49 protein-coding genes (1 of these 49 running past the window's edge) are annotated in these 57,671 nt (G+C 70.0%); 32 read left to right on the top strand and 17 right to left on the bottom strand.

Translation table 11 applies throughout. The annotated features are described in order from the left end of the window. On the top strand, positions 1-666 hold the end of the coding sequence (locus KBX26_RS14835) for an RICIN domain-containing protein (protein WP_210865647.1). The gene continues 720 nt to the left of window position 1, outside the view; only the last 666 of its 1,386 coding nucleotides appear in the window; the start codon falls outside the window, past its left edge; it ends in the stop codon at positions 664-666. A 72-nt stretch (positions 667-738) separates the two neighbouring features. On the opposite strand, the gene KBX26_RS14830 is transcribed toward KBX26_RS14835, so the two are convergent. Beyond that, positions 739-1,509 carry a FadR/GntR family transcriptional regulator gene (locus KBX26_RS14830; RefSeq protein ID WP_030333841.1) on the bottom strand — a complete coding sequence of 257 codons (771 nt, stop codon included), beginning with the start codon at positions 1,507-1,509 and terminating at the stop codon, positions 739-741. Positions 1,510-1,653: 144 nt separating this feature from the next. On the opposite strand from KBX26_RS14830, the gene KBX26_RS14825 reads away from it, so the two are divergent. From KBX26_RS14825 to KBX26_RS14790, 8 genes are all read left to right on the top strand, one after another. Continuing rightward, on the top strand, positions 1,654-2,916 hold the full coding sequence (locus KBX26_RS14825; protein ID WP_210865646.1) for an ABC transporter substrate-binding protein: 1,263 nt from the start codon (positions 1,654-1,656) through the stop codon (positions 2,914-2,916). A gap of 10 nt (positions 2,917-2,926) precedes the next feature. Next, complete coding sequence (locus tag KBX26_RS14820; RefSeq protein WP_247674970.1) at positions 2,927-3,904, top strand: carbohydrate ABC transporter permease; 978 nt, start codon at positions 2,927-2,929, stop codon at positions 3,902-3,904. Further along, positions 3,904-4,731: a carbohydrate ABC transporter permease gene (locus KBX26_RS14815; protein WP_030333847.1), complete on the top strand. Its 828-nt coding sequence runs from the start codon at positions 3,904-3,906 to the stop codon at positions 4,729-4,731. Before KBX26_RS14820 ends, KBX26_RS14815 begins: the two co-directional genes overlap by 1 nt. A 1-nt stretch (position 4,732) precedes the next feature. After that, positions 4,733-5,956 carry a mandelate racemase/muconate lactonizing enzyme family protein gene (locus tag KBX26_RS14810; protein WP_051708622.1) on the top strand — a complete coding sequence of 408 codons (1,224 nt, stop codon included), beginning with the start codon at positions 4,733-4,735 and terminating at the stop codon, positions 5,954-5,956. Between the two features lie 105 nt (positions 5,957-6,061). Then, entirely contained in the window at positions 6,062-7,087 is a 1,026-nt protein-coding gene (locus KBX26_RS14805) for a (R,R)-butanediol dehydrogenase (RefSeq protein ID WP_030333851.1), read from the top strand. Further along, on the top strand, positions 7,084-7,845 hold the full coding sequence (kduD, locus tag KBX26_RS14800) for a 2-dehydro-3-deoxy-D-gluconate 5-dehydrogenase KduD (protein ID WP_030333853.1): 762 nt from the start codon (positions 7,084-7,086) through the stop codon (positions 7,843-7,845). Before KBX26_RS14805 ends, kduD begins: the two co-directional genes overlap by 4 nt. Continuing rightward, complete coding sequence (locus tag KBX26_RS14795) at positions 7,842-8,720, top strand: amidohydrolase (protein WP_210865645.1); 879 nt, start codon at positions 7,842-7,844, stop codon at positions 8,718-8,720. Before kduD ends, KBX26_RS14795 begins: the two co-directional genes overlap by 4 nt. Continuing rightward, positions 8,717-9,724 (top strand): aldo/keto reductase, encoded by a 1,008-nt coding sequence (locus tag KBX26_RS14790; RefSeq protein WP_210865644.1) that lies wholly within the window; start codon positions 8,717-8,719, stop codon positions 9,722-9,724. Before KBX26_RS14795 ends, KBX26_RS14790 begins: the two co-directional genes overlap by 4 nt. Positions 9,725-9,853: 129 nt before the next feature. Here KBX26_RS14790 and KBX26_RS14785 read toward each other — a convergent pair whose 3' ends face one another. Then, positions 9,854-13,381, bottom strand: a complete 3,528-nt coding sequence (locus KBX26_RS14785) for a ThuA domain-containing protein (RefSeq protein ID WP_307857818.1) — start codon at positions 13,379-13,381, stop codon at positions 9,854-9,856. A gap of 553 nt (positions 13,382-13,934) precedes the next feature. Between KBX26_RS14785 and KBX26_RS14780 the strand changes: the two genes are divergently transcribed. From KBX26_RS14780 to KBX26_RS14755, 6 genes are all read left to right on the top strand, one after another. After that, the gene (locus KBX26_RS14780; protein ID WP_210865642.1) at positions 13,935-15,446 is read left to right on the top strand and encodes a sugar ABC transporter ATP-binding protein; all 1,512 of its coding nucleotides are present in this window, start codon (positions 13,935-13,937) and stop codon (positions 15,444-15,446) included. 55 nt (positions 15,447-15,501) lie between these two features. Beyond that, positions 15,502-16,473 (top strand): ABC transporter permease, encoded by a 972-nt coding sequence (locus tag KBX26_RS14775; protein WP_210865641.1) that lies wholly within the window; start codon positions 15,502-15,504, stop codon positions 16,471-16,473. 2 nt (positions 16,474-16,475) lie between these two features. Further along, positions 16,476-17,459 (top strand): ABC transporter permease, encoded by a 984-nt coding sequence (locus KBX26_RS14770; protein ID WP_030333866.1) that lies wholly within the window; start codon positions 16,476-16,478, stop codon positions 17,457-17,459. Between the two features lie 12 nt (positions 17,460-17,471). Next, positions 17,472-18,656 carry an ABC transporter substrate-binding protein gene (locus KBX26_RS14765; RefSeq protein ID WP_307857817.1) on the top strand — a complete coding sequence of 395 codons (1,185 nt, stop codon included), beginning with the start codon at positions 17,472-17,474 and terminating at the stop codon, positions 18,654-18,656. Positions 18,657-18,662: 6 nt separating this feature from the next. Then, complete coding sequence (locus KBX26_RS14760; protein WP_210858550.1) at positions 18,663-19,514, top strand: sugar phosphate isomerase/epimerase; 852 nt, start codon at positions 18,663-18,665, stop codon at positions 19,512-19,514. 84 nt (positions 19,515-19,598) lie between these two features. After that, positions 19,599-21,989, top strand: a complete 2,391-nt coding sequence (locus KBX26_RS14755) for an RICIN domain-containing protein (protein ID WP_210858548.1) — start codon at positions 19,599-19,601, stop codon at positions 21,987-21,989. Positions 21,990-22,053: 64 nt separating this feature from the next. Here the strand turns inward: KBX26_RS14755 and KBX26_RS14750 are convergent, their stop codons facing one another. Beyond that, positions 22,054-23,085, bottom strand: coding sequence for a family 43 glycosylhydrolase (locus KBX26_RS14750; RefSeq protein WP_282102205.1), 1,032 nt, complete (start codon positions 23,083-23,085; stop codon positions 22,054-22,056). Further along, positions 23,082-24,107 carry a LacI family DNA-binding transcriptional regulator gene (locus KBX26_RS14745; RefSeq protein WP_210865640.1) on the bottom strand — a complete coding sequence of 342 codons (1,026 nt, stop codon included), beginning with the start codon at positions 24,105-24,107 and terminating at the stop codon, positions 23,082-23,084. The genes KBX26_RS14750 and KBX26_RS14745 overlap by 4 nt, the downstream gene beginning before the upstream one ends. Positions 24,108-24,478: 371 nt before the next feature. On the opposite strand from KBX26_RS14745, the gene KBX26_RS14740 reads away from it, so the two are divergent. From KBX26_RS14740 to KBX26_RS14705, 8 genes are all read left to right on the top strand, one after another. Next, a complete protein-coding gene (locus KBX26_RS14740) occupies positions 24,479-25,834 on the top strand; it encodes an ABC transporter substrate-binding protein (RefSeq protein WP_210865639.1) in 1,356 nt (451 codons plus the stop codon). Further along, positions 25,831-26,784: a carbohydrate ABC transporter permease gene (locus KBX26_RS14735; RefSeq protein WP_030333881.1), complete on the top strand. Its 954-nt coding sequence runs from the start codon at positions 25,831-25,833 to the stop codon at positions 26,782-26,784. Before KBX26_RS14740 ends, KBX26_RS14735 begins: the two co-directional genes overlap by 4 nt. After that, positions 26,781-27,605, top strand: a complete 825-nt coding sequence (locus tag KBX26_RS14730) for a carbohydrate ABC transporter permease (protein WP_030333883.1) — start codon at positions 26,781-26,783, stop codon at positions 27,603-27,605. The genes KBX26_RS14735 and KBX26_RS14730 overlap by 4 nt, the downstream gene beginning before the upstream one ends. Before the next feature lie 3 nt (positions 27,606-27,608). Beyond that, positions 27,609-28,769, top strand: coding sequence for a serine hydrolase domain-containing protein (locus tag KBX26_RS14725; RefSeq protein ID WP_210865638.1), 1,161 nt, complete (start codon positions 27,609-27,611; stop codon positions 28,767-28,769). A 233-nt stretch (positions 28,770-29,002) separates the two neighbouring features. Then, positions 29,003-31,468, top strand: a complete 2,466-nt coding sequence (locus KBX26_RS14720) for a glycoside hydrolase 43 family protein (RefSeq protein ID WP_307857816.1) — start codon at positions 29,003-29,005, stop codon at positions 31,466-31,468. Positions 31,469-31,656: 188 nt separating this feature from the next. Next, positions 31,657-34,077, top strand: coding sequence for a family 43 glycosylhydrolase (locus KBX26_RS14715; RefSeq protein WP_210865637.1), 2,421 nt, complete (start codon positions 31,657-31,659; stop codon positions 34,075-34,077). A gap of 26 nt (positions 34,078-34,103) precedes the next feature. Beyond that, complete coding sequence (locus KBX26_RS14710; RefSeq protein ID WP_210862222.1) at positions 34,104-34,736, top strand: hypothetical protein; 633 nt, start codon at positions 34,104-34,106, stop codon at positions 34,734-34,736. A gap of 60 nt (positions 34,737-34,796) precedes the next feature. Beyond that, a complete protein-coding gene (locus KBX26_RS14705; RefSeq protein ID WP_210865636.1) occupies positions 34,797-35,876 on the top strand; it encodes a hypothetical protein in 1,080 nt (359 codons plus the stop codon). Between the two features lie 61 nt (positions 35,877-35,937). Here KBX26_RS14705 and KBX26_RS14700 read toward each other — a convergent pair whose 3' ends face one another. Next, the gene (locus tag KBX26_RS14700; RefSeq protein ID WP_210865635.1) at positions 35,938-37,251 is read right to left on the bottom strand and encodes a hypothetical protein; all 1,314 of its coding nucleotides are present in this window, start codon (positions 37,249-37,251) and stop codon (positions 35,938-35,940) included. Positions 37,252-37,727: 476 nt separating this feature from the next. On the opposite strand from KBX26_RS14700, the gene KBX26_RS14695 reads away from it, so the two are divergent. Beyond that, positions 37,728-39,212 carry a polysaccharide lyase family 1 protein gene (locus KBX26_RS14695; protein ID WP_210865634.1) on the top strand — a complete coding sequence of 495 codons (1,485 nt, stop codon included), beginning with the start codon at positions 37,728-37,730 and terminating at the stop codon, positions 39,210-39,212. Between the two features lie 101 nt (positions 39,213-39,313). Here the strand turns inward: KBX26_RS14695 and KBX26_RS14690 are convergent, their stop codons facing one another. The 5 genes from KBX26_RS14690 to KBX26_RS14670 all read right to left on the bottom strand — a co-directional run bounded on the left by KBX26_RS14690 (position 39,314) and on the right by KBX26_RS14670 (position 43,107). Further along, a complete protein-coding gene (locus KBX26_RS14690; RefSeq protein ID WP_210865633.1) occupies positions 39,314-40,624 on the bottom strand; it encodes a radical SAM protein in 1,311 nt (436 codons plus the stop codon). 61 nt (positions 40,625-40,685) lie between these two features. Beyond that, a complete protein-coding gene (sodN, locus tag KBX26_RS14685; protein ID WP_030333904.1) occupies positions 40,686-41,090 on the bottom strand; it encodes a superoxide dismutase, Ni in 405 nt (134 codons plus the stop codon). Between the two features lie 106 nt (positions 41,091-41,196). Continuing rightward, positions 41,197-42,003 carry an inositol monophosphatase family protein gene (locus KBX26_RS14680; RefSeq protein ID WP_210858694.1) on the bottom strand — a complete coding sequence of 269 codons (807 nt, stop codon included), beginning with the start codon at positions 42,001-42,003 and terminating at the stop codon, positions 41,197-41,199. Between the two features lie 3 nt (positions 42,004-42,006). Beyond that, positions 42,007-42,522: a hypothetical protein gene (locus tag KBX26_RS14675; protein WP_210865632.1), complete on the bottom strand. Its 516-nt coding sequence runs from the start codon at positions 42,520-42,522 to the stop codon at positions 42,007-42,009. A gap of 138 nt (positions 42,523-42,660) precedes the next feature. Beyond that, complete coding sequence (locus KBX26_RS14670; protein WP_030333908.1) at positions 42,661-43,107, bottom strand: iron chaperone; 447 nt, start codon at positions 43,105-43,107, stop codon at positions 42,661-42,663. Between the two features lie 202 nt (positions 43,108-43,309). Here KBX26_RS14670 and KBX26_RS14665 point away from each other — a divergent pair, with 202 nt between their 5' ends. Further along, a complete protein-coding gene (locus KBX26_RS14665; protein ID WP_051708624.1) occupies positions 43,310-44,083 on the top strand; it encodes a GNAT family N-acetyltransferase in 774 nt (257 codons plus the stop codon). Between the two features lie 14 nt (positions 44,084-44,097). Next, positions 44,098-44,817 carry a tetratricopeptide repeat protein gene (locus KBX26_RS14660; protein ID WP_210865631.1) on the top strand — a complete coding sequence of 240 codons (720 nt, stop codon included), beginning with the start codon at positions 44,098-44,100 and terminating at the stop codon, positions 44,815-44,817. Positions 44,818-44,822: 5 nt separating this feature from the next. Here the strand turns inward: KBX26_RS14660 and KBX26_RS14655 are convergent, their stop codons facing one another. Genes KBX26_RS14655 through KBX26_RS14645 form a run of 3 tightly spaced genes read right to left on the bottom strand, consistent with a single transcriptional unit; the run spans position 44,823 to position 47,635 of the window. Next, complete coding sequence (locus tag KBX26_RS14655) at positions 44,823-45,539, bottom strand: NADPH-dependent F420 reductase (RefSeq protein WP_210858690.1); 717 nt, start codon at positions 45,537-45,539, stop codon at positions 44,823-44,825. Positions 45,540-45,564: 25 nt separating this feature from the next. Continuing rightward, a complete protein-coding gene (locus KBX26_RS14650; protein WP_030333914.1) occupies positions 45,565-46,593 on the bottom strand; it encodes an LLM class flavin-dependent oxidoreductase in 1,029 nt (342 codons plus the stop codon). Then, on the bottom strand, positions 46,586-47,635 hold the full coding sequence (locus KBX26_RS14645) for an LLM class flavin-dependent oxidoreductase (protein WP_210865630.1): 1,050 nt from the start codon (positions 47,633-47,635) through the stop codon (positions 46,586-46,588). Before KBX26_RS14645 ends, KBX26_RS14650 begins: the two co-directional genes overlap by 8 nt. 107 nt (positions 47,636-47,742) lie before the next feature. On the opposite strand from KBX26_RS14645, the gene KBX26_RS14640 reads away from it, so the two are divergent. From KBX26_RS14640 to KBX26_RS14625, 4 genes are all read left to right on the top strand, one after another. Further along, a complete protein-coding gene (locus KBX26_RS14640; protein ID WP_210865629.1) occupies positions 47,743-48,231 on the top strand; it encodes a MarR family winged helix-turn-helix transcriptional regulator in 489 nt (162 codons plus the stop codon). Positions 48,232-48,480: 249 nt separating this feature from the next. Then, positions 48,481-50,361 carry an ABC transporter ATP-binding protein gene (locus KBX26_RS14635; protein ID WP_210865742.1) on the top strand — a complete coding sequence of 627 codons (1,881 nt, stop codon included), beginning with the start codon at positions 48,481-48,483 and terminating at the stop codon, positions 50,359-50,361. A 66-nt stretch (positions 50,362-50,427) separates the two neighbouring features. Next, positions 50,428-51,561 (top strand): sensor histidine kinase, encoded by a 1,134-nt coding sequence (locus tag KBX26_RS14630; protein WP_210865628.1) that lies wholly within the window; start codon positions 50,428-50,430, stop codon positions 51,559-51,561. Then, positions 51,558-52,217 (top strand): response regulator transcription factor, encoded by a 660-nt coding sequence (locus tag KBX26_RS14625; RefSeq protein WP_030333925.1) that lies wholly within the window; start codon positions 51,558-51,560, stop codon positions 52,215-52,217. Before KBX26_RS14630 ends, KBX26_RS14625 begins: the two co-directional genes overlap by 4 nt. Before the next feature lie 73 nt (positions 52,218-52,290). On the opposite strand, the gene KBX26_RS14620 is transcribed toward KBX26_RS14625, so the two are convergent. Further along, a complete protein-coding gene (locus KBX26_RS14620; RefSeq protein WP_210865627.1) occupies positions 52,291-52,725 on the bottom strand; it encodes a DUF6223 family protein in 435 nt (144 codons plus the stop codon). Between the two features lie 401 nt (positions 52,726-53,126). Between KBX26_RS14620 and KBX26_RS14615 the strand changes: the two genes are divergently transcribed. After that, positions 53,127-53,510, top strand: a complete 384-nt coding sequence (locus KBX26_RS14615; RefSeq protein WP_030333927.1) for a hypothetical protein — start codon at positions 53,127-53,129, stop codon at positions 53,508-53,510. A 55-nt stretch (positions 53,511-53,565) separates the two neighbouring features. Here KBX26_RS14615 and KBX26_RS14610 read toward each other — a convergent pair whose 3' ends face one another. Together KBX26_RS14610 and KBX26_RS14605 are read right to left on the bottom strand one after the other, a co-directional pair. Then, positions 53,566-54,054, bottom strand: coding sequence for a nitroreductase/quinone reductase family protein (locus KBX26_RS14610; protein ID WP_210865626.1), 489 nt, complete (start codon positions 54,052-54,054; stop codon positions 53,566-53,568). A 179-nt stretch (positions 54,055-54,233) separates the two neighbouring features. Beyond that, positions 54,234-54,998 (bottom strand): hypothetical protein, encoded by a 765-nt coding sequence (locus tag KBX26_RS14605; protein ID WP_051708625.1) that lies wholly within the window; start codon positions 54,996-54,998, stop codon positions 54,234-54,236. Positions 54,999-55,346: 348 nt separating this feature from the next. On the opposite strand from KBX26_RS14605, the gene argS reads away from it, so the two are divergent. After that, positions 55,347-57,119 carry an arginine--tRNA ligase gene (gene argS, locus KBX26_RS14600; protein WP_210865625.1) on the top strand — a complete coding sequence of 591 codons (1,773 nt, stop codon included), beginning with the start codon at positions 55,347-55,349 and terminating at the stop codon, positions 57,117-57,119. A gap of 22 nt (positions 57,120-57,141) precedes the next feature. Here the strand turns inward: argS and KBX26_RS14595 are convergent, their stop codons facing one another. Next, positions 57,142-57,483, bottom strand: coding sequence for a helix-turn-helix transcriptional regulator (locus tag KBX26_RS14595; RefSeq protein WP_030333934.1), 342 nt, complete (start codon positions 57,481-57,483; stop codon positions 57,142-57,144). Positions 57,484-57,671 lie beyond the last annotated feature (188 nt).

Raw genomic sequence — 57,671 nt, 5'->3', positions numbered from 1 at the left:
ATCTTCGCCTTCCACTGGCGGGGCGGCACCATGCAGGAGATCTCCTCCGGCGGCACCAGCGGGGCCGCCTGGTCCTACTACGGGCAGCAGGAGCAGTCGAACAACAGCGCGATCCTGGTGGCGCCGCAGGGATTCGGCAACGGCTGGGGCAACTCCGGCGGTGAGGACATCACCTTCGTCGACGACATGATCAGCCGGATCGAGAGCAGCCTCTGCGTCAACCCGAGGCAGCGGTTCGCGCTCGGCTTCAGCTGGGGTGGCGGCATGAGCTACGCCGTCGCCTGCGCACGGGCCACCGTCTTCCGGGCGGTCGCTGTCATCTCCGGCGCGCAGATCAGCGGGTGCAGCGGCGGCACCCAGCCGATCGCGTACTTCGGGCTGCACGGCATCTCGGACAACGTCCTGAACATCTCCCAGGGCAGGGCGTTGCGCGACACCTTCGTCCGCAACAACGGTTGCACCGCCCAGAACCCGCCCGAGCCGGCCGGCGGCAGTCGTACGCACATCACGACCGCCTACTCCGGTTGCCGGGCCGGCTACCCGGTGCAGTGGGCGGCGTACGACAACGGTCACATGCCCGGCCCGGTGGACGGCACCTACGCCGAGAGCGGCATCACGACCTGGACCAAGGGTGAGATCTGGAGGTTCTTCGCCCAGTTCTCGTGACACTGATCGGCGCAGCCGGCGGCGTCCGCTCCCGTACCCCGGGGGTGGGCGCCGTCCCGGCTGGGGTGGCGGTCAGCGTTCGAGGCGGGCGGGGCTCCCCGAGCCGTTGCGGCGGACCAGCCAGGCCTCGGTGATGTGGGTGAACATCGCCTCGGCGGCGCCGTTGGCGTCGTGGGCGGCGATGCGTTCGTAGATGCGTCGGTGGCCCTGGTTGGACGCCACGCACAGGGCGCGTTCCGTCCGGCCCATGTACCGGGCGGTGTTGATCACCTGGCTCTCCAGCGCACGGACGACGCCACGAGCGATGCGGTTCCCCGACGCCTGCATGATCGTGTCGTGGAAGGCCCGGTCGTGGTCGTGATAGGTGACGTGGTCGTCGACGAGCTCGTCCATCCGGTCGACCATGGCCCGCAGGCGCTCGATGGTCTCGGTGTCGGCGAGGCGGGCGGCGACGTTCGCCATGTCGGACTCCAGCACCCGCCGGGTGACGACCAGGTCGTCGAGGATGGCGAAGCTGTCGTCCACGGCGATGGTCGCGGCGAGGACGAGCTCGTCGAGCATGTCCCAGTGTGCCGGTGGGGTGACCATGGTGCCGGCGCCCTGGCGGACCTGCACCAGCCCCTTCTCCTGGAGGATCTTCACTGCTTCCCGGACGACGGTCCGGCTCACCCCGAAGGTCTCGCAGAGGATCGGCTCGGGAGGTAGGGACGTCCCGGACGGGTGTACGCCGCGGACGATGCGCTCCACCAGTTCGGCGGTGACCGCCCTGGCGAGGTTGGTCGGCCGACGCACCCACGCCGGGGTCGCCGGGCTGTTCAGGGCTGTCTCCCGTGGTGGCGTCATGTCCCCCTCCGAATGGCTCGCCGTGGCACGACGTCCGGATCAGTGTACGGCCGGGTGTTGACGTCACACGTCATACGAGTTACGTTCCCGTCAACATTGGCTCGCGGGGCACCCGCCGGCCACCCCCCATATAGAGGTGACAACATGAGACAGCGCGCAATGTGGTCGGCCGTCCTCGTTGTGGGCCTGGCCCTGGCCGGTTGTGGAAGTGCTAGCGATTCGGGCAAGTCAACCAGCTCGGACGGCAAGTTGGTGGTGTGGGACTGGAAGTCCGGCGAGCCGTTCGCCAAATCCTATCTGGACAAGGCCAAGGCCGACTTCAAAAAGAAGCACGCCGACGTCGAGGTCGAGTTCGTCGCACAGCCCTTCGATCAGTACTACACCCTGCTCGGTGCGGCGATTCAGTCCGGCAAGGGCCCGGACGTCATGCTGTTCAACGGTGGCGGCCAGATCCGCGACCGGGTGGACGCGCTGGTGCCCCTCGACGAGTACGTGGCCGAGGACAAGCAGCGGCTGGCCGGCTGGGAGGCGTTCACCAGGGACGGCAAGACCTACGCCGCCCCGGTGACGCTGCAGGGTTACCCGATCTACTACAACAAGGCGATCTACCAGAAGGCCAACCTCGACCCGGCGAGCCCTGCCACCACCTGGGACAAGTTCGTCGCCGACTGCGCGGCCATCGCCAAGGCCGGTTCCAAGTGCTTCGCCCTCGGCAACAAGGAGGGCGTCGGCATCCAGTTCTGGATCTCCAGCATGGGCTCGACGACCCTCACCGCCGCCGAGTACGACGCCTGGATCGCCGGCAAGCGCGACTGGAACTCGGCCAACGTCAAGCGGCTCTTCCAGCTCTGGAAGGAGACCGGCGACAAGAAGATGAACAGCGACGGGGCCAACTCGACCGCCATGTTCAACGACTCCTTCGCGCTCTTCCAGTCCGGTAAGGCCGCCCACGTCATGGGCCTGATGTCGGACGTGGGTCACTGGCAGGACTTCAACGAGTTCCTCACCCCGGAGAAGCTCGGCGTCATGAAGGCCCCGGTCGTCACCGCCGGCACCACCCCGAGCCTTCCCTACGACGGCGGCATCGGCTACGCGGTCGCCAAGTGGACGAAGGACCCGAAGATGGCCGCCGACCTGGCGCGCTCGCTGAGCTCGGCCGAGGCGTTGAAGGCCTTCTACGCTGACGCCGGCGCGATCGCCGCCGACACCACCATCGACGTGTCGGCGGGCGGCCCGGCGGTCTCCACGATCGTCGGTGAGCTCAAGAGCGGCAAGCCCGCTCTGCACGTGGCGCTCTCCTCGAAGACGATCGACCTGATGGGGCGCCTCTCCCAGCAGCTCCTCAGCGGTTCGATCACCGTCGACGAGGTGGTGAAGCAGTTGGCCGCTTCTGACCAGGCGGGCTGACCTCGTGCCAATGGGAAACACGCAACCATCGGTCCGTCCGGCTTCGGCCGGACGGGCCGGCGGGGCGGCAGTCACCCCCGCCGCCGCCCATCGCAGCGGCGCACGACCGCGTCGCGCCCGTGGCGGCCCGGGGGCCGAGCGTTACGCCCCCTACATCCTGGTCGCCCCGGCCGTCCTGATCATCGTGCTGCTGCGGCTCTACCCGCTGATCCTCGGCGTCAACTTCTCCTTCACCGGCGACGGCGCGCAGAACGGCACAGCGGTCGGATTCGGCAACTACCGCGAGCTGTTCGCGGACCCGCTGTTCCGGACCGCGCTGAGCAACGTCGGGCTTCTGGTGCTGCTGCTGCCGGTGGCGGTGGCGATCCCCGGTCTCCTCGCGACGTTCATCTACCTGCGGGTGCCGGGTCACCGCTTCTACCGCAGCGTCTACTTCTTCCCGGCGGTGCTCTCACCGGTCATCGTCGGTGCGATCTTCAACCTGCTGCTCGCCTTCGACGGCCCGCTCAACGCCGTGCTCGGGTCGGTCGGTGTCGGTCCGGTGGACTGGCTCGGAGACCCGGACATCGCGATGTTCATGGTGGTGGGCGTGCACATCTGGGCCACCTTCGGGATGGCGCTGGTGGTGTTCCTCGCCGGCTTCGCCACGCTGGACGCCGCGCTCCTGGACGCCGCCCGGGTGGACGGGGCGTCGCTGCGTCAGGTCGTCTGGCACGTGGTCGTTCCGAGCCTCGCCCGGACCATCCAGTTCGTCTTCGTGACCACGATGATCGGGATGCTGACCTCGATGTTCGGGTTGCTCTTCGTGATGACCAGCGGCGGCCCGGAGGGCTCGACGTACCTGCCGGAGTACTACATCTGGATCCAGCAGGGCCAGATGAACCGCCCGGCCCTCGCGTCGGCAGCGTCGACGATCCTCTTCGTGATCATGCTGGTGGTGGGGCTCATGCAGATCAAACTGCTGGAACGAGCGGGGAAGGAGGACTGATGTCTCGCATCCGACTGGGACGGTGGCTGATCGCCGTCCCGATGGCACTGCTCGCGCTGGCGACGATCTACCCCCTGCTCTTCACCGCCAACGTCGCGATGAAGACGCGGCGCGACTACATCCTCGACCGGTTCTCGCTGACCGACGCGCTGCGCTGGGAGAACATCAGCATGGCGTGGAGCAGCGTCGGCATGGGCCGCTACTTCGTCAACTCGCTGTTCGTGGTGACGGCGTCGGTGCTCCTGCTGCTGCTGTTCGGGTCGATGGCCGGCTTCGCCCTGAGCCAGCTGCGGTTCCGTGGCTCATCGGCGTTGTTCCTGGGTTGCCTCGCGGGGCTCTTCATCCCGTTCCAGGTGATCATGGTGCCGCTCGCCCGGATCATGGCCGACACCGCGCTCATCGACACCTACCCGGGCCTGATCCTGGTCTACGTGGCCCAGTTTCTGCCCTTCACGGTCTTCCTCATGACGAGCTACTACAAGGGCATCCCGCCGGAGATCGTGGACGCCGCGCGGATCGACGGCAGCACCGTGTACGGGGTGTACCGCCGGATCATGCTGCCCCTGGGCACCCCGGCGCTGTTGTCGGTCGGCATCCTCAACGCCCTGTTCTGCTGGAACGACGTCCTCATGGCGCTGGTGATGATGCCCTCGGCCGACCACCGGACGCTCATGATCGGGGTGACCTCGTTGCGCGGGCAGTACTCCGACAACATTCCCACCTTCGCCTCGGGTGTGCTGATCGCCGCGATACCCGTCCTGTTGGTCTACCTGTTCCTCCAGCGCCAAATTGCCGACGGCGTCGCCGCCGGTTCCACGAAGGGTTGACATGCGGATCACGGGATATCGGACGCTCACGACGGTCCAGGAGTGGGGGCGACCCGTCGGCGACGCCAACGGGGTGTTCGCCGACGGGGTGGTCCCCGTCTCGATCGTCATCGTCGACACCGACGAGGGAATCTCGGGAATCGGCCTCGGGCCGCACGTCGAGATAGAGCGGATCTTCGCAGCCGTCGAGGGCGAAGACCCCCGTGCCGTGACGTCCCTGTACGACCGCATGTTGCGGCACACCTTCAAGGCGGGCCACGCGGGGCCGGTGTTCGGCACCATCGGCGCGCTGGACACCGCGCTCTGGGACATCAAGGCGCAGGCCGCCGGCGAACCGCTGTGGCGGCTGCTGGGCGGAAGCGACCGGCGGGTCACCGCCTACGCGTCCGGTCTGGACATCGGGCTCACCGACGACGAACTCGTCGCGGAGTACGAGGTCTACGCGAGCCACGGCCTCCGGGCGGCCAAGCTCAAGGGCGGGCTCGACATCGAGCACGACAGGCGCCGCCTCGGGCTGGTCAAGGAGGTCCTGACCGAGGCCGGGAAGGGGCAGCGGCCGGGCCTCATGCTCGACGTCAACGAGGCGTGGACGCGCAAGCAGGCTGTCCGGCACGTCTGCGAACTGGAACGTACGCTGGATCTCATCTGGATCGAGGAGCCGGTCCGGCGTTGGGACGCCGAGGGTCTCGCCGCGGTGAGCCGGGGCGTGTCCGCGTCGGTAGCCACCGGCGAGAACCTCACCGGGCTCGAACAGTACCGTCCGCTGATCGCCGCCGGCGCTGTCGACATCGTCCAGATGGCGGCCGTCTGGGGGGTCACCCACTTCCTGCGGGCGTCCGCCCTGGCCCACGCCCACGACCTGCCGGTCAGCCCGATCGGCAACAGCCCGATCGGGCTGCTGCACGCCGCGACCTCGGTGCCGAACCACCTGACGAGCGAGTTGCAGGACCTGCACCCGCCGGTCGGCGTCTCCCTCGACCTGCACGTCGAGGATGGCGCCTTCATCCTCGGTGACACACCGGGGCTGGGGGTCCGAGTGGACGAGGACCGGATCCGGGCGGCCAACCGCCGCCCGCAGGCGCAGACGGCCGACAGCCCCAACGTCCGGCCGGAGCGGGCCGGTCGGCGGCTGCTGGCCGGTGTCGACGGGGTGATCCCCACACGTCAGGTGCCGGTCACGTCGCTGCACCCCCACAATGACGTGTCACCGACCGCACGGCACTGAGCTGACCGACAGAACAGGGAGACGTGGGTGCATCGCGACGGCGGTGCACCCACGACCATGCCCGGTCGGCACGACCGACGTACCGACCGTCGAGACGGAGGAACGATGAAGGCAGTCGTCTACCGGGGGGCGCGAAACCTCGGAATCGAGCACCGCGACCCGGAGCCACCGGGCCGGGGTCAGGTACGCATCGAGGTGGCGTACACCGGGATCTGCGGTACGGATCTGCACATCTACCACGGCGACATGGACGCCCGGGTTGGTGACTCCGCCGTCATCGGGCACGAGATGTCCGGCCGCATCGCGGCCCTCGGTGAGGGCGTGACCGGCTGGGAGGTCGGTCAGCCGGTCACCGTGATGCCGACCCGGCCGTGTGGACGCTGCGCCGCCTGCCAGCGGGGCAACTCCCACGTCTGCCACGCCATGAACTTCCTCGGCATCGACTCACCGGGTGCCATGCAGTCGTCCTGGACGGTGCCGGTGGAGCTGGTCCTGCCACTTCCGCAGGAGTTGCCCCTCGACCACGCGGCGCTCGTCGAGCCGGTGGCGGTCGCCGTGCACGACGTACGCCGGGGGAACGTGACCGCCGACGACCAGGTGGTCGTCGTCGGTGGCGGACCGGTCGGCGTCCTCATCGCCACCGTCGCGCGCAGCCGTGGCGCGCGGGTCCTCCTCGTCGAGCCGGACCCGTTCCGCCGCGAGGTGGCCGAAGGGATCGGGGTCGAGGCCGTCGACCCGCTGTCGACCGATGTCGTGGCGCTGGTCAACGACCGTACCGACGGCGCGGGCGCCGACATCGCCTTCGAGGTGTCCGGCTCCGCCGCCGGTGTCACCACGGCGGTCGACGTCCTCACCACCCGTGGGCGGCTGGTGATGGTGGCGATCCACCCCCAGCCCCGGGAGGTCAACCTGCACCGGTTCTTCTGGCGTGAGCTGGAGCTCCTCGGCGCCCGGCTGTATCAGCGCGACGACATGGTGGAGGCGATCCGGCTGGTCGCCTCGGGTGCGATCCCGGCCCAGCGGCTCATCTCCCGGATCGAGCCGGTCGAGTCGGCCAGCGCAGCCTTCGCGGCGCTGGAGGGTGGCGGCGTGATGAAGGTGCTGCTCGACGTGCGGGAGGGTAACCAGTGACGGCCCTGTTCGACCTGTCCGGACGGACCGCCGTGGTGACCGGGGCGCGGCGCGGTATCGGTCTCGCCATGGCCGAGGCGCTGGCAGTGGCCGGTGCCGACATCGTGGGCGTCTCCGCGCAGCTCGAAGCCGACGGCAGCGAGGTCGAGCGTCGGGTGCGCGCCGCCGGCCGCCGGTTCACCGCGTTGCGGGCCGACCTCGGCGACCGGGCGGCCGTGCACCGCCTGGCCCGCGACATCATCGCGCTCGGACCGGTCGACATCCTGGTGAACAACGGCGGCACGATCGCCCGGACCCCGGCCGCGGAGCACCCGGACGAGATGTGGGACCAGGTGATCGAGGTGAACCTCAGCAGCCAGTTCATCCTCAGCCGGGAGATCGGCCGGACGATGGTCGAGCGCGGCCGAGGGAAGATCGTCTTCACCGCGTCGCTGTTGAGTTTCCAGGGCGGCATCACCGTCCCCGGTTACGCCGCGTCGAAGTCCGGCGTGGCCGGCCTCACCAAGGCGCTGGCGAACGAGTGGGCGGCCCACGGGGTGAACGTCAACGCCATCGCGCCCGGCTACATCGCCACCGACAACACGCAGGCGCTGCGCGACGACCCCGATCGCAACCAGGCGATCCTCGGCCGCATCCCGGCCGGGCGGTGGGGCCGGGCCGACGATCTCGGCGGCGCCACGGTGTTTTTGGCGTCGTCCGCGTCGGACTACGTCAACGGCGTGGTGCTGCCCGTCGACGGCGGCTGGTTGGGCCGATGACGGGCGCACCGGAGCCCGGCCGCGCCGGGATCGTCGACGCACACCACCACCTCTGGGTCCGGGCCCGGCACCCGCAGTCGTGGATCGACCCGGTGACCATGGCGGCCATCGACGCCGACTTCGAACCCGCCGATCTCGCGCCGCTGGCACGGGGGGCCGGGGTCACCGCGACAGTGGTGGTGCAGTCCATTCCCTCGGTGGCGGAGACGGTGGACCTGCTGGGCATCGCGGCCGAGGACACAGTGATCCGTGGGGTCGTCGGCTGGGTGGACCTGACCGCCGACGATGTCGCGGAGCGCCTCGACCGGCTACGGTCCGCCCGGGGCGGGGAGCGTCTCGTCGGCATCCGCCACCTCGTGCAGTCCGAGACCGACCCGGCGTACCTGGACCGCCCGGACGTCCGCCGGGGGATCGCCGCGGTGGGGGCCGCCGGCCTCGTCTTCGATTTGTTGGTACGCCAGCACCAACTCCCCATGGCCGCGCGCCTCACGCGCGACCTGCCCGAGGTGAGCTTCGTCCTCGACCACCTGGCCAAGCCGGCGATCGGTCGTCCGGAGATGGCGCAGTGGAGCCGGGACCTGCGGTCGTTGGCGGCCTCGCCGAACACCACGGCGAAGCTCTCCGGGCTGGTGACGGAGGTGCCGGGTTCGGCCTGGACGCCGGGGGACCTGCGACCCGCCGTCGAGGACGCGCTGGACGCGTTCGGGCCGGACCGACTGATGTTCGGCTCGGACTGGCCGGTCTGCCTGCTCGCCAGCTCGTACCAGCGGTGGGTGGACACCGTGGCGGAGCTGCTGGACGGCCAGGACGCGGCCGACCAGGCGTCGGTCTGGGGCGCGACGGCACGCCGCGCCTACGGGCTGGAGACGTCATGATGACGCGTGCGCTGCCGCGCCGGCCGGGGACACGTCTCACCGAGCTGGGCTTCGGCGCGGCCCAGGGAGGCAACCTCTACCGGGCGACGACGGACGAGGAGTTCGCCTCGGCCGTCGACGCCGCGTGGGAGGCGGGCGTCCGGTACTTCGACACCGCGCCACACTACGGTCTCGGGCTGTCCGAACGCCGCCTCGGCGCCGCGCTGCGCCAACGGCGGCGCGACGAGTACGTGGTGTCGACGAAGGTCGGGCGGCTCCTGGTGCCATCGCCCGAGGACGCGCACCTGCGGGACTCCGACGGGTTCGACGTGCCAGCGACCCATCGGCGGGTGTGGGACTTCAGCCGCGACGGCGTTCTGCGCTCCATCGAGGCCAGCCTGGACCGGACCGGGCTGGACCGGATCGACATCGTCTACCTGCACGACCCGGACGACCACTGGGAGCAGGCCGCGCACGAGGCCGTACCCGCCCTGGTCGACCTCCGCGACCAGGGTGTCGTGGGTGCCATCGGCGCTGGCATGAACCAGTCGGCGATGCTGGCGCGGTTCGTGCGGGAGACCGACGTCGACGTGATGATGTGCGCCGGGCGGTACACCCTGCTCGAACAGGGCGCTGCCGGTGACCTGTTGCCGGCCGCCGAGGACCGGGGGGTGGGCGTGGTCATCGCGGGCGTCTACAACTCGGGTCTGCTGTCGCGGGACCGGCCGCCGGCCGACGCCGTCTACAACTACCAGCAGGCGCCGGCGGCGGTGATCGAGCGGGCGCGGCGGATCGCCACGGTCTGCGAGACGCACGGGGTGACCCTGCCGCAGGCGGCACTGGCCTTCGTCCGCCGGCATCCGGCGGTGGTGTCGACGGTGGTCGGCGTCCGCAACGAGGCGCAGGTGGCGGAGACGGTGCGACGGTCCGGGGTCGTCGTGCCGGAGGAGTTGTGGGAGGACCTGGCGGCGGCCGGGCTGCTCGCCGAGCCGCCCGGTCGGCGCTCCCCGGCCCCGCCCGACTGACGGCTGCGTTCGCCTCTGCCGCCCACCAGTGGGTGCGACGGTGACGACGACGTCCCGGCCGGGACCGGTTCCGTTCCTCGGAGACCGGTCCCGACCGGGACGTCAGCTGTTACCGCGAGAGCGGCGGGATCACACTGCGGTGAACCGCCACTGCTGGTTGGCGGCGCTGTGGCAGGTCCACTGCAACAGCCGGGCGCCGTCGGCGGTGGATGCGCCGTTGACGTCCACGCAGAGCCCGCTCAGGACGTTGCGCACCGTGTACACGCCGGAGGTTCCGGTCGCGGTAGCGGTGAACTTCTGCTGGTTGCCGTTGTTGCAGGTGGCCTGCTGGAGGAAGGCACCCGCCGTGGTGGAGCTGCCGATCACCTCGACGCACTTGCCGCTGTGCACCGCCTTGAGGTAGAGCGCACCGTTACCGGCGTCGACTGCCTGCCACCTCTGGTTGTTGCCACCGGTGGCCGCCCACTGGTTGATCTGGGCGCCGTCGGCGGTGGAGACCCCGCTGACGTCCATCAGCTTGCCGCTGTGCTGCGCGGTGACCGTGTAGGTCTTGCCAGCCAGGCCGGTGCCGGTGCCGGTGCCGGGGGTTCCGACGCCGTTGCCGCCGAAGGTGTGCGAGTCCAGGTCGAACCAGTTGTTGCCGCTGCCCTTGAACACCATGTAGAGCGTCTGCGTCCCACTGCTGGCGGCGACGCTCACCGGTGCCGTGGACTGGTAGTTGTCCCAGCCACCGGTGGCGGGAACCGACGTGGTGGCCAGCAGCGTTCCGGTGGGTGAGCCGGAGCGCAGCTCGATGGTGCCACCGCCCGACGGCGACGACAGCCGGTAGCTGACCGTCGAGATGCCGGACAGGCTCATCGGGCTGAACGCGATCCAGTCGTTGTTGGAGATGTCACCGACGCGCTTGGTGCTCTCCGCGGCGGCCTGGTCGACGACCCGGATGCCGGACTGGCTGCTGAAGTACTCGGACTGCTTGTGTTTCGGTTGCAGAATCGCCTGGGCGGTGCCGGTGAGCGGGGCCGCCCCGCCCGCGCCGCCGCTGTCGGTGTACCGCGCGTTCAGCACATAGAACAGGTTGGCGCCGTCGGGGTGCCCGCCGAGCAGGTCGGTGGAGATGGTCCCCGAGCAGCCCGGGTACTCGGTGGTCTCGTGCGCGTGGTCGTCGTGACCCAGTGCCGGGTTGAGGAACACCTTCGAGCAGTCGACAGTGCCGCCGTCCGGGTCGGTCACTGTGATCTGGTACGGCACCTTGTCACCGAAGGTCAGCATGCCCCCGTTCGGTGGAGTGGTGATGGTGAGCACCGGGGCGCTGTTGCCGACGGTGATCTGGACGTTGGCGAAGCCTGTCTTGCCGGTGTTGTCGGTGACCTTCAACTGCGCGGTGTAGTTGCCGTTGGCGGTGTAGACCTTCGACGGGTTGGCAGCGGTGGAGGTGGTGCCGTCGCCGAACGTCCACTGGTAGCTCAGCGTGTTGCCCGGGTCCGGGTCGGCCGTGCCGGCGCTGCTGAACTGGACGGTGAGTGGTGCGCTACCGCTGGTGGGTGTGCCGGTGGCCTTGGCGATCGGTGACCGACCGCCCTGGATGTAGTCGATCCGGTAGAGCCCGGAGTCGCTGTTGCCACCACCGAAGTTGGTGCCCCACTCCAGCAGGTACAGCGAACCGTCCTTGCCGAATTCCATGTCCATCGGCTTGTTGAACCGGGTGTTGGGCAGGAACGGGTTGGTGCGGGTCACCGCCGAGGAGGAGTCGAAGTGCACCTCCTTGACGTAGTTGCGCGCCCACTCGTAGAAGAAGTGCACGCCGTCGTAGTAGGGCGGGAACTTCGTCTGGGACGGGTTCGACGCGTCGTACCGGTAGATCGGCCCGCCCATCGGCGCCGAGCCGCCGGAGCCCAGCTCCGGGAAGGTCGGTGAGGCGCCGTAGCCGTACCAGATGTTGGGTGCCACGACCGGCTTGAGGCTGGTCAGGCCGGTGTTGTTGGGCGAGTTGTTGACCGGCGCGTTGCAGTTGAACTTCGCGCCGACCACGCCGGTGTCCGGGTTGAACGGCGCGTACGGCTGGTTGTCACCGTGGCAGAACGGCCAGCCGTAGTTGCCGGCCTGCTTGATCACGTTGAGCTCGACCAGGCCCTCGGGCCCTCGGTTGGTGGTGGGCGGGTTGCGGTCCGGTCCGTAGTCGGCGAGGTAGACCCAGCCGTTGGCCGGGTCGATCGAGAAGCGGAACGGGTTGCGGAAGCCCATCGCGTAGATTTCCGGCTTGGTCTGCGCGGTGCCCTGCGGGTAGAGGTTGCCCGACGGGATGGTGTAGCCACCGCTGGTCGAGGGCCGGATGCGCAGCAGCTTGCCCCGCAGGTCGTTGGTGTTACCGGCGCTGCGCGCGGCGTCCAGGTTGGACTTGCCCGAGCGCCAGTCCAGCGGGGCGTAGCCCTGCCAGTTGGGGTCGAGGTTCGGGGGCGTGTCGTCGCCGGTGCCGATGTAGAGGTTGCCGTCCGGGCCGAACTTGATGTACCCGCCGGTGTGGCCGGGCTCGGGGAAGGTCCGGTCCCGGTACGCCGGGATGTCGATGATCGTCACACCGCTGGACGTGTTCAACGTGTCACCGCTGACCGTGTAACGGGAGACCCGGTTGACGTCGGTGCTGCTGCTCGCCGGCGAGTGGTACAGGTAGATGTACCCGTTGCTGGCGAAGTTGGGGTCCAGCGCCATGCCGGTGAGGCCGTCCTCGCCGCCGGTGTAGACGCTGAGCGTGCCGGCGGTCACCGTGCTGTTGGTGGAGGGCTTGAAGATCTTCACCTGGCCGCCGCGCTGGACGTAGAAGACCCGGCCGTCCGGTGCCACACCCATCGCCATCGGGTCGACTGTGTTGTCGTCGAGGGTGCGCTTCTCGAAGTTGCCCCAGACGGTGCCGCCGCAGTCACCGGCGAGGTTGCCGGCCGCCCACTTGACACCACCGAGGACGTGGTTCTGGAAATTCGTCTCGCTGTAGGAGCCGATCGCGTGGCCCATCGCGGTGGCCCACACCCGCCCGCCGGCGGCGTTACGACACCAGGAGATCGGGTGGTCCGGCCCCATCGCCCGTGATCCCGGGTTGTAGGTGCGCTCGTCGGCGGTCACCAGCACGTGCACGTTGCCGCGCGGGTTGGCGTCGAAGTTGTACCACTCCTCGCTGCGGGTCCACCGATCCGGCAGGCTGGACGTCGACGGGTGCTTCTTGTCGGCGACGATGGCGGTGCCCTGTAGTACGCCGGGGGAGTGCTCGGGCATGTGGGCGCCACCGTTGATGGTCTGGTCCCACCACGGGTATTCGCCCTCGATGCCCATGTCGGTGGCGTTGTGGATGGCGACGATGCCCTTGCCGCTGGCGAGGTAGCCCTCCACCGCCTGGCGCTGGGCCGCCGAGGTCCAGACCATGCCGGAGGTCTGGAACATGATGATGACGTCGAAGGTCGCCAGGTTGCTGGCGGTGAAGACGCTGGAGTCCTCGGTCGCCACCACCTCGAAGTTGTTCGCGGCGGCCTGCTGTTGGATCATGCTGATCCCGGCCGGGATCGAGTCGTGGCGGTAGCCGGTGGTCTTGGTGAACAGCAGGGCCCGGAAGGCCGGGGCCGCCGACGCGGGTGGGGCGAGTCCGAGCGCCAGTAACAAACCGGCGATCACTGATATGAGCAGTGTGTTGCGACGCATGGCGTCTCCTAGGTTGGACGGGCAACTCCGGTAGCGACCACGGGCCCCGCAGCACGTCAGGTTGTGCCTGGACGCGTGCGACGGCACGAGGGTGGTGGTCGGTCCTCGTGCCGCTCGCCGAAGACGGCAGTCAGACCCGTGGGACGTCACCCAGCGTGATGGTGGCTGAGGGCTTCGTCCGGTGATCCACGGGGTCAGGATGAGCTACAAATAGATGACTGTCAATCAAAGAAGCAAACGTCCGACGTCGCGCCCGGATGACGACGGCCGTGATCGACTCCCTCGCTGCGGCGTCGCTGCCGCTCAAGCTGCGGCCCTGGCAATCAGCCCCGGTCGAGGATTGCGGACCTCAATCCAAACATCTATCTTCATACGTGTGATGTTTCCTCGATGTCAAGGGAATGTTCGCACCATAAGAACGTAAGCATCCGTCGATGGCTACGAAAGTTCGATGCCCAGGGCCTCGAAGTCGCCGTAGAGTTTCATCGAACCTTGTTGATGACTACTGTCTGTGAGGGCTTTCGGGATGTCAGATCCGCCGCCGACGCCACTTCTCACCCTTCGGGGCATCGGCAAGTCCTTCCTCGGCGTACGTGTTCTCGACGGCATCGACCTCGACGTCGCCCCGGGCGAGGTCCACGCCGTCGTCGGTGAGAACGGCGCCGGGAAGTCGACTCTCATGAAAATCGTCTCCGGTGGCTACAGCCCGGACGAGGGCACCGTCGAGTTCGCCGGTGCCACGCGTAGCTTCCGCGGCCCGCGCGACGCGCAGCGGGCCGGCGTCGGCATCATCCACCAGGAGTTCAACCTCCTACCGGAGCGCACCGTCGCGGAGAACGTCTACCTGGGGCACGAGCCGGTCCGCCGCGGCTTGGTCGACCGCCGGGGCATGCTGGAGCGCACCCGGCAGCTGCTCGCCTCGATCGGCGAGACCACGTTGCCGGCCGACGCCCGGGTGGGGCAGCTCGGTGTCGCCCAGCAGCAGGTCGTCGAGATCGCCAAGGCGCTGGCCCTGGACGCGCAGCTGCTGATCATGGACGAGCCCACCGCGGCGCTGGCCGACCACGAGGTCGAGCTGCTCTACGGGCTGGTGCGCCGACTCCAGGAGCGGGGCATCGGGCTGTTGTACGTCTCGCACCGGCTCGCCGAGGTCTTCGACCTGTCCGGTCGGATCACCGTTCTCAAGGACGGCCGTCGAGTCACGACGGTGGCCACCGCCGACACCACCGGCGACGAGCTGGTGCGGCACATGGTCGGCCGGGAACTGTCCAGCTACTACCCCGACCGGGCGGCCCCCGAGGACCGGGGCCCGGTGCGGCTCAACCTTCGCGACGCGGGAAACCGGAAGCTGCGGGACGTCAACCTCCAGTTGCGCGCCGGCGAGGTGCTCGGCATCGGCGGTCTGCAGGGCTCCGGGCGTTCGGCGCTGGCCCGTGCCATCTTCGGGGTGTCGCCGTTCACGACCGGCGACGTCACGCTCGACGACCGGCCGGTCCGACTGCGCTCACCCCGCACCGCGATGCGGGCCGGCATCGCCTACGTCACCGAGGACCGCAAGGGCGAGGGGATCGTCCCCCGGCAGTCGGTGCTCGACAACGCGCTGCTCGCCAGCCGGGCCGTCTTCGCCGCCCGCTCCGGCCGGGCCGCGAGGACCGCCCGGGTACGCGAGTTGCTGGCCGCCGTGGAGATCCGCGGCGCCGGTGACGACCAGGAGATCCGCTTCCTGTCCGGCGGCAACCAGCAGAAGGTCGTGCTGGCCCGATGGCTCGCGCTCAACCCGCGGATCCTGCTCTTCGACGAGCCGACCCGGGGCATCGACGTGGGCGCGAAGTCAGCCATCCACGACCTCGTCCGCCGCCTCGCCCGTGACGGCGCGGCCGTGCTGATGATCTCGTCCGATCTACCGGAGCTGCTGGGGATGAGCGACCGGATCGTCGTCATGCGGGACGGCCACGTCGCGGGCGAGCTGCCCGCCGGCGCGACCGAGGAGGAGGTCGTCGCGTTGGCGGTCGGCGCCGTGCGGGAGCCGGCCCAGTGAGCGCGAGGAGTGAGCCGGGTTTGCGAGCCCCGCAGTCGCGAACCGAGGTGGCCCAGTGAGCGCTCTGTCGTTGCTGCCGGCCCGGCGTTCAGTGCCGGGCGTGTTCGTGGCCCTGACCCTGACCCTGACGATCGGCTGGCTGGTCGTCCTGCTCGACGGCGGTCAGCTCTTCAACCAGTCCACCACCGTGAGTCTGCTGCATGTCGCCGCCGGCCTGGGGCTGGTAGCGGTGGGTCAGACCCTGGTCATCCTGGGCGGTTCGCTCGACCTCTCGGTGGCGTACGTGATCAGCCTCAGCACCCTCGTCGCGGCCGAGACGATGAACGGCAGCGACGGTGCGGTGCTGCCGGCGATCGGCCTGGTGCTCGTCGTCAGCGCCGGCGTCGGGCTGCTCAACGGGATCCTCGTCACCAGGTTCCGGGTCAACGCGTTCATCGCGACGCTCGGGGTCGGGTTGCTGCTCAAGGGCTACCTGGACAACGGCTACGACGGTCCGGCCGGTACGACAGCACCCGCACTCGTGCAGGCGCTCGGCTACCAGCGTGTCGGGCCGGTCCCGGTGTCGTTCCTGCTGTTGGTAGCCGTCACCGCGGCGGCCTGGTTCGCGCTGTCGCGGACCCGCTTCGGCCATCACCTGGTCGCTGTCGGCGGGGATCCGGAGGTGGCGCGGCTCTCCGGTGTCCGCAACGACCGGGTCCTCGTCACCGCCCACGTCCTGTGTTCGATGTGCGCGGGGCTCGCCGGCATCTATCTCGCCAGTCGGCTCGGCTCGGGTGCCCCCCGGGTCGGCACCGAGGGTCTCTACGACCTGGAGTCGATCGCCGCGGTGGTGATCGGCGGGACCGCTCTCGCCGGTGGGCGCGGCGGCGTCGTCGGCACTGTCGGCGGCGTGCTGCTGCTGGCCAGCATCGACGCCATCTTCAACCAGCTTGAGGTCGACGCCTTCTTCAAGCAGGTGATCCGGGGCGTCATCATCATCGCCGCGGTCGCCGTCTACGCCCGCAGGGCCATGCGAAAGGCGGCCTAGTCATGCAGACCGTCCAACCCCGTTCCCTGCCGCTGCGGTTGCCGCGGGTGCGTCCCGGTGGTGTCCTGCCGATCCTCGCGATTCTCGCGGTGTTGGTGGTGCTGGTCGGCATCCGGCAGCCCGACTTCCTGGCCCCGCCGTCGCTGATGTCGTTCCTGGGGCGGTCGGCGCCGATCATCCTGCTCGCCGCCGGTCAGTACTTCGTGATCGTCTCCGGTGAGTTCGATCTCTCGGTCGGGTCCCTGGTCACCGCGCAGGTGGTGGTAGCAGCCCGACTGATCGACAGCGATCCGGCGCGTACCTGGCCGGTGGTGCTGCTCCTGCTCGCCTTCGGAGCGCTTGTCGGGTTGGTCAACGGCCTGGTCACGACCCGGCTGCGGGTGCCGTCGTTCATCACCACGCTCGGCATGTTCCTGATCCTCGTGGGCGCTGTGTACCTGTGGTCCGACGGCGCTCCGAAGGGTGGGCTCTCCGAGGAGTTCCGGCGGTTCGGCCGGCGGGCCTTCGAGGACGTTCCGCTGCTGGGCCGGGTGCCGTACGCGCTGGTGGTCCTTGTGGTCCTGGCGGTGGCGGCAGTGCTGCTGATGCGGTCGGACTTCGGTCGGACGCTGGTCGCCGTCGGCGACAACCCGCGCACCGCCGAGCTGAGCGGGGTACGGGTGTGGCGTACCCGGACCTTCGCTTTCATCCTCAGCGGTCTGGCCGCGGCGGTGGCGGCGATCCTCCTGGGTGGCTACAGCGGCGTGTCGTTCCAGGCCGGCAACGGCCTGGAGTTCGGTGCGATCACCGCGGTCGTCCTCGGTGGGGTGGCGCTCGGCGGAGGTCGCGGCGCTGTCGTCGGGGCGATGCTCGGCGCGCTGACCCTCGAACTGCTGTTCGCTCTCATGAATTTCTACGGCGTCTCCGGCGCCCTCAGGTCGACCGTCCAGGGCGCGATCATCCTGCTCGCCGTGGCGGTCTCGGCAACGCGTTCTTCGTCCAGATAAGGGGAAACCATAGTGCGACGTTCCATGGCGGCCATTGCCGCTGTCACCCTGCTGTCCCTTGCCGCCTGTGCCACCGACGAGCCGGCCGCGAGCCCGTCGGGGAGTGCGTCCGCCGCCACTGGTTCCGGCACCGGGGACCAGTCGAAGTTCTTCGTGCAGGCCGACTACGACGCCGAGTTGGCGCTGCTCGACGCGGCACCGACGGGCCCGGCCGACAAGCCGTGGGAGCAGGTGCTCAACCCGACGATGGTCGACACGGCCAAGTTCAAGAAGAACGGCCCGCACAAGATCTGCTTCTCGAACGCTGCCCTGAACAACCCGTGGCGTCAGGTCGGGTTCAAGACGATGCAGGCCGAGGTCGAGGCGCAGAAGAGCCGCATCAAGGAGTTCGTGCACGTCGACGCCGAGGGCAAGGACCAGAAGCAGATCGCGGACATCAACGACCTGCTCGGCAAGGGTTGCGACGCGCTCATCGTCTCGCCGAACACCACCGCCACGCTCACCCCGGCCGTCGAGGCGGCCTGCAAGGCGGGGTTGCCGGTCGTCGTCTTCGACCGTGGGGTCAACACGAAGTGCCCGGTGACGTTCATCAACCCCATCGGCGGTTACGGGTTCGGCCATGTCGGCGCCGAGTTCGTCAGCCAGAAGATGAAGCCCGGCGGCAAGGTCCTCGCCCTGCGGATCCTGCCCGGCGTCGACGTCCTGGAGACCCGCTGGTCGGCGGCGAAGGTGGCGTTCGACAAGGCGAAGGTCGACGTCGTGGGCGTCGAGTTCACCGACGGTGACCCGGCCAAGACCAAGAAGATCGTCGACGACTACATCCAGCGGTACGGCACGATCGACGGGGTCTGGATGGACGCCGGAGCGACGGCCGTCGCGGCGGTCGAGGCGTTCCAGGACGCGGGCAAGCCCGTTCCGCCGATGAACGGCGAGGACCAGCTCGACTTCCTGAAGATCTGGAAGGACAAGAACCTCACCGCGATCGCACCGACCTACCCGACCTACCAGTGGCGGACGCCGATTCTGGCGGTGCTGCAGATCCTCGACGGCAAGCAGGTGTCCAGCCCGTGGAAGCTGCCACAGCCGACCGTCACGCAGGACAACCTCGACAAGTATCTCGACCCGAGCATGCCGCCCCTGCACTACGCGATGTGCGGCTGCACCGACCTGCCCGGCTACCCGCAGCGCTGGAAGTAGGGTCCGATGTACGCCATCGGCGTCAACCCCTGGGTCTGGGCCTCGCCGGTCGACGACAAGGCCCTGGCCGAGCTGATTCCGCGGATCGCCGAGTTCGGCTTCGACGCCGTCGAGTTGCCGATCGAGCAGCCCGGTGACTGGGACCCGATCCGTACCCGGGACCTGTTGGCGGCGCACGGCCTCGTGGCCGCCGGTGTCTGCGCGGTCACCCCGCCGGGGCGGGAACTGGTCGACGCCGCGCCAGCGGTGGTCGAGTCGACGGTGGCGTACCTCATGGGCTGCGTGGCGAGCGCGGCGGCCGTCGGCGCTGGATGCGTCGGCGGCCCCGCGTACGCCTCGGTCGGCCGCATCTGGCGGATGTCGCCAGCGGCCCGCGCGGCCTGCTACGCGGATTTCCGGCGCAACCTGGCGCCGGTGGCCGAGCGGGCCGGCGAGTTGGGCGTGAGTATCGGCGTCGAGGCGTTGAACCGCTACGAGACGAGCGTCGTCAACACCGTCGAACAGACCGTCGAGTTGATCGACGGGTTACCGTCCAACGTCGGCATCATGATCGACACGTACCACATGAACATCGAGGAGGCCGACCCCTACGCGGCCCTCGCCGTCGCCGGCCGGCACATCAAGCACGTCCAGGTCAGCGGCACCAACCGGGGCGCGCCCGGTGCTGACCACTTCGACTGGCCCCGCTTCTTCACCGTCCTGCGGGACACCGGCTACCAGGGCGCTGTCTGCATCGAGTCGTTCACGGCGGAGAACGAGACCATCGCCACCGCCGCGGCGATCTGGCGGCCGTTGGCCCCCTCGCAGGACCGTCTCGCCACGGACGGCCTGCGCTATCTCCGGGAGATCCTCGGGTAGCCGCCGCCCCCTCCTACCAGCCACGCCTCCCGCCCGTCGAGGCGTTCCGTCCCCATGCCCTCCGCACGTCAGGAGCACCGTCCCATGTCCTCTTCTCCTCCGCTGCGCCGGCTGCTGGCCGGCGCCGCCGCGACGGCGGTGACCGCAGTGGTCGCCGTGACCGTCGCGGCGTCCCCGGCCGTCGCGGCCACCACCACCCTGTACGCGTCGCCCTCCGGTGCCGGCACCACCTGCTCCGCCAGCCAGCCGTGTTCGCTGACCGGCGCCCAGACCGCGGTCCGGGCGATCAACAGTGCGATGTCCGGTGACATCGTGGTGGAGTTGGCCAACGGCACGTACCGGCTCTCGTCGCCGCTGCGGTTCACCGCCGCCGACTCGGGCAACAACGGCTACCAGGTGATCTGGCGGGCGGCCGCCGGCGCGCGTCCGACGATCACCGGCGCGCGGGCGGTCACCGGTTGGTCGCTCGTCGACTCCGGCAAGAACATCTGGCGGGCCAGCGTTCCCGCCGGTCTCGATTCCCGCCAGCTCTACGTCAACGGGGCTGTCGCCACGCGGGCGCGTACCGCGGTGAACCGCTCCGACTTCACCTTCACCACGTCCGGAATGCGGTTCACCAACAGCGCCCTCAGCTACCTCAACAACCTGGGCAACCAGAACCGCGTCGAGGTGGAGAGCGTCGGTTCGTTCACCGACCGTTACTCGCCCGTGCAGAGCATCAGCGGGAACTTCCTGACGATGCAGCAGCCCGCGTGGAACAACAACACCTTCGGGTTCGACACCCTCTCCAGCCCGCACCGCGCCGGGCCGTTCTACCTGACCAACGCGTACGAGTTCCTGGACTCAGCGGGGGAGTGGTATCTCAACCCGAGCAACGGCCAGCTCAACTACATCCCGCTCGCCGGGCAGAACATGAGTTCGGTCAGCGTCGAGCTGCCGCAGTTGCAGTCACTGGTCAACGTCGGGGGCAGCTACGACGCGCCGGCGCACCACATCTCGTTCAGCGGCATCACCTTCACCGGCACCAGCTGGCTCGGCCCCAGCAGCAGCAACGGCTTCGCCGACCAGCAGACCGGCGCCCACATCACCGGCACCTGGTCCCGCCCGTCCGACGCGCTGACCTCCTGCCAGGCCGGCTGCCCCCAGTTCGAGGCCACCCGACCGAACTGGAACCAGATGCCCGCCGCCGTGCAGGTCTCCGCCGCCAACACCATCACCTTCAGCGACTCCCAGTTCGTCAACCTCGGGCAGACGGCGATCGGCATCGGCAACGACGCCAACGCCCACGCCAGCGGGGTCGGCCTGGGGGCCAGCAACATCACCGTCACCCGCTCCGAGATCGCCCGCAACTCCGCCGGTGGCATCGTGGTCGGCGGTGTGCGGGCCGACGCCCACCACCCGAGCGACCAGCGGATGGTCAACCGCAACATCACCATCAGCAACAACCGGGTGCACGACCTCGGCCTGGAGTACCGCGGTGTGGTGTCGATCCTGACCACCTACGTGAACACGGCACTGGTCTCGCACAACGAGGTCTACAACATGCCGTACACCGGTCTGTCGGTCGGCTACGGCTGGGGAGCCAACGACGCCGGCGGCAGCCAGCACTACGCGAACCGCGGGCTGTACAACTACCAGCCCCGCTACACGACGGCGACCACCGCGGCCAACAACCAGGTGATCGGCAACTACGTGCACGACGTGATGCAGCAGATGACCGACGGCGGGTGCATCTACACGCTGTCGGCGAACCCGGGCGGGACCATCAACGAGAACTACTGCCTGCGGACCAACGGCTGGTTCGGGCTCTACTTCGACGAGGGTTCCCGCTACTACACCGCCCGCAACAACGTGTTCTCCTCCACCGGTACCTGGGCCACCGCCAACTACTGGTACGCGGAGAACATGGGCAACTTCACCGTCACCAACAACTGGTCGACGAACAACAGCACGAACGTGACCAACGGCGACCGCGGTAACGTCGTCAACGGCAACGTCACTGTCACCGGAGGCAGTTGGCCGTCGGGTGCGCAGACGGTGATCAACGCGGCCGGCGTGCAGAGCGGCGGCAGCACCAACCCGCAGAACGTGCAGATCGTGGGCGTCCAGTCGGGCCGGTGCGCGGAGATCGGCGGGTCGAGCACCACGAACGGCACGCAGGCCCAGCTCTGGGACTGCATCAGCGGGGCCACCAACCAGCGGTGGACCCACACGGCCAGCCGGCAGCTCATGGTGTACGGCACCAAGTGCCTGGACGCCTCCGGCCAGGGCACCAGCAACGGCACCACAGTGGTGATCTGGGACTGCAACGGCCAGGCCAACCAGCAGTGGAACGTCAACGCCAACGGCACGATCACCGGCGTGCAGTCGGGTCTCTGCCTGGACGCCAACGGCGCCGGGACGGCGAACGGCACGAAGTTGATTCTCTGGTCCTGCAACGGCGGCACGAACCAGCAGTGGCAGCTGCGCAGCTGACCTGCCAGCTGGGCACCGACGGGTCCGGGCCGGGGCGACACGCCTCGGCCCGGACCTGTCCGGTCTACTGCCCGACCGTCGCCCTCGCCGTGTCCACTGTCAGCCCGGTCGCGGCCCGGTAGCGGACCGGGATCGGGTCGGTGATCTCCCCGACGAACGTGTCGTCGACGTGGTCGAGGAAGCCGATGAGGGACCAGTCGTCGGCGGGTCCGTGGACCAGCCGGGGCGCGTACAGGTGCGGGTGGGTGAACGGCTGGGCGGACGCGATGTCCCACGGCCCGAGGGTGCTCTCGCCGGTCGCCACCCAGATCCGGTGGTCGTCGCGCCGGGCGCTGCCGGTGGCGTCGGTGGAGAACAGCAGCAGCGGTTGCCCGTCGAGGACCGCGACCTGGGGCACCTCGAGGTGACCGAAACCGGCGGGGGTCGACAGGGGTGGTCGCACCGTCCAGGTCAGCAGGTCGGTGGAGGTGGCGTGGCCGACGACGCCACGGGTGTTCGCCGGCCCGGTGTTGGCGCGGGCGGTGATGAGCATGTGCCAGCCCTGGCCGTGCGGGTCGGGGAACACCCACGGGTCACGCCAGGCCTGCTCGTACCACAGGTCCGTGTCCAGCAGCTCGTACCAGGTGGGGTCGGCCTGGACGATCGGTTCGTTGCCGTGCCGGTGCCAGGTCATCAGGTCGTCGGAGACGGCCAGCCCGATGCGTTGGACGAGCCCGTCCTCGGCGCGACCGACACCGGTGTAGAACAGGTACCACAGTCCGTCCGGCCCGCGCACTGTGCAGCCCGTCCAGGTCGCCAGGTCGTCCCAGCCGGGCGGGTCGGCGGGGACCAGGGCGTCGGCGACCAGCCGCCACGAGCGCAGGTCCGTCGAGACGGCGTGGCCGATCGTGGCCCGGCGGTGGCGGCGGTGCGGGTCGTGCAGGGCACGGGACGCGCGCAGGAAGAACACGTGCCAGAGGCCGTTGTCGTCCCGCGCGTACCAGCTGTCCCACACCCAGTGGTCGGGTAGACGAAGCATGGTCGGAAACCTAGCACTAAACCGTTTTAGCGTCGGCCCAGGCTGCCGCGGCGGTGCGGCCGTGGGCCCGTTGGTCAGCCGGCCGGGGGCGCGAGGGACCGGCGTCGGCGCAGCGGCATCGCCACCAGCGCGGGCTCGGCGACGCCGCCGTCCAGGAGCAGTTCGACAGCACGCCGCCCCATCTGCTCGTGCGGCAGGGCCGTGGTGGCCAGACTGGGCCGCAACCAGGCGGCGATCGGGTCGTCGTCGAACGAGATGACCGAGATGTCCTCCGGGACGGTCAGCCCCGCCTCGCCGAGCGCCTGGTAGGCGCCGAAGGCCAACCGGTCGTTCATGCAGATGACCGCGCTGGGGCGCTTCGGCCTGCTCAACAGGCCGCGCATGGCGGCGTACCCGTGCTCGGGCAACCACTCGGTGCAGAAGCACTCGGCCAGCAGGCTGACGTCCGCCTCGTCCAGGGTCTGCCGGATGCCGTGCAGCCGGGCGCTGGCGGCGAGCGAGACCTCCGGGTCGTCCTCCTTGAGCCGGTTGCGGCCGATGAGCGCGATCGCGTCGCGGTGGCCGAGCTCCAGCAGGGCGGCGGCGACGGAGCGGCCGGCCCCCTCGTCGTCGGGGACCACGCTGGGCAGACCGTCGGGGCTGGTGGCGTTGAGCAGCACCACCGGTCCGCCGAGGATGGCCGCGGGCACCGAAAGCCGTCGGGTCGCCATCGCCGCGTAGATCACCCCGTCGACCTGTCGGTCCAGGACGGCCTCGATGGCGTACTGCTCGAAGGTGGCGTCGCCCTGCGTCTCGGTGATGAGCAGGACGTGGTCGCGTTCGCGGGCCGCGTCGAGAGCGCCACGGATGAGGTCACCGGCGAACCGGGTGGTGGCCACGATGTCGGAGACGAACGCGATGGTGGCCGTCTTGCGGGTGCGCAGGCTGCGCGCGGCGAGGTTGGGCCGGTAGCCCAGCTCCTCGGCGGCGGCGAACACCCGCTGGTGCGCCTCGGCCGAGAGTCGGGTGCCCTCCCTGCCGTTGAGCACCATCGACGCGGCGGTCTTGGACAGCCCGGCTCTGCGCGCGACGTCGGCGAGTGTTGCTCTGTTGCGGCCCATCAGTCCTCCGAATCAGGCGCGGTGCCGCAGGCACCGCTCCCGCCCATCATGATGCGTCGCCGCCCAGGATCCAGCGCCGGTCGTGTCGGTGCGGTGTGAACCCGACGTTTCCGCACCGTTGCCAAGTTGTCCTTGACAGCTTCCCGTGCCACGCGCATGCTCTGCTAAATCAGTTTAGCGACCACTTCTGGTGCATCCAGAGGCGCCTTCGGTGGCCGTGCCGGCTTCTTTTCCGCTGACGGTACGGGTGCTGCGCCCGGGCGGCAGGTCACGGCGTACGTGTCGTGGCCCCACCCGGTCGCGCTGGTCCCGGTGGAGCCGTCGCGCGGCCATGGGTCGCGGGACGCGTGGAGATGTCAAGGAGTCATGAAATGGCAGAATTGCTGACAAAGTTTCCGCGACGGAGAACGGTGCTCCTCGCGTCGCTGCTGGCGGTCGGGATGACCGCGACGGCCTGCAGCGCCCCGGGCGAGGACCGGTCGTCGACCCAGAAGTCCGATGCCGCCGTCACGACGGAGCTGGGGACCGACCCGATCACCTTGGAGATGTACGCCGAGACCGGCTTCCCGCTGGCCAAGGCGTTGGCCGAGGAGTTCTCCAAGCAGCACTCGAACGTCAAGTTCAACATCCGTGAGGACCAGTTCACGGTGATCGTGGAGAACGCGCCCCGGGTGATGGCCTCGGACAACTCGCCCGACATCATCCGGCTCCCCACCATGGTCGACCTGGTCAAGGACGACCTGCTCAAGAACCTCGACCCGTACTTCACCGCGTACGGCTGGGACAAGTTCCCCGCCTCGCAGCTCGTGCAGCTGCGCGTCGGTGAGAACACCCGGGGCACCGGCTCGCTGTTCGGGATGGGGCTCGGCTACAGCGTCACCGGCGTGTTCTACAACAAGAAGCTGGCCAGCCAGATCGGCATGACCCAGCCGCCGGCCACCGTGGCCGAGTTCGAGCAGTTGCTGGCCAAGGCGAAGGCCGGCGGGGTCCAGCCGATCATGCAGTTCAACAAGAACACCGCCGGCATCAACTTCCCGCACCAGGCGCTGCAGAACCAGTTCGGTGACCCGGCCCAGGTCGCCGACTGGATCTTCCAGAAGCCGGGGGCCACGTTCGACACCCCGGCCGCCCTGAAGGCCACCCAGACCATCCAGAAGTGGGCGCAGGCCGGCTACTTCCCGAAGGACGCCAACGCCATCGACTACGCCGGCATGGTGGGGGAGTTCCAGAAGGGCAACGGCCTGTTCATGTTCAACGGTGACTGGGAGTCGGCGAACCTCGACAAGTCGATGCCCGGCAACGTCGGCTTCTTCCTGTTCCCCACCGAGTCCCCCGGTGGAAAGCACGTGGCGATGTCCGCCCCGAACACCTTCGGCGTCTCCGCCAAGGCGAAGAACCCGGACGCCGCCGCGTACTTCCTGAACTGGGTGCACACCAACGCCAAGGCCCGGGAGATCTCGGTGACTGTCGGCGGCTCGAGCCCCGGCGGCCCGAGCGACCTGCCGGTGCCGGCCGCCGCCCCGAACACCGTGCTCGCCGAGACCCTCAAGGCGTCGCAGCAGCTCGGCGCGGAGAACGGCGCTGTGGACTTCACCGCGAACGCGACCGGCGGCATCTTCGCCGCCGCGATCACCCCGGAGATGCAGAAGCTGATCGCCGGCCAGCAGACGCCCGAGGGGTACGTGAAGGCGGTCCAGGCCGAGTACCAGAAGGAACTGTCCCGATGACGTCTGCCCTCGGCAGCGCACCAACCGGGCGCGACGATCGTCGCGCTCGTCCGACCCCCACGCGGGCCCACCGTTCTCGGTGGGCCCGCGCGGCCGGGACCGGCTGGTTGTACGTCCTGCCCGCCCTGGTGATGTACGCGGTGTTCGTCCTGCGCCCGCTCGTCCTGACGCTGCAGTACTCGCTCTACGACTGGAACGGCATCGGGGTGGCCCGCTGGGTGGGCCTGGACAACTACCTCACCGTCTTCACCGACAGCGACCTGCTGAAGATCATCGGCAACGCGATCGTCCTGATCGTCTTCTTCAGCTTCATCCCGGTCGCGCTCGGGCTGTTGGTGGCGAGCATGGTCCGCCGGATCACCACCGGCCCGTTCGGCACCGTCGTCCGGACCATCCTGTTCCTGCCGCAGGTCATCCCCCTGGTGGCGGCGGGCATCGCGTGGAGCTGGCTGCTTTCCTCGAACGGTCTGGTCAACCAGGTGCTGCGGGCGGTCGGGCTGGGTGGCGTCGCCCGCGCCTGGCTCGGCGACTTCGACACGGCGCTGCCCGCCGTCGGCGTCATCGGGGCCTGGGTCCTGCTCGGCCTCTGCACGATCCTGCTGGTGACCGGCATGAGCAAGATTGATCCGGCGCTGTACGAGGCCGCCCGCCTGGACGGCGCCGGTCCGTTCCGCGAGTTCTTCGCCGTGACCCTGCCCAGCCTGCGCCAGGAGATCGGCGTCTGCCTCACCGTGACCATCATCGCGGCCTTGGCGAGCTTCGACATCGTCTACATCTCCACCAGCGGCGGGCCCGGCCTCCAGACCACGGTGCCGGGTCTGGAGATCTACCGGCTGGCCTTCTCGCAACGGCAGGTGGGCCTCGCCTCGGCGCTCGCTGTCGTGCTGATGCTGCTGGTGCTGGCGTGTGTGCTGCCGATCCAGCGGCTCAGCCGAGGGGAGAAGTCGTGAACCTGACCCGACGCGAACAGCTGACCGGGCGTGTCTTCCTGATCGCCCTGATCGTCGTGACCCTGCTGCCGTTCGTGAGCATGTTGTCGGCGGCGTTGCAGCCGCGTGGCACCGTGCCCAGCGGGCTCGACTGGCCGTCCGACCCGCAGTGGGGGAACTTCGCCGATGCCTTCACCGCCGCGAACATGGGCGCCCTGCTCCGGTCCAGCCTGCTCATCGTGGCCGGTGTCGTGCCGGTGTCGGTGCTCATCGCGACCATGGCCGGCTTCGGCCTCGGTCAGTTGCGGGTGCCCGGTGGCCGGCTCGTCTTCGGCCTCTTCCTGCTGGGTCTGACCCTGCCGTTCGAGGCCGTGGTGACGCCGCTCTACTACCAGATGCAGGATCTCGGCCTGCTCAACACGCGCTGGGCCATCATCCTGCCGCTGATCGGCCTGTACATGCCGTTCGCGGTGTTCTGGATGCGGGCGCACTTCACCAACGTGCCGGTCGAGTTGACCGAGGCGGCCCGGGTGGACGGCAGCAGCACGTGGCAGTTGTTCTGGCGGGTCCAGGTGCCGCTGGCCCGGCCGGCGATCGCCTCGCTGACCATCCTGATGTTCCTCTGGACGTGGAACCAGTTCCTGCTCGCCATCGTCCTGGTCGACGACGCCACCAAACGCACCATGGCCGGGGCGCTGGGCGCGTTCCAGGGCCAGTGGGGCACCGACCTGGTGCTGCTGTGTGCCGGGTCGCTGCTGATCCTCACCCCGACCCTCATCGTCTTCCTGATCTTCCAGCGACAGTTCATCAAGGCCCTGATCCAGGGGTCAGTGAAGGGGTAGGCAGTGGTCACACAGCCACAGATCCACGGCGACGTCGCCGACCGCTACGGGCGCGTCGCGGACGTCTTCCGGGACAACTTCACAGCGCGGGGCGAGGTCGGCGCCGCGGTCACCGTCTACGTGCGGGGCCGCAAGGTCGTCGACCTGTACGGCGGGGTCGCCGACACCCGGACCGGCCGGCAGTGGGACAGGGACACACCCGTCGTCGTCTTCTCCTGCACCAAGGGAATGCTGGCGATCTGCGCGTACCTGCTGGTCCAACAGGGCCGGCTCGACCTCGACGCGCCGGTGACGCGCTACTGGCCGGGGTTCGGACAGCACGGCAAGGCGCACATCCCGGTGCGCTGGCTGCTCACGCACCAGGCCGGTCTGCCCGCGTTGGACCGACCCCTGACCCTCGACGAGGTCCTGGCGTGGGACCCGGTGATCAAGGCGATCGAGGCGCAGGGCCCGTTGTGGGAGCCGGGCACGGCACACGGCTACCACCCGATGACCTACGGCTGGCTGGTCGGAGAGGTGATCCACCGCATCACCGGCCAACTACCCGGCGCGTTCTTCGCCGACACGCTCGCGGGCCCGCTCGGCCTGCGCACCTGGCTCGGGCTTCCGGCCGCCGAGAGTGACACCGTCGCCTGGGGCCTGGCGCCGCCGCCGGACCCGGACCCGTTCGAGGACCCGGTCGCCGAACGCGGCATCACCATGGGGGGCGCTTTCGCCTTCCCCGCCGACGCCGACGGCCTGGTGAGCTTCAACGACGACGCCATCCGGGCCGCCGGTGTTCCGGGCGCGGGCGCGGTGAGCACCGCGGACGGCCTCGCCCGCCTCTACGCCGCCTGCGTCTCCGATCTGCCGGGTCAGGCCGGACCGCTGCTCACGTCCGCGTCGGTGCACGACGCTGTCGTCGTCCGTTCGCGCGGCCAACAGCGACACGGTCCGCCGGACACCGGGCAGCGATGGGGCACCGGCTTCCTGCTGCACTCGCCGCCGGCCCGGCCCCTGCTCGGTGAGCGCAGCTTCGGCCACGACGGCGCGGGCGGGAACCTGGCCTTCGCCGACGCCGAGCACCAGGTGGGATTCGGCTACGTGGTCAACCAGATGCGGGGGATGGGCGACGAGCGGGCGAACCGGCTAACCGCCGCCCTCCGCACCTGCCTCGAAACCTGACCCGGGCCGCCCCACCCCACCCCGGCCCGCCACCGGGGTGGGGTTTCGGCGTGGCCAACCGTCCACTGTGGAACGGGGGGATGTTACGGGGATACTTCGGGCACGTTTCATCGATAGTCTTGACAGGTGTTGTTAGCGATAACACCATGGCCTTCACGCCGCTCTCGCGTTTGGAGCTCGTCTTGGTCGTGTCGATCCGCTCGGGTGTCCTGAACTCCTCCCGCATCACTCCTGTGAACAGCCTGAACGCCCTCGCACGCCGCACCGGGCGCGCGCTGAGCCGGCTGGTGTCCACAGTGCTGCCACGTCGGCTGCGCCCACTGTGCGCGTTCGCATCGGCGGCCACCCTGGTCGCCGCGAGCCTGATGGTCACCCCGGCCGCCGCGCACGACGCCGACGGCTGGTCGCCCCGGTCGTCGTACACCTCGACCGACACCGGCGCCGGCACCTACTCGGTGCCGCTGCTCAACGCCGACGTGCCGGACATCAGCGTCGAACGCGTACCGGCCGCCGAGAACGACGAGGGCCGCGACCTCTACTACATGATCAGCACGACCATGCACCTGAGCCCGGGCGCGCCGATCATGAAGTCGTACGACCTGGTCAACTGGGAGATCGTCAACTACGTCTTCGACCGGGCGAGCATCGGCGACTCCTTCTCGCTGCGCAACGGTCAGAACTCGTACGGCCAGGGCCAGTGGGCGTCGTCGCTGCGCTACCACGACGGCACGTTCTACGCCGTCTTCAACACCAACAACCTCAGCGGGGCGTACCTCTACCGCACCGACGACATCGAGAACGGCCCGTGGCAGCGCACCGCCCTCGGTCGTGGCCTGCACGACCCGTCGCTCTTCTTCGACGTCGACGGCACGCCGTACATCTTCTATGGCTCCGGCGGCACCAGCGCCGTCCGCCTCAACGCCGGCCTGACCGCCATCGCGCAGGACTACCCGAACATCTTCACCGCCAACAACTACGCCGGGCAGCCGTTCATCGGCGGTCTGTTCGAGGGCGCGCAGGTCTACCACATCGACGGCTGGTACTACGCCGTCATCATCACCTGGCCGTCCGGGCAGGGACGCCAGGTCGTCATGTTCCGGTCGAAGGACCTGCTCGGGCGCTACACCTCGGCCGGTGGAGTCAACACCTACGAGGCGCGCGGCGTGCTCAACTCCAACGGCTTCGCCCAGGGCAGCCTGGTGCCGATCAGCCGCGCGGACGGCCGCACCGACTGGCACGGCATGTTCTTCCGGGACACCTTCCCGATCGGTCGGATCCCGGCGCTCATCCCCGCCACCTGGCAGGACGGGTGGCCGACCTTCGGCGCAGGCGGGGTCGTGCCGGTCAACGGCCTGTTCGACAAGCCGATCCGGCTCAGCCCGGCGGAGGAGACGTTCGAGCGGCAGAAGAGCATCGTCGCCTCGGACGACTTCGCCAACGACGCGCCGCACCGGGCGTACCAGGACGAGCAGTGGACGGTCCCGGCGCCGCTCGACCCGGCGGAGATCGCCCCCAACGGGTCGCGGCTCGACCTGGCGTGGGAGTGGAACCACGCCCCGGACAACCGGTACTGGTCGCTCACCGACCGCGACGGCTGGCTGCGGTTGACGGCCGGCACCGTCGTCACCGGCCAGTACGTCTACACGAAGCTGTCCAACCGGGCCGAGCTGGCGTGGTTCGAGGAGGCGCGCAACACGCTCTCCCAGCGGACGTTCGGGCCACGGCAGTCGGTCCAGACCCGGATGGACATCAGCGGGATGAAGAACGGCGACGTCGCGGGCCTGGCGGCCTACAACCGCGGATTCTCGTACGTGGCGGTGAAGCGCGTCGACGGCGTCAACACCCTCGGTGTGGTGAACCGGTCGCAGCCGTTCGCTGTCGACCTCGACCAGTCGACGCTGGAGAACTTCGTGGCGGGCACGACGGTGCCGCTGGGCGACGCCACCGACGTGCACGTGAAGGCCGACCTCGACTTCGCCTCGCCGGTGGGTCAACTGTGGACGACGTTCTACTACAGCCTGGACGGGGTCCAGTGGACCCGGCTGGGCAACCGCGTCGGCCCGCAGGCTCTCGACGGCAGCCTCGCGCACTTCATGGGCCACCGGGTGGGTCTGTTCACCTACGCGACCCAGGAGGCTGGTGGCCACGTCGACTTCGACAACTACCTGCTCAGCGACGTGCTGACCGCGCAGGCCCGACCGTTGGACACCACCGCCCTCGACGCGGCCGTCGCCCACGCGCGGACGCTCGACGCGCGCCACTACCCGGCCGACGCCTGGGCCACGACGCAGGCCGCGCTCGCCGCGGCGAGCGCGGCACGGGCCGGTCACCTCGGCACCCAGAACGAGATCGACGCGCCGGAGCGGGCGCTGAGCTACCAACTGGCCCGACTCGCGGTGCTGGCCGCGCTGCCCGCCACGGCCACCGCCGAGGTGCGCTGCCTGGGCGGGAAGACGTACGTGGCGGTGCAGGCGCGCAACGACTCGACCGAACCGGTCGAGATCACCGTGCAGACCCCGTACGGGAACCGGTCGTTCGCGGCCGTCGCGCCGGGAGCGAACGTCTACCAGTCGTTCAACACGCGTACGGCGTCCGTGCCGGCCGGCTCGGCGACGGTCCGGGTCAGCGGCACTGTCGCCGGTCAGGACGTGAGCACCGTCCACTCCACGCCGCACCCCGCCAACGCCTGCGGCGGCTGACCCCACCACGAGCCCTCGGCTCGTCGACCAGCACCACCGGCGACCGGCCGGGCGGCGCGGAACAGCGGACCTGTCGCGCGCCGCCGGCCACGGCCCGCCGGTGGTGACGGTCGACCCCTGATGTCCGGACCACCCACCGATCCCCCGTACACCGATGACCGCACGTCAGAGATGAAGGAGGATGTCTCGTGGAACAACGACTGCGACGGGCGACCCGAGGACGGGTAGCTGCGCTCGCGACACTGGGCCTGATGCTGGCCACGGGGTTCGTCGCCGGCGCGGCGCCGGTCCAGGCCGCCGACACGAACCTCGTCGTCAACGGCGGGTTCGAGGACGGCCTGGCCAACTGGTTCGTCAACAACGGAAACGCCGCCGACGGCGCCCAGTTGTCCGCCACCTCGGACGCCTTCTCCGGCGCGACCGCCGCGCACGTCACCAACCGGGCGACCACCGGATCCGGCCCGATGCAGGACCTCAGCGGCAAGGTGCAGGCCGGTCAGGCGTACACCCTGACGGCCCGCATCAAGTACGCGAACGAGAGCGGACCGGCCACGAAGCAGTTCTTCGCCACCATGCACTACGGCGGCGGCACCTACACCAACCTGGTCAGCGTGACGGCGACGAAGGGTCAGTGGGCGCAGTTCAGCGGAACGTTCACGATCCCGGCGACGCAGAGCGTGTCGACGGCACGCCTGTTCTTCGAGACCCCGTGGACGAGCACCCCGTCCGCGGACCCGGCCCTGCACCTCATGGACTTCACGCTCGACGACGTGTCGGTGGTCGGCGCCGCGCCGCCCGCCCCGGCGTCGAAGACCATCGAGGTCGTCGGCAAGCTGCCCGGGGAGCACAACCCGTTGATCGGGCACAAGTTCGGCGCCGACGGCTTCGGTCTCGTGCACGACGGTCGGGTCTACATGTACATGACCAACGACACCCAGGGGTACGCCCCGAACCCGACCACCGGTGTCTCGCCGGGGATCAACTACGGCGACATCAACCAGATCACGGTGATCTCCTCCGAGGACCTCGTGAACTGGACCGACCACGGTGAGATCCAGGTCGCCGGCCCGAACGGGGTGGCCCCGTTCACCGCCAACTCGTGGGCTCCGGGCATCACCAAGAAGGTGGTGAACGGGGTGGAGAAGTTCTTCCTCTACTACGCCAACGGCGGTGGTTCCAGCAATGTGATCACGGGTGCGTCGCCGCTCGGCCCGTGGACCAGCGAGCGCACCAGCACGCTGATCGACGGCCGTACCCCCGGTGCCGAGGCCGTCGCGTGGAAGTTCGACCCGGCGCCGTTCGTCGACGACGACGGCCAGCCGTACCTCTACTTCGGTGGTGGCCCCGCGTCGACGAGCATGCCGCCGGCCGAGCGCTTCAACAACCCGAAGAACATCCGGTCGATCGAGCTCGGCGACGACATGGTGTCGACCGAGGGGACGGCCGCGGTGGTGGACGCCCCGGTCGCCTTCGAGGCCGGGCACGTCTTCAAGCGCCAGGGCAAGTACTACTTCTCGTACTCCTCGCACTTCGGGGGGAACGACTTCGGTGGCAGCCAGCAGCCCCTTCCCGGTTACCCCGGCGGTGGGCAGATCGGCTACATGATCTCCGACGGCCCGATGTCGTGGCCGAAGGAGGCGTACGCCGGTGTGCTCTTCCCGAACCAGTCGCAGTTCTTCGGTGCCGGCACCGGCGGCAACAACCACCAGTCGGTGTTCGAGTTCGGTGGCAGGTACTACTTCACCTACCACGCCCCGACGCTGAACAAGCGCATCAACGGCAACACCACCCAGGGGTACCGCAGCCCGCACATCCAGGAGTTGACCTTCAACCCGGACGGCACGATCCAACAGGTCGTCGGCACGTACGCCGGCGTGGACCAGGTCCGGGACTTCGACCCGTACCGCGTCTTCGAGGCCGAGACCTTCGGCTGGAGCAAGGGCGTCGCGACCACGAAGGTCGACGGCGGCTCCGCCCAGTTCGGCGGTGCGGCACCGAACCTGGTGGTCCGCGACGTCGACAACGGGGACTGGACGGCGCTGTCCTCGGTGAACTTCGGGGACAGCGGCGCGCGCAGCCTGACGGCGCGGGTGCGTGCGCTCGCCGCCGGCGGGCAGGTCCAGGTCCGGCTGGACGACGTCAACGGTCCCGTCGTCGGCACTGTCGCCGTGGACACGCCGGTCGGACAGTGGGCCGAGGTGAGCGCCGAGCTCACCGGCGTCAGCGGCGTGCACGACGTCTACTTCACCTACACCGGCCCGGCCGGCGCGGACCTCTTCGAGATCGACACCTGGGCGTTCCAGTCGGCCACCGTCGACCTGCCCGTGACGGTCACCGCGTCCACGCGGTGCGTCGGTGGCACGGCGTACGTGGCGGTGCAGGCGCGCAACGACCATGACGCGCCGGTGGGCGTGAGCATGGAGACGCCGTACGGCACGCGGTCCTTCGCGGCGGTCGCGCCCGGCGCGAACGCCTACCAGTCCTTCACCACCCGGGCCGGGTCGGTGCCGGCGGGTTCGGCGACGGTCCGGGTGACCGGGGCGATCGGCGGACAGGACGTGACGACCGTCCGCACCGTGCAACACCCCGCCGGCACCTGCGGCGGATAACCCCTCATGCAGAGAACGGAGCTCACATGAACACAGACAAACGGCGGCAGTTGCTGGCGGCCTGCTCGGTCGGCGCCGTGCTGACCGGGGCGGCGGTGCTGCCGTCGCCCGCGCTGGCCGAGCCCGGTGACGACGCCAGCGTGCGGGTCACCGTCGACATCGACGAGATCAGGGAACCGGGCGTGCTCGCCCTGTCGATCGCCGGCGACGCCGTCGCGCTCTCCGAGGACGGCTCGACCCTGCTGGTACGCCAGTTCGTCGGCACTCTGCCGACGGTGACGGTCACCGACACCCGGGTCGCCGACGAGGTGCCCGACGGCGCCAGCTGGGCGGTGCTCGGCAGCGCGACCGACTTCGCGGGCGTCGCCGGTCAGGCGCCGATCACCGCCGACCACTTCGGTTGGAAGCCGCGCCTGCTCGACGGCGGCGAGACCGGCCTGGTCACCGAGGGTGAGGAGGTGGTGACCAGCCTGGACGAGCCGACCCAGCCGGGCAACAATGTCGGCCTTGTCGACCAGGAGCTGTTGGTCTCGGCCTTCGACTCCGCTGCCGTCGCCAGCGACTCGTACTCGGTCAACGCCGACCTGTACCTGCGGACCCCCGCCGAGGTCGCGGCCGGCGAGTACAGCTCCACCCTCACACTCTCACTGTTCGAGTAGTGGCCTGGGCGGGGGCCCGGACCGGGTCCCCGCCCAGCCCCGTGCCGAAGGGCCACCTGAATGACCGTCACCCCGCTGCGCCGGGCGCTCGCCGTCCTCACCGTCGTGTTCCTCGCGGTTGCGGCCACGCCGGTCGCGGCGGCGGCGGAGCCGGACCCCAAGGCCCTGACCTGGACGGTCCAGCCGGCCACCGCGAGTGGCCCGGACCAACGCCGATGGATCACCGCCAGCCTCGACCCGGGGCAGGCAGTGACCGAGCACCTGGCGGTCCGCAACTTCAGCCGCACCGCCGTCACGTTCGCCCTGAAGGCCGCCGACGGGTACCTCACCGACAAGGGCCGCTTCAACATGCTGTCGTCCGACCGGCCCTCGGTCGACGGCGGCACCTGGATCGACGTGCAGGACAAGGTCACCGTCGGCCCGAACGAGACGCGGGTCGTGCCGTTCACCATCACCGTGCCCAGGAGCGCCCCACCGGGCGACCACCCGGCCGGCATCGCCGCGACCGTCAGCAGCGCCGGAGGCACTGTCACCGTCGAGAGTCGGGTCGGGTTCCGGGTCATGCTGCGGGTCAACGGCTCCGCGCGGGCGGCCCTGGCCGTCCGGGACCTCGACGCGACGTACTCCCCGTCGTGGAATCCCTTCGCCGGTGGCACGGTGCGGGTCCGCTACACCGTCGAGAACGACGGCAACGTCTGGGTCAGCGGCACCAGTCGGGTGGCGATGTCCGACCTGCTCGGCCGCAGCAGCCACGACGCCACCAGCGCCGTCGAGGAGCTGCTGCCCGGCGGCAGCCGGACGGTGCGGACCCGGGCCGACGGCGTGTGGGCCCTGGGCCGCCTCCGCACGACCGTCACCACGTCGCCGACGCTGCTGGGCGACGGCCAGGCCGGGGCCGACCTCCGTCCGGCCTCCGCCACCGTCACCACCTGGGTCGTACCGTGGGCGCAGCTCGCACTGCTCGCTCTGCTCGCCGGCCTGCTCCTGGGGCTGCGGGCGGCGGCCCGGCACCGGCGGCGTCGACTGGCCGACCTGCTGGCCCGCGCCCGGCAGGAGGGCCGGCAGGAGGCTCAGGAGTCCGTGCTCGTCGGGGGCGCGGCAACCGCTGGCGAGCCCGACCCGGGCGACGCCCACCGGTGACCCGTCGACGCGAACAGATCGCGCCGTCGGGTCGAGGCGTGGCGTCGCCCGACCCGCGACCCTACGGCTTGGCCTGGTCGAGCAGCCAGCGCAGGATGCCGGCGTCCTCGTAGGTCGGCCCGAACGCCGCGTGGTAGTCCGGCACCGAGAACGCGGCGTCGGCGTACTCGGTGTAGCGCACCAGGTCGGCGGCCTGCTCGGGCGTCTTGCCCCGGGCGGCGTACGCCTGCCGCAGCACCGCCGTGGAGTTGCGCGCGCCGGAGACGTTGAGCAGGTGGTCGTGCTCGCCGTGGGTGATCCACACCGGCACCTCGGCCGCCGCGATGGCGCTCGCCTGGGTGGCGTTGACCGGGAAACCACCGGTCACCAACCCGCCGGCGAACAGGTCCGGACGCTTGGCGAAGGCCTCCCAGAGCAGCTGCGAGCCGTACGACACGGTGGTCGCGTACACCCGACGGGTGTCCACCGCGAACTGGTCGACGAACTGGTCGAGCAGTTTGACCAGCAGGTCCGCCTCGGCGGCTCCACCGACCCGCTGGTGCTGCGGCGCCAGGACGATGACGTCCTCGGAGGTGCCGGTCCACTGCGGTTGGAGCCACGCGGTCGCCGGGATGTCGGCGGCGAGCTGGACGCCGAGGTTGTCGCCGTCCCAGCCCATTCCGTGACCGGGAAGGACGACCATCAGCGGGTACGTGCGGCCCGGCTGGTAGTTCTTCGGCAGGTGGTAGTGGTACGGCAGCACCATCCCACCGCTGAGGAACGAGCCGTAGGTGAACTCGTCGACCAGGTGGTTGACCGGCTTCGCGGTGACCGGTCGGGACTCGCGCGGGGTGGCGCGGGCGAGCACCGGCCCCTTACCGGCCCCTCGGCCGGGCTGGCCGTGCACGTCCTCGCGTTGCACGACCCGGGTGGGCAGCTCGGGGTTGACCTTCACGGTGCAGAGGAACGTCGGGCACTTGGAGACGATGACCGTCGAGCCGCCGGTGTCCGCGGGGTCGAGTTCGACGATGACGTACCTGCCCGGCGTCGACCGGTGGTCGTCGCGGGTGTCCGGTGCCGAGTTGGTGTAGGTGCGGGTGACGGTCCGCTCGGCGAGCTTCGGCAGGTCCTCGATGGGGTTGAAGCGGAAGTTGTAGATGGTGTCGGTCACCGCGAACGTGTCGGTGTCGAGGGTGCGGGGGTTGACAGTGGCCCCGTACTCGATCGCCACCGCGGAGACCTTCTGGCCGTACGTGTAGACGGTGGTGATCGGGGTGATGCTGCGGATTCCGTCCGGGGCGCCGGGGCTACCGGTCGCGCTGCCGTACGCCGTGCCGGAGGCGGTGGCCAGGACGACGGCGGTGGCGAGCGGGATCAGTCCTTTTCGCAGTCTCATGCGGGTCCTTTCTCGGGGGTGGTGCGCTCAGTCGACGAGCCTGCCCGGGACCGGGAGGGGACGGGTCGGAGCGAGCCGGTCGCTAAACTGATTTAGCAGAGCATCGGTGGCCGGTCCGGCGCTGTCAATACCGCGCGTGCGCCAACCTGCGGACCGGGCTCGGCGAGCGCCCCGCCCGCTCGCCCGAGCGTCCGGGAGCACTGCAACAAACCTGCAAGCGTCAGCTATTGCCTTCAGGGAAACCGCTTTCCTACGATTGCGTTACATCGATGTTTCGATTAACGGTCGGGCGAGTGGCGTCACCAGGAGCGCCGCGCTCACCCGACACATCAATGCTTCCACCAGGGCACGAAAGATCTCGATGACATTCTCGCGATTGACTGCCGCCAATTCCTGAACGACGTCCGTCGGCAGGTGTGATCGCGGTGTCCGTCGAGTCGAAACCTGGTACGAGACGAATGCGAAGGTGAGGCGACATGAGACGACGAGTCGTGTTGCGACGTCGGGCGGTGCTGGCCACCGCGGCCGTGCTGGTAGCGGTCGGGGTGACAGTGCCGACCCCGCAGGCCTCGGCGGCGGTCGGCAACGCCACCGGCTACGCCACCCAGAACGGCGGAACCACCGGCGGCGCGGGCGGGCAGACGGTGCGGGCCACCACCGGGACGGCGATCCACGCGGCGCTGTGCGGTCGGCCCAGCAGCAGCACCCCGATCACCATTGAGGTCAGCGGGACCATCAATCACGGCAACACCAGCAAGGTGTCGGGGTCGAGCTGCAACACCGCGGCGGGCGTGATCGAGCTCAAGCAGATCAGCAACGTCACCATCATCGGGGTCGGCAGCGCCGTCTTCGACCAGCTCGGCATCCACATCCGGGACTCCAGCAACATCATCATCCAGAACGTGACAGTGCGGAACGTCAAGAAGTCGGGTTCGCCCACCTCGAACGGTGGGGACGCGATCGGCATGGAGAGCACGGTCCGCAACGTCTGGGTCGACCACGTCACCCTGGAAGCCTCGGGTGGGGAGTCCGAAGGGTACGACGGCCTCTTCGACATGAAGGACAACACCCAGTACGTGACGCTGTCCTACAGCATCCTGCGCAACTCTGGTCGCGGCGGCCTCGTCGGGTCCAGTGAGAGCGACCTGTCGAACGGCTACATCACGTACCACCACAACCTCTACGAGAACATCGACTCCCGGACGCCTCTGCTGCGCGGCGGTGTGGCCCACATCTACAACAACCACTACGTGAGCCTGCACGAGTCCGGCATCAACTCGCGGGCCGGCGCCAGGGCCAAGGTGGAGAACAACTACTTCCGCGACTCCAAGGACGTCCTGGGCACCTTCTACACCAACGAGCGCGGCTACTGGCAGGTCGGCGGCAACATCTTCGACAACGTGACCTGGTCCAGCGCGGGCAGCGAGAACTACCCCGCCGGCCCCAACCCGACCTCCACCACCACGGTCAGCATCCCGTACCCGTACAGCCTCGACGGCGCGAGCTGCGTACCGGAGATCGTCCGTCAGACGGTCGGCGCCAACACCACGCCACCGCCCACCACGCCACCGCCGACCACGCCGCCGCCCTCCGGTGGGACCAACCTCAGCCTCGGCGCCGGCGCCGACGGCTCCAGCAAGGCCAGCGGGACCAGCTACGGCAACGTCCGCGACGGCGATCTGAGCACCTACTGGTCGCCGGCCGGGTCGACCGGCACGATCTCGATCAAGTGGGGTTCGGCGACCCGGGTGTCCCGGGTGGTGATCCGCGAACCGTCCGGCACCCAGGGCTCCATCGGGTCCTGGCAGCTGATCAACAACGACAACGGAGCCGTCCTGGCCGCCGGCAGCGGGGCCGGAGCGATCACCTTCTCCGCGACCTCGTTGAGCAAGATCAACTTCAAGATCAACAGCTCCGACGGTACGCCACGAGTCGGTGAGTTCGAGACGTACGCCAGCTAGGGCCGATGCGGTTCTCAGCGGTATACCTCAGGGGTATGAACATGCCCCTGAGGTATACCGCTGTTCGGCAGTTCCGCACGGCTGGTCAGCCGGCGCGGCCGTCACGAATCAGTCGACGGCAGGGTGTCCATGAAGGAGCTGACCGAGAAGACCGCTCGCCCCGGCCCGGCCGGACCGTACCCGGGCGGGCTGGAAAGACCGTGCGCCTCCATCGTCGCCCGGTAGACTTCCAGCAGGCGGACGTGGTATTCGAGCGGCGCGCCCTGCGGGTTCGTCCGGCCGAGCGGGGTGGTGGGCTCCGGGCACCAGGTGGTGAACCGGGGCGTGATCCCCCGGGACATGAAGTAGTCGAGCCCCTCAGCGGTGGAGGCGATCGCCTCGTCGACGCTGGTGAAGCCGTGCGGGGCGGCCATCTCGACGCCCGCCACGAAGTTCGGGATCACGTTGCGCGGGCCGAACACCTCGGCGGAGTCGAGGATGCGCCGGTGCCACTCCTCCCGACCGACGTAGCGCTCCTTGCCCGGGCAGTACAACTCGAACAACCGCTTGTCCCACACCTCGTAGTTGGGGTGGTAAATGCGGATCCCGTAGTCGTGGAACCGCTGCACATCGGCTCGGGGCAGCGCCTGGGCCACCACCTTGCCGATCCAGCGGCCCGGGAAACGCTCCTCGATCGCCTGCGCGTACCGGCCGTAGAAGTCGGCCTCGGTGAGCCCGTTGACCTGCGAGGTGATGCTGCCGCCGGTCAGCGTGTACGCCTGCGACGCGCGGTCGGTGTCGTGCCGGTTGATGATCTCCAAGGCCTCAAGGACCTCGTCCACGGGCTTGACCCCGGTGTAGGGGCGGCCGGCCTGCTTGTGCTGCCGCCAGTTGTGGTTGATGTCGCAGTACTGGCACTCCTCCTTGGCGCCGAAGTACTGACAGACCCGGAACGCGGTGAGGTAGATGAGATAGCCCCACTGGATCGTCGGGGCGACCTCCATCACCGACTTGCCGTTGGCGAGCGTGTGGCGGTAGTACGCCGGCATCGGTGGCAACCCGACATCGGCGATCGGCCGCCCGTCCAGGAACAGGCGCAGTCGACCGTCGCCGTCGGTGGCGACCCGGTACGGCGAACTGGGGTTGGTGCGGACCGAGACGACGGTCCGGCGTAGCTCGTACGGACCCCCGGTGAGCACGATCTCCTCCGGCGGTCGGCGCAGCGCGGCCGTGCCCAGCTCCGGCAGCGTCCGGTGGTCGAAGGAGAAGATGAAGTACGACTTCGGCTTGACGTCGCCGTGTTCGTTGTCGGTCAGTGCCGCGTCGTCGAAGGCGAGCCCGCCCCGCAGCAGGTCCTCCTTGAGGACCGCCTCCCGCGGCACGTGTGGGAAACGGCTCATCAACTCTTCGACGAGGTCGGTGCGCGACGTCATGCGGTTCCTCCCGAACGTGGTACCCCGAACCGGGTGGCCTGCGCCACCCGGTACCGGCTGCTCAGCTCTGCTTGGTCTCCCAGAAGATCTTCGAGATCTCCTCGATCTTCCCGAGGAGCTGCTCGGCGACCGCCGGGTCCGCGGCGCCCTTCGCGCCGCCGGCACCCGCCAGCTTCGTCGCCTCGTTGAACAGGCCGTGCAGCTGGGGGTACTTCTCGAAGTGCGGCGCCTTGAAGTAGTCGGTCCAGAGGACCCAGAGGTGGTGCTTGACCAGCTCGGCTCGCTGCTCCTTGATGAGCAGGGAGCGGGTGCGAAACTCCGGGTCGTCGCTGGCCTGGTACTTCTCGGAGATCGCCTTGATCGACTCGGCCTCGATGCGGGCCTGGGCCGGGTCGTAGACGCCGCACGGCAGGTCGCAGTGGGCGCTCGCGACGGTACGCGGGCGGAGCGGGCGGGGCAGGTGCATCAGATTCCCTCCGACGGTGGCGCTCGGCTGACGGACGTCCGGACGCGACGGCCCGGACGTGATCATCTAGGGACGCTAGAACCTCAACCCCACTTCATGTCAAGTGTCATGCTGGTCCGGGGCGCTGCCTCCGGACGAGTGTCAGCAGGGCGGCGTGTGTCCGCTCGTCAGCGGCCACCACGAGACCGTTCCCACCGGTGTGCAGCGGTTCGCCGTCGAGCCCGGTGACCACGCAACCGGCCGCCTGGCAGAGCGCGATTCCGGCCGCGAAGTGCACGCTGCGGCTCAGGTCGTGGCGGTCCGTCAGGTAGGCGGCGCGGCGACCGGCGGCGACCCACGCAACGGCCAGGCTGGTGGAGACCACCCGGGGGTGGAACTGCTCGATGAAGTCCTCGTCGGCGAGCATCCGGGCGGCCAGGAAGACGTCCCGGCTGGGGAACGGCGGGTCGAGGTTGACGTCGACCAGCCTCGACTCGGCCGACGGCACGAGCCGCTCGTCGGTGCCCGCGAGGCGGACGTACGCGGCACCGCCGTCGGTCCAGAACACCTCACCGCTGAACGGGTCCGCCGACGCGGCCACGGCGCAGCCCGTCCCGGTGAGCAGCGCGACGTTGACCGACACGAGCGTGGTGCGGGCGGCGTAGTTCGCCGTGCCGCAGAGCGGATCGACAAGCCAGGTGCGGCCGTTGTCGCCGGTGCCCGTGCGCCCGCTCTCCTCGCCCACCACGAGGTCGTCGGGGCGCGCCCCGCGCAGGACGCCGAGGATGGCCTCCTCCGCCTCGATGTCGACGGTGGTGGCGAAGTCGTTTCCGATCTTCATGAAGCGGGTCAGCGGCGACCCGAATCGCGCGCGGACGACTGCCGCGCCGGCCTCCGCCGCCGCGATGGCCACGGCCTGGTCGGTGATCGACACGTGTCACTCCGGCAGTTCGGTGATCGCGAACCGACTGACCACCGCGATCATGATCATCGGGGCGTCGCCGTCGCACTGGTTGACCGAGACCGCGACCCACCGGCCCTCGGCCGCCGTCGGCCCCCACACGGTGAGGTCGCCGTAGCAGTCCATGTCGCTCAGGGACTGGAACAGCGCCGGCATCGGTGCGCCGGCCTGCTTGCGGAACAGCGGTACGTGCATGGACACCCTGCGGTGCGGGCCCCAACGGCGGTCAAGTTCACCGACGACAAGGGTCAGGTTCGCCGTGGCGACCTCCTCGGCCTCGTTCCACTCGGCGCCGTACACACCGACGAGGTCGTCGCTCTCCCAGAGCGGAATGATCTGGAAACCCGCCCCCCGGGTGCCGGTCCACTCACCGGTGGCCGGGTCGCCCTCGCTGATCGGCTCGCCGTCCGTGGGCAGCTCGACGGCGAGCAACGACTCGACGTGGGAGACCGCCCGAGCGGTGTCGAACGCCTCACCCGCTCGGGCCGTCACCGGGCTGCTCGTGTCGCCGCTGACGGTCCGCGCCACATCGTCCGCACTGTGTCTCCCTCGGTCGCCGGCCCCGATCATCGCTCACCTCTGGCCGCTCGGCCACTGTGGTCGCCCCGATCCAGGCGGTTACCGGGACGATCAGGAAACCGCTGCCCGCACCAGCTCGGTGATCTTCTTCTCCACGGCGGGGCTCCACTTCTGCAGCGCGTACGACGCCGGCCACATGTCGCCGTCGTCGAGGTTGGCGGTGTCCTGGAAGCCCAGCGTCGAGTACCGGTAGTTGAACTTCCCGGAGTCCTGGAAGAAGACCACGATCTTGCCGTCCGCGTTCGCGTAGGCGGGCATCCCGTACCAGGTCTTGGGCGTCAGGTCCGGGGCGGCGGCGGTCACCGTCACGTGCACGCGCTCGGCGAGCGCCCGATCCTCCGGCTCCATCTGCGCGATCCGGTCGAGGACCGCCTGGAGCCCGTCGGCCTTCTTGGCACCCTTCTTGCCCTCGGCGCGCAGCTCGGCGGCGCGCTCCTTCATCGCGGCGCGCTCCTCGGCGGTGAAGCCGTCGGACTCGGTGGTGGTCTTCGTGGACATGGGCGGTCTCCCTCTCGTCGTCCGGCTCGGCGTGCCGCCGGCCGTTCTGGGAAAAGGCTAGGCCGGACGTCGGCCCCGGGGCTTCTCGATTCCTGATCGGTACGAAGCGCCGCCGACTGCCCGAATCGTCACGTTTGCTGGTCTAACGGATTGCTGGCTAGGTTGACGGACTCGTCGGGACAGTTCCATGGGGGGACCAGGCATGAGCACCACCGCCGACCGGTTGGCGACGGCGTACTCCGACGCCATCGAGACACTCTGCCGGGTGACACCGAAGGGCTGGTACGCCGAACGCGGCACCGCTCGCGCGGGGGTCACCCGCACCGGCATCGCGTCGCTCAACGGGGTTTTCGACCTGACCACGGACCCGGACCTCGGCTCGCTCGACGAGTTGGCAACCGAGGTCCGCGCGCAGGTCCGGCACTGGTCGATCATCGTCCGGGGTGAGCCCAGCGCCGGGATCGCCGAGCTCGCGGCCCGGCACGGGCTCACCGAACGCGGCGCCCTCCCGCTGTTGGCCTGCGCCACCGACGACATCGTGTTCCGGACCGGCTCGACCCAGCAGACCCTGGTACGCCCTGTCGGCGCCGCCGAGAGCGACACGTACACCGCTGCTTTCGCCGAGAGCTTCGAGGTGCCCGTCGGCGTCTTCGGCTCGCTGATGGGCGGCGCGGTGCTCGACACCGACGGCGTGACCGGCTATCTGGCCGAGGAGTCCGGCCGTCCCGTCGGCACCGCCCTCGGCATGCGGGCCGCCGGCGTGGTCGGTGTGTTCAACATCGGCGTCGTACCGTCCGCCCGGGGTCGTGGCCTCGGCCGGGCGCTCACCGAAGCGGTGCTGCGCGACGGCATCGCGGCCGGCGCGGACATCGCCTACCTGCACAGCAGCCCGATGGGCCGGCCGCTCTACGAGTCGATGGGCTTCGCGCTCGTGCAGAACTGGACCATGTTGACGGCGCGACCGAGCGAAGCGTGACGGGGGAGAAGGCCATGAGCTTCAGTGAGAACGTGCGTTCGGCCTTCCGGCGGGGCGAGACCGACGCCGTGGTGCGGATGAGCGAGGCCGAGATCGAGCGGGCGCGGGCGGCCGGCGACCCGGCGGGTGAGGTGGAGGCCCGCTACAGCCTCGCCCGGGTCGCCATCCGCGGCGGCGACCTGGCGGGCGGGGCGGCCCGGGCGCGCGAGGCCCTGGCGGTGGCGATGCGCTCCGGCGACCGCGCCCTCGAGGAACGGCCGAGGCACGTGCTGGCCGGCGTCGCGCGGATGTCCGGCGACCTGGTTCGGGCGCGGGAGCTGTACCGGGAGAGCATCGCGCTCAACGAGACGCTCGGCCAACCCAAGACCGTCAACTCCGAGTATCACAACCTGGCGTTCTGCGAGCTGGGGCTGGGCAACCTCGACGTGGCGCGGACGCTGTTCGCCGAGAACCGCGAGCGGGTGTTCGACAACGGCTGGGCCGACTTCGTGCCGTACGTCTGCGTCGCGGGCGCCGCGCTCGCGACCGCCGAGGGAGATCACCTGCGGGCGGCGCGGATGATCGGCGTCGCGGATGCCGCGTTCGCGGCGCTCGGCCAGGTGCCGGACCCGGACGACGCGGCGGACCTCGCCCGGATGCGCGCCGCCGCGGTCGAAGCGCTCGGCCCGGCCGCCTTCGACGAGGAGTACGCCGTCGGCCAGCTCCTCGAACCGAGGGCGGCCTTCGCCGCGTAGCCGCGCTAGGCGGCCCCGGGTGAGGTCGAGGCTCGGGCGGCGGTGACGACCCGTCCCCGCTCCGACTCCGGGAAGCGGTCGAGCATCGCGCGGACCTCGTCGGCGCTCACGTTGGCGCCGAACAACTCGCTGCCCGGTTCGAGTCGTACCCCCTCGGCCAGCGGGCCGGCGACGACCGGATCGAAGCCGAGCGCGTCCACCAGTGTCGACACCTCGGCGACGTCGGCGCTGTCGTCGCCGGCGATCGCGATGGCCTTGCGCCCGGCCACCCCGGCCGGTCGGGCCTCGTCCTCCAGGTCGTGATAACCCATATGGTTGAACGCCTTCACCACCCGGGAGCCGGACAGGAACGCCTGGACGATCTCGCTCGACGAGGTACGCGGGTCGGTGAGGTCGTCGCGGATGCCGTCGATCTCCCACCAGTAGTTCATGGCGTCGACGACGAGCTTGCCACGCAACGCCTCGGCGGGGATGCTGCGGTGCTTGCCCAGGGGTAGGGCGAGGACGACGATGTCGGCGTCGGTCGCCGCGTCCAGCGCGGTGGTGGCCTCGGCCCCCGGGGCGAGCACCTCGACGGTGAGGGCGATCTTCGCCGGGTCGCCGGAGCCGGCTACCCGTACCCGGTAGCCGGCGGCGACGGCGAGCCGGGCGAGCACGGTGCCCACCTTGCCGGCACCGAGGATGCCGAGGGTGGCAGGCCGGCTTCGGTCGTTGTCGGTCATGTCGTCCTCTCGCGGGGAAGTGCGGTCAGGCCAGCAGTTCGCGGACCATGGGGATCACCTTCGAGCCGTACAGTTCCACGGCGCGCATGCGGGCGCTCGCCGGCTGTGCTCCGGCCGAGTAGATGAGGTCGAACCGGCCGACGCCGAGGCTGCGGATCGCCCGGGCCATGCGGCGGGCCACCGTCTCCGGTGAACCGATGTAGAGGGAGCCGTTCTCCACCTCGGAGTCGAACTCCTGGCGGCGGATCGGCGGCCAACCCCGCAGTTTGCCGATCCGGTCCCGCATGATCCGGTAGTGCGGCCAGTAGATCTCCTTGGCCTCCTCGTCGGTGTCGGCGATGAAGCCGGGCGAGTGCATCCCGACCGGGTGCGCGGTGGTGCCGAGTTGCGCGGCGGCCCGGCGGTAGAGGTCGATGTAGGGCGCGAAGCGGTCGGGGGCGCCGCCGATGATGGCGAGCATGAGCGGAAGCCCGTACTGGGCGGTGCGGACGACCGACTGCGGCGAGCCGCCCACGCCGACCCAGGTGTCCAGGCGACCCGACTCGGTCTTCGGGAAGACGTCGGCGTTCTCCAGCGGGGCACGCAGGGTGCCGCTCCAGGTGACCGGTTTCTCGTCCAGCAACTTCACGAACAGGTCGATCTTCTCCTCGAACAGCGTGTCGTAGTCGCGCAGGTCGTAACCGAACAACGGGAACGACTCGGTGAACGAGCCGCGGCCGAGGATGACCTCGGCCCGGCCGTTCGACAGCGCGTCCACGGTGGCGAAGCGCTGGAACACCCGCACCGGGTCGTCCGAACTGAGCACTGTCACGCCGGAGGCCAACCGGATCCGCGAGGTGCGGGTGGCGATGCCGGCCAGCACCGTCTCCGGTGTGGAGACGGAGTACTCCGGACGGTGGTGCTCGCCCAGGGCGATGACGTCGACCCCGAGCTGGTCGGCGAGCACCGCCTCGTCGACGACCTGCCGGATCGCCGCCGCGTGGGAGACGAGATTGCCGGCGTCGTCCTGCGGTACGTCACCGAACGTGTCAAGGCCGAACAAGAGATCAGACATGGTTGGGCTCCTTCGCCAGCAGCTCCCGGACCCGTGGCGCGACCGCACTGCCCAGCAGGTGGATCGTGCGCGCACGGGCCTCGCGGGGCAGGTGCATGATGTCGTACTTCAGGTCGAAGCGGCTCAGCCGCAGGTCGCGAGCGACGGTGGCGATCTTCTGCGCCACCGTCTCGGGTGAGCCGACGAACAGCGCCCCGTGGTCGATTTCGGCCTCGTAGCGCGCGCGGTCCGGTTTGTAGAAGCCACGTTCGGCGGCCAGGGCTGCCGCGACCGGCTGCCAGTACCGCCACCACGTCTCGACCGCCTCCTCGTCGGTGTCCGCGACCAGGCCGAGGGAGTGCTGCCCGATTGGCGGCAGGGTATGCCCGAACTGTTCGAGCGCCCTGGTGTAGAGGTCGACGTGGCCGGCGAAGCGCTGCGGACGCCCGCCGATGATCGCGAGCATGAGCGGAAGTCCGTGCCGGGCGGCGCGGATGACCGAGTTCGGGCTTCCCCCGACCCCGATCCAGGTCGGGATGCCGCCGGCGGGCATCCGTGGGTGCAGCCGCTGCGCGGTGAGCGGGCTTCGTACCGTGCCGGACCAGGTGACCGGTTCGTCCTGTCGCAGCCGCAGGAAGAGGTCCAGCTTCTCCTCGAACAACCGCTCGTAGTCGGCGAGGTCGTAACCGAACAACGGGAACGACTCGGTTGCCGAGGCGCGGCCGAGGATCAACTGGGCCCGGCCGTTGGAGACGGCGTCGAGGGTGGAGAACTCGTGGTAGAGCCGCACCGGGTCGTTGGTGCTGAGCACGGTGACCGAGGTGCCGAGACGAATTCGCTCGGTCGCCGTCGCGGCCGCCGCCAGCAGCACGGGTGCCGCCGAGTCGTTGTGTCCCTCGCGGTAGTGCTCACCGACGCTGAACACGTCGAGTCCGGCCGACTCGGCGAGCCGTGCCTCGTCGACGAGTAGCCGTACGGTCTCGGCGTCGCTCAGGGTCCGGTCGCCGTCGGTGGCGACCTCCCCGAACGAGTTCAGCCCCAGCTCGAAGTCTGCAGCTGCCATCGTCCCCTCCTCGGTGCTCAGCCGGCGAGCTGCGGAAGCAGACCTACCGGTTGACGTGTCAATGATGCTAACTTGGCAATTGACACGTCAATTCCCAGGAGAGTGAGATGACGGACGCCACACCGGCCCGGCGGGGGCGCCAGCTCCCCACCGCCGACGAGCTGCGGATCTGGCGGGACTTCATCGAGACGACGGCAGCGCTCGGCTCCCGGCTCGAGTCCCGGTTGCAGAGCGACTCCTCGCTCTCGACGGGCGACTACGCCGTGCTCCTCGCCCTCAGCGAGGCGCAGGGTCAGGCGATGCGGTCGTCCGAACTCGCCGCGCACATCGGGTGGGAGCGGAGCCGCCTCTCGCACCACCTCGGGCGGATGGAACGGCGCGGCCTGATCCGCCGCCAGGAGTGCGCGACGGTGCCCCGTGGCGCCGAGGTGCTGCTCACGACAGCCGGCGCCGAGGCGTTCAAGGGCGCCACCTTTCCGCACCTGCGCGCCATCCGTGAACTCTTCGTCGACGCCCTCACCCCGGACCAGATCGTCGCGGCGGGCGAGATCGCCACGGCACTGCGAGCGCGCCTCGACGCCCTGCGCGCGGAGTGACACGCCAGGGCGGCTCCCCGGCACTATCGCATTCATAACTGTAAGTGCGCGGGCGATTGCCGACAGCTACGTCCGGGTGGTCCAATCCTCCAGAAAGCCGCCACCCCGCCCGCCCGCGGGGGACGGCGTCGGCCGCGCCGCCCGGGAGGTACGTCCATGAGCGAGACCGCCACCGCAGAGGCCCACCGGGTCGGGCCAGAGCAGTCCCGCCCGGGACGTACCGAATCGGTGCTGCCGGAACTGCGGGAGATGTGGTGGGAGACGGGGGTGCGGGCGCGCGCCGAGGCCGGCGTCTTCGCCGTCTTCGCGGAGTTGCCCAGGTTGGTGTGGACCGCACTCGGCATCAGTTGGCGCGCGGACCGGCTCCGTACCGGTGTGGTGGCTGTGGCCACCGTCGGCGCGGGGGTGATGGCGGCCTTCGGACTGCTGGCCACGCAGCGGGTGCTGGTGGAGTTGTTCGCCGGCGGGCCGACACCGGACAAGGTGCGGGCGGCACTGCCCGCGCTGGTCGTGCTGGCCGTGACGGTCGCGCTCCGCGCCGGGATGGGCATCGCCACCGGGTACGCGCAGAACGGGCTGACGCCCCGGGTGAGCCGGGAGGTGGAGCGGGGCCTGTTCGAGGTGTCCACAGCGGTCCGGTTGGAGGCGTTCGACGCGGACGCGTTCGCCGACGACATGGAACGCGCCTCGCGGGGCACCGAGTCGACGATCGGGCTGGTGCAGGCGTCGATGAACCTGCTCGCCGGGCTGGCCGGCCTGCTCGCCGTGGCGGCTGCCGTCATCATCATCCATCCGCTGCTGCTGCTGGCGCTGCTGGTCGCCACGGTGCCTACGGCATGGGCGTCGTTGCGGGCCGGGCATCTGCGCTACCAGACGTACACCGCCGGATCGGTGCGCCGACGTCGACTGTGGCTGCTGCACAAGTTGATGGCCGAACGTGCCTCGGCACCGGAGTTGCGCTCGTACGGTCTGCGCCGGTTCCTGCTCGACCAGTACGACCGGGTGATGCGGGTGGAGACCGACATCCAGCTCGCCCTGGCCCGGCGCGTCACCACGACCACCACTGTCGGAGCGATCATCGGTGGCCTCGCCACCGGCACCGTCTACGCCCTGCTCGGGTTGCTGCTCCTGGACGGGCAGATCCCGCTCGCCGCGGCGGCGACCTGCGTCATCGCGGTGCAGTCCGCGCAACGGTCCCTGGCCATCGCAACCTTCCAGGTCGACCACGTCTACACCGAGGGGCAGCACTTCGGCGACTACACCGGCTTCATGACCCGCGCTGACGCCTACCTGCCGGGCAACGCCGACGACGAAGCCGGGGCCGCCCCGGGCCGGCTGCGGGAGTTGACGGTCAACGGGGTGAGCCTGCGCTATCCCGACCGGGACACCCCGGCCGTCGACGGCGTCACGTTGACGATCACCGCCGGGCAGACGGTCGCGTTCGTCGGGGAGAACGGCTCGGGCAAGACCACCCTCGCCGCGATGATCGCCGGCCTGCGCGTGCCTACCGCTGGCGGTATCGAGTGGAACGGCCGCCCGTTGTCGGAGCTCGACGTCGACGGGCTGCGGGCCCGGATCGCGGTCGTGACGCAGGAATACCACAAGTGGCCGTTCACCGCGGCCACGAACATCGCCATCGGCGACGTCGACAGCGAGGCCCGGCAGGATCGCATCGAGGCCGCCGCCGGCCGCGCGGTCGCCCACGACATGATCAACGAACTTCCGCACGGGTACGAGACACTGCTCGACCGGACCTTCGCGCGCGGTCAGGACCTCTCCGGTGGGCAGTGGCAACGCATCACCGCGGCCCGCGGCTTCCTGCGCGACGCCGAACTGCTGATCATGGATGAGCCGTCCTCCGCGCTCGATCCGCGCGCCGAGGATGCCCTGTTCCAGGCCATTCGGGACCGCAGAGGTCGCGCCACCACGATCCTCATCACGCACCGGCTCGCCAACGTCCGGCACGCCGACCGGATCTTCGTCCTGCACCACGGCCGACTGGTCGAGGCCGGCTCACACGCCGACCTCGTCGCCACCGGCGGCCGGTACGCCGAACTGTTCGCCCTCCAGGCCGCCGGCTACGACGCGAAGCTGAGGGACGGCCACCGGCCCGCACCGAGCTCCCACTGAGGACGCCATCGCCAGCCCCGGGTCAGACCTTCTCCCGTTCCCCGCCGAGCGGCTAGGCTTCCGCGCATGTCAGGGTGGCGCGGCCGTTCGGCGAACACGGCCCTGGTGCTCGTCGTCGGCCTGATCGCCCTCGTGGGCCTGGTGGTGCAGTCGCGCGGCCTCGACACCACCGCCGAATGGGCGGCCCTGCCGGTGGTGCTGCTCTCGTCCGGCGCGCTGTACGTCCGCCGGCGTCACCCGGTGCCGGTGGGCGTCGTGGCGCTGGCCGCCGTCGGCGCGTACGGGGTGCTGCTGCACCGGCCCGGCCCGATCATGCTGGTATTCGTCGTGGCGCTCTACACCGTCGTCGACGAGGGGTATCTCGCGGTCGCCATCGGGCTGGGTCTCGCCTCGGTGATCGCCTTCGCCGTGGCGGACAGCTACAACCGGTCCCCGACCAGCATGAACGGGGCGACACTGCTGCACGCGGGCTGGCTCGTCGCGGTCATCGTCGGGGTGACCCGCAACCGTCGCGCCTACCTCGCCGAGGCGCAGGCCCGAGCGGCCGCCGCCGAGCAGCGGATGGAGGAGGAGGCCCGGCGGCGGGCCACCGAGGAGCGGCTGCGCATAGCCCGGGAACTGCACGACGTGCTCGGCCACCACCTGTCACTGATCAACGTGCAGGCCAGCGCCGCGTTGCACCGGCCCGATCCGGTCCGGTCCGAGCAGGCCCTCACCGCGATCAAACAGGCCAGCAAGGAGACCCTGCACGAGTTGCGCGCGACGCTCGGCGTACTGCGGGAAGAGGGTGCGGGGGCGGCAGTGCCCGCACCCGGTCTGTCCCACCTCGACGATCTCGTCAGGACGGCCGGTCGGCCGGAGTTGGAGATCCGCACCGAGTTGGCGGAGACCCGGTCGCTGCCACCGGAGGTCGACCTGGCGGTGTACCGGATCGTCCAGGAGGCGCTCACCAACGTGGCACGGCACGCGGGTGCCACCACGGCCGTGGTCCGGGTCCGACCCGACCACGACGACGTGCTCGTGGAGGTCGAGGACGACGGCACCAGCCAACCGGGTACGCCGGGCAGCGGGATCGTCGGGATGCGTGAGCGGGCGCGGGCACTGGGCGGTTCGTTGAGCGCGGGCTCGCAGCCGGACGGCGGCTTCCGGGTCTGTGCCCGGCTGCCGGTGCGGTCCGGCCCGGCGGGGGAGCGGGAATGATCCGGCTGCTGCTCGTCGACGACCAGACCCTGGTCCGCGCCGGTTTCCGATCCATCCTGGACGGCGAGGACGGCATCGAGGTGGTCGGCGAGGCTGCCGACGGCGCGCAGGCGGTGCGGCTCGCCCGGCAACTGCGGCCGGATGTCGTGCTCATGGACATCCGGATGCCCGGGCTGGACGGCCTGGCCGCGACCGGGGAGATCGTCGGGAACTCCGACGCCCGGGTCATCATCCTGACCACGTTCGACCTGGACGAATACGTCTACGGGGCGCTGCGGGCCGGCGCCAGCGGCTTTCTGGTCAAGGACACCGAACCGGCCGAGTTGATCCACGGCGTGCGGGTGGTGGCCCGGGGCGACGCGCTGATCGCGCCGTCGATCACCCGTCGGTTGATCGCCGAGTTCGCGGCCCGGGCCGGGCATCCCGACCCGGGGCCGCGACTGAGCGTGCTCACCGAACGGGAGCGGGAGGTGCTGGCGCTGGTCGCGGCCGGCCTGTCCAACGACGAGATCGCCGCGCGACTGGTGCTGAGCCCGGCCACCGCCAAGACACATGTCAGCCGGATCATGACCAAGGCTGCTGCCCGGGACCGGGCCCAGTTGGTGATCCTCGCCTACGAGTCCGGCCTGACCGTGCCCGGTTGGCTCACCCGCTAGCGACCACCGCCTCCGGGCTGGCCGGCAGAGCCACCGGCCGGCGTCCTGATCGGTCAGGCGGTCAGCCGGTCGGTCAGGCGGTCAGCCGGTCGGTGCGGCGGGCGCGGGCCAGCGCCAGCCCGCCGAGGGCCGCGCTGATCACCCCGACCACCACTGCCACGTAGGCCCCACCCAGCCCGTTGCCGGTGCCGACACCGCCGTCGGAGGTGACCACCACCAGCGCGCCGAGCGCCAAGCCGATCAGGCCCGCCGCCAGGGCCAGGACGGCTCCGAGGCTGCCCGAGCCGGTGCCGATGCGACTGGCGGGGCGGGCCAGAGCCAGCCCCCCGACGACGGCGCCGGCCAGGCCCAGCAGGACGGCGGCGCTGGCACCGAGACGCCCGGAGCTCATGGAGAGCGCAGCGGCTGCGGTCGACTGGGCCGAGGCGTGCGCGGCTGCCGGCGCGCTGAGCGTGATCCCCCCGATTGGGACGGCTACGGCGGTGGCGAGCAGGTGGCGGACGGACATCGTGGTTCCCCTCGGTCGGCTGACGACTACATGCGGCAGCGTAGGAACGGGACCGCCCGCGAGTCGTCATGCCGGAGTTGCCAACGGGCCTACCACCCGGGATGTACGCGCTCGCAACGGCGTACCGCCGCGGTTGTCTCCCCGGGCTTGCCCGGCCCCACGACCCCGGCGCGAGCTGAGCGGGAATGGCCCTTGACCTGGGGTTTTGTCGGATCCGAGCAGTGGCGTTCACGGTCTGCGAGTGGTACGACTGATGCATCGGACCAGGTGGTGCGGGTTCAGGAGGTGACATCCATGCTTCTCACAAGCACCCCGCCTCGACACCGGCCCTGCCATCTAGCGGCCGTGGAGATTCCGCCCCAGCGGGGGATCGCGGCGCCGTCGTCGACGCCGAGGGCACCATGACAAGTCCGGAGAACACCGAGGAAAAGGCGGCTGCCTACGCCCGCGGTCTCGACGCGGGTCGGATCGAGCAACGTCTACAGGGGCACGATGAGCACCTGCGAAAGATCAATGGTTCGATCGACTCGATGACGCAGGCTCTCCAATTTCTCACCGAGGAGCTCCGCGCCAACGTCGCCCTGTTCAGCGCCAACATGACCGCAGACCGCCGGGACACCAGCGAGCGGGAGAGGATCGCCGCCGTGCGGGTGGAGGAGGCGGGCATCGTCGAATCCCAGAGGACGGTCCGGTGGACGGCGTGGCAGCGCTGGTCTGCCGTCGCCGGCGCGATCATCCTGGTGGTGAACTTCGGCCTGGGTCTCTACCTCGCGTTCGGCCGTTGACCGGGTGGCAGCGCTGGTAGCCCGTGGACCCGGGGTGTTGAGGTCAACAACCGCGTCACTGCATTGAGGAGTCGCCACCCGATCTGGGCTCCAGCACCACCACAGTGGTTTCCGACGATCGCCGCGCCGCGTGGGCCTCGAAGTTCTTGTCGGCCCCGCGCCAGCGTGGCCACAGTCGCGCCCGCTCGTCGGCGGTGGCGGCCCGGCCGCGGACCAGCCGCCGCCCGTCGGCCAGGTCCACCGACGCGTCCGGGTGGGCCTGCAGGTTGAGCCACCAGGCGGGGGCGCCCTCGCCCCACCCGTTCATCGCCACCCCGACCAGGTTCGGGCCGTCCTCGAAGTACGCGAGGATGACGCTGCGCTGCTGGCCGGTGCGGCGACCGGTGGTGGTCAGTCGCAGCGTGCCCCAGCGGTGCTCGCGCGGCCGCCACAGCCCGACCCGGCTGCCGGTGACCCGGTACAGACCCCGGTGCACCGACCAGGCCAGCCGGATGAACCACCGCGGCGGCAGCCACGGTGCCTTCGTCTCCTGAGCATCGGACATGACGACCTCCTCCACCGACCACTGCTGATGGCCCGGCAGGCTGCCGTATCCGGTAACCCCACTGTGGACCGAGAGCCCAAGGTCTCCCGGCGTGAGCACAGCTTGCGTCCTGTTGTCCATGATCCGACCGAGGAACGGACCGATCGGTGGAAGCCCCGTCTCGGCGGCAGCCGGGTGAGCTACCGCTGCCAGGCGTCGATGGCGCGTACGCCGTCGCGCACGACCCGGTCCAGGATGGCCGGGTTGCCGCTGGTGCCCTCCCACCCCTGGTCGTTGAAGACCGTCACCGCGCTGTCGACGCGGGCCACGGCGATCTGGCTGGACGCGGTGCCGCCGGTGCGTTCGCCGTTCAGGCTCGTCTCCGGCCAGGTCCGGGTCAGCAGCAGCCCCTCGCCACCGACCCCGGTCAGCACCTCGCTCTTGACGGTGACCCGGTTTCCGGCCTGCTCGTAGGAGGGACACGCCTGCACGGCGGTGCGAAGCCGGTCCAGGTAGGCCGAGGCTCCGGCGCCGTCGAAGGTGAAGATGGTCTGGTGGATCATCCCCTGCGGCACGTTGCTGGCGGGCTCGCCGGCCGTCTGGTAGGTGACGGTCATCGCGGCGCTCGCGGTGACCTGCCGGCCGCCGGTGCCGAACTCGTTGCCGCACAGCGTCGGCAGGGCCTCCTCGACGGGTGTCGTCCGTCGTGGAGACTTCCGCAGCTCGGCGGGCAACTCGACGAAGGCCGAGGTCGGGATGGTCACCCGGGTGCTCGCGCTCGGAGATGGTGACTCCGTCGGGGGCGTTGACGTTGCCGCGCTCGTCGGTGCGGTGGTCGCCGGTGCGGAGCCGGGCGGATCATCGGTGGTGGTGCAGGCGGCGGCCAGCGCGATGGTGCCGAGCAGTGGGAGCAGCGCGAGCGAGCGTCGGGTACGCGCCGGTGGCAGTGGTACGGATCGGCTCATCATCACCCCTTGTCTGTGCCGGGAAGGTGCCCAGCACCGCGCCGACCGAAACGATCACCAGGCGGCGCGGGGATCGACCGGGCCACCGGAATTGAGGTGTCGTCACATCGACCGGGCCACTAGGCTGCCCCGCATGACCAGCGTAATCGCTCACCGCACCACCGGACTGTCGGGTGACGTCCAGGTCGGTGCGGAGCGACGCCGGCGACCCGTCGCCCGCCCGCGCTGACCTGTTCCTGCGACCGGCGGATCGAGCCGCCGGTCGTTCGCTGGTCGTCCTCGGTCCGCCCGCATCTCCCCGTCAACGGCTCGCGTGACAGCGCGGGTCCGAGCGAGATCGGCGTACCCATGGATCTTGAAAAGTTGTTGTCCGACCGGCTGGCACCGGCGTTCGCGGCGGTGGCCGGCGGCCCGGTCGACCCGCTGGTGCGGCGGTCCGGGCGCGCGGACTTCCAGTCCGACGCGGCGCTGGCGCTGGCCCGGCGGCTCGGTCGCCCGCCGCGGGACATCGCCGGCGCGGTGCTGGCCCACGCGGTGCTCGACGACATCGGCGTGTCGGCCGAGGTCTCCGGGCCGGGTTTCATCAACCTGACACTCGCCGACCGGGCGCTGGCCGACCTGGTCGCCGGGCTGGCGGGCGACGCCCGGCTCGGCGTGCCGTCGACGGCGACGCCGCAGACCGTGGTGGTCGACTACTCGGCGCCCAACGTGGCGAAGGAGATGCACGTCGGGCACCTCCGCTCGACCGTCATCGGTGACGCGGCGGTGCGGCTGCTGACCTGGCTCGGGCACCGGGTGGTGCGGGTCAACCACCTGGGTGACTGGGGGACACCGTTCGGCATGCTGATCGAGCACCTGATCGACCTCGGTGAGGCCGAGGCCGCGCAGCACCTGTCGATGGGCGACCTGGACACCTTCTATCGGGCGGCCCGCGTGAAGTTCGACGAAGACGAGGCGTTCCGGGAACGGTCCCGGCTGCGGGTGGTCGCGTTGCAGGGCGGCGACGAGCGGACCCGGCGGCTGTGGCGGCTGCTGGTGACGCAGTCCGAGCGGTACTTCCTGACCGTGTACGACCTGCTCGACGTGGGGTTGTCCGGCGACGACTTCCGGGGCGAGAGCGCCTACAACCATCTGCTCGCTGGTGTCGTCGACGACCTGGACCGGCTGGGGCTGCTGCGGCCCAGCGGTGGGGCCGAGTGCGTCTTCCCGCCCGGGTTCACCGGCCGGGACGGCGCGCCGTTGCCGCTGATCGTGCGCAAGAGTGACGGTGGGTACGGCTATCCGGCCACCGACCTGGCCGCGCTGCGGCAGCGCGTCGGCGAGCTGGGCGCGACCCGGCTGCTGTACGTCGTCGGCCTGCCGCAGCGGCAGCACTTCGCGATGGTGTTCGCCGTCGCCGAGGCGGCCGGTTGGCTCCACCCACCGGTCCGGGCCGAGCATCTGGGCTTCGGGTCCATCCTCGGCGCCGACGGTCGGATGCTGCGTAGCCGGGCCGGTGAGTCGGTGAAGCTGGTCGGCCTGCTGGAGGAGGCGGTCGCCCGCGCCACCGACCTGGCCCGCAGCAGAAACCCGGACCTGGACACCGAAGCCGCCGCCGAGATCGGCCGCGCGGTGGGCATCGGCGCGATCAAGTACGCGGACCTGTCCGTCGACCGGACCAAGGATTACGTCCTGGACTGGGAGCGGATGCTCGCGCTGGACGGCAACACCGCGCCCTACCTCCAGTACGCGTACGCCCGGATCCGGTCGGTGCTGCGGCGGGCCGGGACCGCCGCGCAGCCGGATGCGCCGATCGTCCTCGCGCAGCCGGATGCGCCGATCGTCCTCGCGCGGCCGGACGCGCCGATCGTCTTCGCGCAGCCGGCGGAGCGGGCGCTCGCGGTCGAGCTGCTCGGCTTCGCCGGGGTGGTCGGCGAGGTGGAGCGGAGCCTCGAACTCCACCAGCTCGCCGGGTACCTGCACCGGCTGGCTACCGCGTTCAGCGCGTTCTACGAGCGCTGCCCGGTGCTGCGCGCGTCGGACGAACTGCGGGAGAGCCGGCTGCTGCTGGCCGGGCTGACCGCCCGGACCCTGCGGCAGGGGCTGGACCTGCTCGGCATCCGAACGTTGGCGCGGATGTGACGGGCCGGCTCCCCGGCCCCGGTCAGCGGGCCCGCTTCGTCGCCCGCTTCCGGGGTGGCGTCAACAGGTCGGCGATCTGCGCGATCGCGGCGGGCACCAGGCGGTAGTACGCCCAGACCCCACGCTTGTCGCGTTCGAGCAGGCCGGCCTCGGTGAGGATCCGAAGGTGATGACTCACCGTCGGTTGAGAGAGATTGAGCGCCGACGTGAGGTCACTCACTGACGCCTCACCCTCCGGCGCGGACTGGATCAGGCTGAGCAACCGGAGTCGCGCCGGATCGGCGAAGGCCTTCAGCACCCCCGCTAGCCGCTCGGCATCGGCCCGCTTGATGGGATCGCCGGTGAGCGGCGAGATCGCAGGCATGGCAGTTTTCGCAGTTCCCACGCCTGCCATAGTGACACCAACACCATCAATAAACCGGCAGAAACCGACACCAGCCCTCCGATGGCGTCCAGATGGCGCAACGACGCCACCGAACGTGAGTCGAACGCCGACGTCCGTGGTGGCGGACGGGGCGGGGGGTGGGGGGGGCGGCGGCCGCCCGGCCGGCC

It is taken from the genome of Micromonospora sp. C97 (assembly GCF_018070385.1).
Taxonomy (GTDB): Bacteria; Actinomycetota; Actinomycetes; order Mycobacteriales; family Micromonosporaceae; genus Micromonospora; species Micromonospora parva.
The sequence above is the reverse complement of the archived record's forward strand: the minus strand, read 5'-3'. Positions and strand labels throughout refer to the sequence as shown.

What these genes read in the sequence shown, in the direction of transcription:
- KBX26_RS14830 (WP_030333841.1), bottom strand. Translation starts at nt 1,509, where the DNA reads ATGACGCCACCACGGGAGACAGCCCTGAACAGCCCGGCGACCCCGGCG.
- KBX26_RS14825 (WP_210865646.1), top strand. Translation starts at nt 1,654, where the DNA reads ATGAGACAGCGCGCAATGTGGTCGGCCGTCCTCGTTGTGGGCCTGGCC.
- KBX26_RS14820 (WP_247674970.1), top strand. Translation starts at nt 2,927, where the DNA reads ATGGGAAACACGCAACCATCGGTCCGTCCGGCTTCGGCCGGACGGGCC.
- KBX26_RS14815 (WP_030333847.1), top strand. Translation starts at nt 3,904, where the DNA reads ATGTCTCGCATCCGACTGGGACGGTGGCTGATCGCCGTCCCGATGGCA.
- KBX26_RS14810 (WP_051708622.1), top strand. Translation starts at nt 4,733, where the DNA reads ATGCGGATCACGGGATATCGGACGCTCACGACGGTCCAGGAGTGGGGG.
- KBX26_RS14805 (WP_030333851.1), top strand. Translation starts at nt 6,062, where the DNA reads ATGAAGGCAGTCGTCTACCGGGGGGCGCGAAACCTCGGAATCGAGCAC.
- KBX26_RS14795 (WP_210865645.1), top strand. Translation starts at nt 7,842, where the DNA reads ATGACGGGCGCACCGGAGCCCGGCCGCGCCGGGATCGTCGACGCACAC.
- KBX26_RS14790 (WP_210865644.1), top strand. Translation starts at nt 8,717, where the DNA reads ATGATGACGCGTGCGCTGCCGCGCCGGCCGGGGACACGTCTCACCGAG.
- KBX26_RS14780 (WP_210865642.1), top strand. Translation starts at nt 13,935, where the DNA reads ATGTCAGATCCGCCGCCGACGCCACTTCTCACCCTTCGGGGCATCGGC.
- KBX26_RS14770 (WP_030333866.1), top strand. Translation starts at nt 16,476, where the DNA reads ATGCAGACCGTCCAACCCCGTTCCCTGCCGCTGCGGTTGCCGCGGGTG.
- KBX26_RS14760 (WP_210858550.1), top strand. Translation starts at nt 18,663, where the DNA reads ATGTACGCCATCGGCGTCAACCCCTGGGTCTGGGCCTCGCCGGTCGAC.
- KBX26_RS14755 (WP_210858548.1), top strand. Translation starts at nt 19,599, where the DNA reads ATGTCCTCTTCTCCTCCGCTGCGCCGGCTGCTGGCCGGCGCCGCCGCG.
- KBX26_RS14745 (WP_210865640.1), bottom strand. Translation starts at nt 24,107, where the DNA reads ATGGGCCGCAACAGAGCAACACTCGCCGACGTCGCGCGCAGAGCCGGG.
- KBX26_RS14740 (WP_210865639.1), top strand. Translation starts at nt 24,479, where the DNA reads ATGGCAGAATTGCTGACAAAGTTTCCGCGACGGAGAACGGTGCTCCTC.
- KBX26_RS14735 (WP_030333881.1), top strand. Translation starts at nt 25,831, where the DNA reads ATGACGTCTGCCCTCGGCAGCGCACCAACCGGGCGCGACGATCGTCGC.
- KBX26_RS14710 (WP_210862222.1), top strand. Translation starts at nt 34,104, where the DNA reads ATGAACACAGACAAACGGCGGCAGTTGCTGGCGGCCTGCTCGGTCGGC.
- KBX26_RS14705 (WP_210865636.1), top strand. Translation starts at nt 34,797, where the DNA reads ATGACCGTCACCCCGCTGCGCCGGGCGCTCGCCGTCCTCACCGTCGTG.
- KBX26_RS14700 (WP_210865635.1), bottom strand. Translation starts at nt 37,251, where the DNA reads ATGAGACTGCGAAAAGGACTGATCCCGCTCGCCACCGCCGTCGTCCTG.
- KBX26_RS14695 (WP_210865634.1), top strand. Translation starts at nt 37,728, where the DNA reads ATGAGACGACGAGTCGTGTTGCGACGTCGGGCGGTGCTGGCCACCGCG.
- KBX26_RS14690 (WP_210865633.1), bottom strand. Translation starts at nt 40,624, where the DNA reads ATGACGTCGCGCACCGACCTCGTCGAAGAGTTGATGAGCCGTTTCCCA.
- sodN (WP_030333904.1), bottom strand. Translation starts at nt 41,090, where the DNA reads ATGCACCTGCCCCGCCCGCTCCGCCCGCGTACCGTCGCGAGCGCCCAC.
- KBX26_RS14670 (WP_030333908.1), bottom strand. Translation starts at nt 43,107, where the DNA reads ATGTCCACGAAGACCACCACCGAGTCCGACGGCTTCACCGCCGAGGAG.
- KBX26_RS14665 (WP_051708624.1), top strand. Translation starts at nt 43,310, where the DNA reads ATGAGCACCACCGCCGACCGGTTGGCGACGGCGTACTCCGACGCCATC.
- KBX26_RS14660 (WP_210865631.1), top strand. Translation starts at nt 44,098, where the DNA reads ATGAGCTTCAGTGAGAACGTGCGTTCGGCCTTCCGGCGGGGCGAGACC.
- KBX26_RS14655 (WP_210858690.1), bottom strand. Translation starts at nt 45,539, where the DNA reads ATGACCGACAACGACCGAAGCCGGCCTGCCACCCTCGGCATCCTCGGT.
- KBX26_RS14650 (WP_030333914.1), bottom strand. Translation starts at nt 46,593, where the DNA reads ATGTCTGATCTCTTGTTCGGCCTTGACACGTTCGGTGACGTACCGCAG.
- KBX26_RS14645 (WP_210865630.1), bottom strand. Translation starts at nt 47,635, where the DNA reads ATGGCAGCTGCAGACTTCGAGCTGGGGCTGAACTCGTTCGGGGAGGTC.
- KBX26_RS14640 (WP_210865629.1), top strand. Translation starts at nt 47,743, where the DNA reads ATGACGGACGCCACACCGGCCCGGCGGGGGCGCCAGCTCCCCACCGCC.
- KBX26_RS14635 (WP_210865742.1), top strand. Translation starts at nt 48,481, where the DNA reads ATGTGGTGGGAGACGGGGGTGCGGGCGCGCGCCGAGGCCGGCGTCTTC.
- KBX26_RS14630 (WP_210865628.1), top strand. Translation starts at nt 50,428, where the DNA reads ATGTCAGGGTGGCGCGGCCGTTCGGCGAACACGGCCCTGGTGCTCGTC.
- KBX26_RS14625 (WP_030333925.1), top strand. Translation starts at nt 51,558, where the DNA reads ATGATCCGGCTGCTGCTCGTCGACGACCAGACCCTGGTCCGCGCCGGT.
- KBX26_RS14620 (WP_210865627.1), bottom strand. Translation starts at nt 52,725, where the DNA reads ATGTCCGTCCGCCACCTGCTCGCCACCGCCGTAGCCGTCCCAATCGGG.
- KBX26_RS14615 (WP_030333927.1), top strand. Translation starts at nt 53,127, where the DNA reads ATGACAAGTCCGGAGAACACCGAGGAAAAGGCGGCTGCCTACGCCCGC.
- KBX26_RS14610 (WP_210865626.1), bottom strand. Translation starts at nt 54,054, where the DNA reads ATGTCCGATGCTCAGGAGACGAAGGCACCGTGGCTGCCGCCGCGGTGG.
- KBX26_RS14605 (WP_051708625.1), bottom strand. Translation starts at nt 54,998, where the DNA reads ATGAGCCGATCCGTACCACTGCCACCGGCGCGTACCCGACGCTCGCTC.
- argS (WP_210865625.1), top strand. Translation starts at nt 55,347, where the DNA reads ATGGATCTTGAAAAGTTGTTGTCCGACCGGCTGGCACCGGCGTTCGCG.
- KBX26_RS14595 (WP_030333934.1), bottom strand. Translation starts at nt 57,483, where the DNA reads ATGCCTGCGATCTCGCCGCTCACCGGCGATCCCATCAAGCGGGCCGAT.